Consider the following 57,671-nt stretch of genomic DNA (forward strand, 5'->3'; position numbering starts at 1 on the left):
TTCCCTGTTTACCCATTTATAAACGAAAAATCTATACTTTTTGTAGTCCTTCTTTAAAATAAATGGTTTATGCCTTTCAAGTACAATCAATACAGAATCTACATTAGGCTTAGGGTGAAAATATGCTCGTGGCACTTTTTTAAGAATTTTTATATCCATTTCCACCATTAACAGCAAACCTAAAGCTCGTTGGGTATTTTGCAACCTTTTAGCAAATCCCCTCTCTACAATAAGGTAGCTATATTTCGCTTGACTATCAAAAGCAATCTTTTTTACAATATCAGTACTAATATTGTAGGGAATATTACCAAATATTTTATAGTCTGTATTTTTAGGAAAGCTAAACTTCAAAATATCCTCATGAATAACTTTTATATTCTGAAAAGGTTCAACTGCTTTTTTCGTGGCATGACATAAACCTTCATCAATCTCTATAGCATTCACCCGTTGACTCATTTCCACAAGTTCCTTGGTAAAATGTCCTTTTCCTGACCCAATTTCTATTATTTTATCTTGTTTATTGATATTCGTATATTTTAATATTTCCTTTACATGCTTTTTAGATGTAATGAAATTTTGCGTATTTTTCGGGTTTTTCTGTTTCATTATAACCTTCTCCTTGCCGGTTATAATGAACTAATCTTAAGAGCTCATTATAACCAATTATTTTTGGTTTAGTTGATAATGAAATCTCTCAATAACAAATATAGAAAACATACCCATACCTTTACCTCCTTTAATTTTTTTCATTATAAATGAGATAAAGTAATATCTACTACTGCAATACATGTACACATATTTAACTCCTCCTTATGCAACTGATTATATCACTTTTAATTTCTCTATTCAATAAAGTTCTGTGCTAATCTACCTCACCCTATGGATTTTTAATCCCGAAACATCAAATGTCATCTGTCAAATGCCCTATTTAAAAGGGTCAAAAAACGGTATTTTTTAGCCTGTTTTTGACCCGATTTTCGTACTCAAACCACTACATGTTGTGGTTGACTCCTATTATTCCTTGTCCAAACCACAATACGTCATCAGAATTGCTGCTTCAACGTGTGTCGAGTTGCCTTGATAGCTATCAAAACTGCATTCTCAACCCCTAAGGTTATGGGGAACATATCCACGCTCGTAGATGGAAACATATCAAAGATTGGCTCTCGTTTGTAGGAACATATCGACTGTAATTATTTCATTTTCAAGCCTTTATCGATAGCTTCCTGAATAATCTTATGACAACAAACTCCCAACGGATTGTTTTCTTTACAATTAGAATTTTTCATTGCCCCAGTGATGGCATTTACTTCTTTTACGGATTTCGCGCCATGCTTTACAACTGCTTCAATTACCTGATTTTCTGTGACTTCGCTACAATAACAAGCATACTTAGGATCTGCATCTTTCTTAAACCAGATAGGAACTCTAACTTGGTCTTTCAAGAATTTTATTTCATTATCTAAGTTATAGTAAACAACGTCGCAGTCCTCGTTCATGCAAATCTTATATTGATCTCCGTTAACAGCATTACGATAATCATCTACCACTAGATGTTCAACAGTTACTTTACTAACGGAAATCCCTTCATTATTACATACAGGACAATTGTCTTTAATTTGATCCGGCTTTTCTGTTTTGCATCCACAACAACATTCATTATTAATCTTCATATTCTTAGCCTCCATATTTTCATTATAATTTCTTTTTTAAACTAGGTAAAACCAATTTCATATACTTGTCATTTATTAATAGCGTCAAACATTTTAGCTGGTGTTAATTTACTTAGCTCCCTGTTGTCAGCCAACGCACGTGTAGCTTTTTTGTGTATAAACACATCAGCGTCATGTTACCCATTGCTCGGCATTCTTCTAATGAACCCAAATACATGGAATGGCAACCCTTTTTTAGACAATTTATAACCGAACATTATCAAGCTTGAAAGTTTCTTTAGATTATAAAATATATTCTCAGACAATCAAGGGTAAAGGCTTCGCCCAAATTTCGTTGAAATTTGCCCTTGACAGTCTGTTCATATATTTTATTTAATTTATGAAACTTCCAGAGCTTTTTATTCTGCTTTTCTATATTCTACTGGTGTTTTATATCCTAAAGATCCATGAATTCTTAGGTTATTATACCAATATACGTATTCTGCTAATTTTAGATTAAGTTCTTGGAAATTAGTAAAGTTCTCCTGATATATGAATTCTGTCTTCATTACTTTATTGACTGCTTCGCTTACTGCGTTATCATATGGGCTTCCTTTTTTACTTAGCGATCTTTTTATCCCAAATACCTTTAATATTTCTTCTATTTTTATATTTTTAAATTCTCTTCCTCTGTCTGTGTGAAATATTTTTATACGATTTAGTGGCTGCCTTATTGAGTAAAATGCTTCTGCTACTAGATTTGCATCTTTGTTTTTACCTGATGAGTATCCTATTATTTCACAGCTGTTTAAGTCTATTATTAAACATATATAATTCCATGTTTTTCCTACTCTTACATATGTTAGGTCGCTTACTATTGCTTCTAAATAGTCTCTATTGTCAAATTATCTATTTAAAAGGTTAGGGATGTCTTCTTCGTTGCATTTGGATCTTATTACTTTATATTGTGCTACTGTATAGTTTGAGACTAGACCATTTTTCTTCATTATTCGGCCTATTTTTCTTCTCGATATTTTATATCCAATTTTCCCTAGTTCTTTTTTTATTTTGCGTGTTCCACAGTTGTTTCTACTTCTTCTGAATATTTCTTTTATTTCTTCTATTAGTTTTTCATCTTCATCTAATTTCACATCTTTTTCTTTGTTCAAATGATAATAGACTAAACTTCTTGTGACCCCAAGTAGTCTACACATTGCACTAATGCTATATTTATCTCGGTTCGAGATAATGAGGTCTATTTTTTGCCTAACAGTAGTGCAGCTTGCTTTAAAATATCATTCTCCATTTCAACCTGTTTCAATTTTTTACGAAGTCTGATTATCTCTTTTTGTTTCGCATCCACATTATCAAAATGGTTACTCTAAGCAGCACACCAACTATTTATTTTTTGAGTTTTAAACTTTGGTAGAAGTCTTGAACTCTTTATATTTACATAACTATTTGCCTCTATCACTATTATGACACGAAACCCTGCACAATGATCTAAAATTTTCAATTCTAACAAGTCTTTTTCAGTATTTTTAACTTCATAAAAACCTCTTTGGCAATAATGCCTAATTCTTCTTTAGTTGTTAAAATTTTTTATTTTACCATCATCGTTCCCCTGATTTTCAATTAATCTTCTTAGGTTATATAAGAAGTACATATCTTTTTAATCTTAAAGTTTTTAAGTCTTAATTTTAAAATTTTCAATCTTAGATATTATTTAAATCATTCCAAAATGCTCTAAAGCATCTTCGATTGCTTTTTCTTTTTCTTCTGGGCAATTTGGCACTCTTTGATTTTCTTTCTTACTAAAATTATAATTTTCTCTCTCTATTAGACCATGTTTCCTTTTTATTTGTGCAATATATAGGCTTGAAACTTTTAGTCCGTATTTATCTAACACATACTTTTTAATTTCTCCATAAGTTGCGTCTTTTGAAAAGTCAATTTCAGATAATTCATCTTCCCCTATTTCTATATCTAAATGATGTTCTGTATTTAGTTTGGACAACAGAGCTACCGTCTCCACATGGCTTGTCTTAGGAAAGTTATCAAATACTTCCACTAGCTTTATCGTGTAGCCTGCCTCTATAAATTCTTTCAAGTCATTGACGTGCGTTTTTGGATTGCATGAAACGTAAATTATTTTCTCTGCCTTATAATCAATTAATTTTTTCAAGGCTTTTGGATGAACTCCCTCGCGCGGCGGGTCTATGACTATGGCGTCTGGCCTTTCATATACTTCATCTATAACTTTTAAAACGTCTCCGTTAATTACTTCTACGTTATCTATGTCATTTAACTCACATGTTAGACGCGCCTTTTTTGATGCTTCCTCGACTATTTCTATAGAATAAACTTTTTTTGCTTTTTTCGCAAGTATTTGCGCTATGGTTCCTGTGCCTGAGTATAAATCAAAAAGCACGTCAAGTTTTTCCTCGTCTAAAAGCTCTTGGATGCGTCCATACATCCTCTCAGCTGCTCTTGAATTAGTTTGGAAGAATGAGAATGGTCCTATCTTAAACTTTAGTCCAAGAAGTTTTTCGTCAATATCTTCTTTGCCATAAACAAGAATTAATTCATCTGCTTGAACGACGTCTGATAAACTGTCATTTTTTGTATGATAAATGGATTTTATTTCGCCATCCAAGTTTAAATTAAGAAGCATTTGTATAAAATCTTCTTCAATATTATAATCAGATGTCGTTACTAAATTTATAAGTATTTCCTTTGTAAAAAATGCTTTTCTTATAACAAGATGTCTTAAAGCGCCCTCATGAAGCTTTTTATGATAATATTTTAAGCCTTTTTCTTTAAAATAATTTAGTGCCGCTACGCGAATTTTTGTGAAATCAGCGTCTACTATGTTGCAATCGTCTGTTTCAATGACTTCGTAGAAACGCTTTTTCTTGTGAAGTCCAAGGCTTAAGGTCCTTGCCTCGTCGCCATTATCCGAAAAAGTGTATTCCATCTTGTTTCTATAGCCTTCTACTTCAAGTGATGGATGAAAAACTATATCTCCACTAAAAACACTTTTATATAATTTTTGAAGCATGTCTTTTTTTATTTTATCTTCATCTTCATAAGAAAGTGTTTGATAAATGCAGCCGCCGCACTCTTTGTAAGAAGCGCATGGAGTGCCAGTCTCAAACACGCTATCTTCAAGCTTTTCGATTACATCACAGATGTAGGCGCCATTCTTTTTTCTTTTAGTTCTTAAGCGAAGCTTTCGGCCTAATATTTCATTTTTCACGACGTATTTTTTATCTTCATAAAAAGCAAAAGCAAGGTTTGGATACTCTTGCTCTTGTATAATTAAATCTAATTCTTCTCTTTTATTTTTCAAGTTTCTTCACCATAAAATCTATAAGTTTTTCTGCTGGATCTTCCAAATAGTTTTGTTCCAAGCTTACAAGGATATTGTCCCTAACAAAGTCATTGTTCATAAAGGTATTTAGTGCTTCTACCTCGCGATAAGTTTTTGATGAAGCAAGTATAAGCTGATGATTTGTTAAAAATTCAACGTTTCTTGCCTCTTGTCCTTGAATTGGATCAACAACTATCATCGGTAGACCCTTGGCGATGCACTCACTTGTAGTAAGTCCGCCCGGCTTTGTAATTATGATGTCAGCTGCACTATAGTACTCTTCGATGTTTGATACGAAGCCAACTATCTTTATATTGTGTCTTAATTTCATTTTTTCAATCTTCTTAAGAAGTGTTTTTCTCTTTCCTAAAAAGACTACTACTTGAAAATCATTTGGCAGCTTGTCTATCCTCTTTAGAGCCTTGTCAACTCTAACGTGGCTCATGGATCCACTCATAAGTAAAACCGTTTCTTTGTCTTCGTCTAGTCCAAGCTTCCCCCTCATTTCTTTTTTATCAAGATGCTCAAAAAATTTCTTGTGTATAGGTATACCAAAGTGAAGAGCCTTCTCTAGTGGTATCTCTTTTCTTTGCATTTGTATATCGAGGTCCTTGTGAGGCAATACTAGATAATCAATTCCCTCACTGTCTTCCCAAAATGGATGTACAGTAAAGTCTGTGATGATGCCTACTGTTAATCCAGTGTAAAAACCATCAAGTACTAGGTCACTTAATATGTTCGCTGCAAATACATGTGTTGCTATGATGGCATCTGGCTTAAAATCATCGATAAACTTTTTTATCTCGCCAGTTAATGTTTTTTGCGCTAATTTACGCGGCTGAGCACTGTTAGTCTCTTGAACTTTTTTATCCGCTGAGTCATAAGCTGCTCCATAAAGCGTCGGGAAATAATTTATGCTCATATTGTAAAAACCATTGGCAACATCTTTAAGCCAATTGCTATTGATTTGGCAAATGTCTATGATTGCGCTTTCAAATCCGCGGCTCTTAAGCTCGTTGTCTAAACTTCTAGCTACTGAGTTATGTCCTTCACCAGCAGTAGCTGTTAATATAATAGTTTTCAAATCTTTCTCCTTAATCTATATGCCTAACATCATTTTTGCTACAGCAAAGTAAACAATTAATGATGTGGCGTCTACTATAGTCGTGATTAGTGGCGATGCCATGATGGCTGGGTCAAGTTTTATCTTCTTCGCGCCAATTGGAAGAAGTCCACCAACTAATTTAGCTAGCATTACTGTAAACATAACGGATATGGATACTGTGATGGCTATTTTGGGGTCTTGGTTTGGATGAAGTAGTTTTATACGTCCATAGTTAACTATAGCTAAAACTACACCAACCATGATTGATACTTGAAATTCTTTCCAAAGCACTTTAAGTGCGTCTTTTGGCTCTATCTCGCCAACTGCTAGACCACGAATAACTAGTGTAGCACTTTGGCTACCAGCGTTACCGCCTGTATCCATCAGCATCGGGATGAATATTAGTAGTGATGGTATCGCTGCGATATAATCTTCAAAGCGCTGTAAAATTGATCCAGTTAGTGTAGCTGACACCATTAAGAACAGTAGCCACGCTATCCTGTGTTTTGCTAGCGTTATAGGTGGTGTATCAAGGTATTCGTCTTCGGATGGACTTAAGGCAGCCATCTTTTGGAAGTCTTCTGTTGCTTCTTGTTCGATGATGTCGATAACGTCGTCAACTGTGATGATACCGACCATTCTTTCTTCGTTATCAACTACTGGTACGGCAACGAAGTCATACTTTTGTATTACTCCTGCAACGATTTCTTGGTCTTCATAAACATTGACATAAACAACATCTGTGTTCATGATATCTGCAATAACTTTGTCATCATCTGCCATAACTAATTCTCTTAGTGAGACGATGCCCTCTAGCTTTCTATTATCATCAACTACATATATAGTATAGATAGTTTCTCTTTGTAGGCCGACTTTTTTAAGTCTTGCCATAGCTTCTTTTACTGTTAATGTCTTCTTAACCGAGCAGTACTCGATTGTCATTATACTTCCAGCAGAATCTTCTGGATAGTTTAGGAACTGATTAATTAATTTTCTTTCACTTGGAGTAGATTTCTCAAGAATCCTATCAACAATATTAGCTGGCATCTCTTCAAGCATGTCAATCTTATCGTCAAAGAAGATCTCTTTAAGAATGTACTCTACATCCGCATCAGTACTTGTCGCAATGATGTCTTGTTGCTGCTCCGAGTCGAAGTATGTAAATACATCTACTGCTTTATCTTTAGGAAGGAGTCTGAAGATAACTGTCGCATCAGTTACCTTCAACTCGTCCAAAATTTCAGCTACATCGGCGGCATTCATACTAGAGAGCTTTTGAATCAGGGCTTTTGGCTTTTTTCCTTTGTATAAGTCTAATATTTCATTTTTATCTTGTTCAAGCTCTATTTCTCTTCTGTCGTTGTCCATGATGAATACCTCCTTTTATAGTATTTTTAAATATTAATTGTAGATTTGATCAGCTGTAAAGCCGTTTCCTAATCTAATATAGAATCTTAATAATTCTTCTAATGCATAAGCTGGAACTGGTCCAACTAGTTCTGATGACTTAACTGTAACGCCATAGCTTTCTGCTTCACTCTTGATAGTTTCAAAAACTCTGTGGATAGGTGTTAATTCATAATTAACTAAGTTCATTGATACTTGAGTGCATTTTTGATCTTCGATCGGTAGAGCTATAGCTCTTACTGCTGTGTATCCGCCAGTCTTTGCTCTAACTGATCTCATAACAGCTTTAGCGATTTCCATATCTTCAGTATTTAAATAAACGTTAAAAGCAATAAGTGGGAATCTTGTTCCAGTTACTGTTGCTCCGCTCTTTGGATTGAATTTTCTTTCGCCTTCGTCTGGTGTCCAATTTTCAGCGTCTTTAAGTCTTTCTTCAAGGCTTTCGTACTCGCCTTTTCTTAGCTTAACTAGTGATTTTCTGTCTTCTCTAGTAGCTGAGTCTTCGTAATAAAATACTGGAACGCCTTTTGAGCCAACATATTTACCAAATGCATGAACTACTTCGTTCATTTCATCTGTACTCATGTCCTTAACTGGTACCCAAGCTGCTACGTCAACAGCTCCTTGACGAGGATGTGATCCATGTTGAGTAGTCATATCAACTCTTTCAAAAGCAACATCTACAAGTCTTTTAGCTGCTTCTAGAGTATCTTCAACTGAACCCTTAAAAGTGAATACACTTCTGTTGTGGTCACTGTCGTAGTTAAGGTCAACCATAGTTACCTTGTTATCTTTTAGCACGGCTTCTTTGATTGCTTCGATAGTATCCATGTTTCTTCCTTCAGAAACATTGATTTCCGCCATAATTGTTTTCATAATTTACCTCCTAATATTTAAGACTAGCATATAATTTAGTCTCATCTTTAGAGAAAAATCTAAAATTTGCCTCACCGTCATTGATTTCGTAGGCAATTTCAACATTTTCTCCCAAAAGACACTGCTTTACATACTTAAGTCTTATGCTCTTTATATCTTGATTTAATATTTTTATAATTTCATCTATATATACTGCATTATTAACATGGTGGTATGAGTCAATATATTCTTTCTTTATACAAAAGCTTGATATATTAGCTTTTCCATCGTATTCTTCAAGCTCAAGGTCCTCATCATCAAAAAGCTTTTGAAAATCATTTCCAAAATCATTTGTCCTAATGGGTCTCATGCTGGATTTATCCACATAGATGATCTCACAAGTCGCCTTGATTATGCTCTTGCCACTCGCTTCAACGATAAATTGTCTGTATGAAAAGAAGCGATTGACTCCAGATGGCGTTGTATGAACTGTGATAGCGTCATAGTCCATATTATAGAATTCATCCATAAAATCAATACGCCACTTATATATCATCCAAGCTACTTTATCGTCTTTAATCCCATGGGCATAAAGCTGAGCAAAGGCCGCATCGACCATAGACTCAACTGCTTTTTTTATACTTTTTTCCTTAAATTTATAATCTTTTGTATATATTTCCATGATATTCCTTATGTAAAGCCCTTAAAAAAGGGCTCTTAATTACTCATTTAAAGCTTTCATCAAGCGTTCTAGATCAAGTCCGTGAACTTGGCAAGCTTCTTCAATTGATTCCATTTGGCTTGAAGGGCATCCAACGCATCCCATACCGTGTTCCATTAGGATGTATGCTGCTTCTGGTTTTGCTCTTAGTAAATCTCCTATTAGCATGTCTTTTGTTATTTCCATAATATCACCTCTCTTTGTATATACCCAAATTGCTTTATTTATTTTTATTTGTTTTCTAATTTGTCAGCAACTTCATCAGCTATTTGACGAAGTTTCATGTAATCATCCATTGTAGGCGCACTCTTTGTTTCAACTGTTGTCTCAACTTTATCCATAGCTGATGCGTCTCTGAATTTTTCAAGTGCTTTTAATGCTCCACCTGACCAGCTATATGAGCCAAATACAGCTATGATTCTATTTTGTAATTTGTTCATATCTAAAACGTTGACTAAATCATGCATTAGTGGGAACAAATCGTTATTGTATGTGCATGAGCCAAGTATAAGCGCTTTATACTCCCAAATTTCGTTTAGGATGTAGGACTTGTGTGTCTTTGATACGTCAAACATCTTTATATTTTTAACGCCTCTTTCAGCAAGTCTTCTTGCGATAGCTTCAGCCATCATCTCAGTATTGCCATACATTGATCCATAAACAATTACTGCACCGTCCTCAGTCTCTTGCTTAGACCATTTGTCATAGCATGCTATAATCTTATCTGGATTTTCTCTCCAAACCGGTCCATGAACAGGGCAAACCATGTTTATCTTAAGATCTGCAAGCTTCTTAAGAGCTGTTTGAACTTGTCTTGAGAACTTTCCTACTATGTTTGAATAGTAACGTCTTGTCTCAGATCTATATAAATCCCAGTTTATCTCGTCATCGAAAATTGTTCCATCAAGCGCACCAAAACCGCCGAAAGCATCTTGTGAGAATAATATGCCTGATTTTTCTTCGTAGCTAACCATTGATTCTGGCCAATGTACCATAGGTGTCTTGATAAATTTAAGTGATACTTCGCCCAAGTCAAGAGTATCGAAATCATCAACAAGGATTAGATTGTCCTTAACACTATAGAAGTTTTCAAGAAGTTCAAAAGTTTTCTTGTTACCAACTAGTTTAACATTTGGATAAAGATCGATTATAGTTTCAATCGCACCAGAGTGGTCTGGTTCCATGTGATGAATAACTAAATAATCAAGGTCTCTTCCCTCAAGCACTTCTTTTAGCTTTGTCACAAAGTCATCTACCTTTGTTATTTTTACTGTGTCAAGTAAGGCGGTCTTTGTTGACTTAATTACATAAGAGTTATATGAAACACCTCTTTCAAGTGGCCATTGATTTTCAAATAATTGAGTTTGTCTGTCATTAACTCCGATGTAATATAAAAAATCATTTATTTTTACTGATAACGTGTTCATTAATATCACCCCAATTCATTATATAATAAAGGAAGAATTTTTTCAAGCACTTTATAAGCTTTAAGCTATTATTGTCATAGCTCTTGAAAAAAGAAAGCCTTCGTTATATAATAATAGAAAGATTATTTGTTAGGAGTAAAATTATGTTACTTAAAGATATATTATTGGGCATTTGTGATTATACTGGCGATGAAAGCATAGAAGACATCATCTACAATAGTAAATATGCCCAAAAAGGCACTCTCTTCGTTGCGCTTAGAGGCGCTCTTAGTGACGGCCACAAATACATTAAAGATGCTTATGAAAAAGGTGTTCGCGTCTTTGTCGTCGAGGACGATAGCATGGCACATGCTTATATTGATGCCACTTTTATAAAAGTTAATGACACAAGAAAGGCTCTTGCTACTATCTCAAGAAACTTTTTTAATAAACCAGATGAAGATATCAAGATGATAGCGATAACTGGAACTAAAGGCAAAACTACTACAGCTAATATCATATATGAAGCGCTTAAAAAGATGGGTGCAAAACCTGGAATCATTGGTACCAACGGTGTTTTTTACGCCGATAAAGAGGAAGCTGTTGATAATACTACGCCAGAGAGCTATGAAGTCTATAGAATTCTTAATAATATGCGCAAAGAAAAAATCACTCACTGCGTTTTGGAAGCTTCGTCCATCGGCCTTAAGATGAAAAGGCTTTATGGAATTAATTTTGATATCGGCTTATTTACAAATATTTCGCACGATCACATAGGCGGCATCGAGCACCCAGACTTTGATGATTATTTCCATAGCAAGATGCTTTTGAAGGATATTTCCAAAAAATTTATTTATAATAAAGACGATGAAAAACTTAGAGAGACTATAAAAAATGGAATTAATTTCTCAATAAATGAAGAAAGTGATTATAAAGCCGAAAATATAGTTATTTCTGACGATATATTTAAAATCCAAAGTGATTTTGATATAAATGGCAAAGTTTTTGAAGTAAAAAGCATATCTAAATATGATATCTATAATTATCTCGCAGCCATCAGTGTTTTGAAGGAGATAGGATACGATTGGAGCGAAATTATAGACGCGGTTAAAAATATTTCAATTCGCGGCCGCTTTGAAGAAATAAATGTTAATGATAGGCTCTACATCATTGATTATGCTCACAATTATATCTCTTTAAAGTCAATTCTTGAGACTTTGAAACATTTTAAGAAAAATAAAATAATTACTGTTTTTGGCTCTGTCGGTGGAAGAAGTGAAAAAAGACGTGAAGAACTTGCTGAAGTAAGCGATGAACTTGCTGATATAAGCATAGTCACATCGGACAATCCAAATTTTGAAGACCCAGCTAAAATCTGTAATGAGATTGCTTCTTTTATAAAAGGAATTCACTATACTGAGCCCGATAGAGAAAAAGCGATTGAATTAAGCTATGAACTTTCTGACAAAAATGACATCATTGTCGTAGCTGGCAAGGGCCACGAAACTTATCAGCTAATTAAGGGCGAAAAGGTCCACTACTCTGACAAGGAGTGCATTTTGAAATTAAAGGAGGCGCATGATGCATAAATTTAAACGAAGCATAATATTTTTGCTAATAGTTTTAATGCTATGTACAAATTTAAGCTTTGCAAAAGATTTAGAAGTTAAAGATACAAGAGCATATATACTCTACAATGTAGAGACTGACTCCATCATATCAAGCTCCGCGAACATTAATGAAACAGTGCCCATAGCCTCGGTATCAAAGCTTATGACCTTTTATATAGCACTAAATAAATTAAAGAGCGGCGATATTCACGAGAGTGACGAGATTGAGATAAAAAAAGAAGACTGCTACCCAACTGGCAATAGACTAGGAATAAAACCTGGAGAAAAATACACTCTTCATAGAATGCTTGAGATAATGATGACAAACTCGTGTAATGATGTTACAGCCGCCATAGCAAGGCACATAGCTGGCAGTGAAGCAGCTTTCGTAACTATGATGAATAAAAAAGCAAAAGAGCTTGGATATAGTGGCGCAATATTTTATAATGCTCACGGTCTTCCTCGCCTACCCGACCTTAAGCAAAACTCAATGTGTGCGAAGGACGTACTTGATTTAACGAAGAGAATAATCAAAGAGCATCCTAACTATATTGACTATACCATGACAGTAGCGATCGATTACCCTGAGAAAGATTATCACGATGACAACACCAACCCGCTTTTTGGTCGTGAGGGAGTTACTGGACTTAAGACAGGAACTACGCGTGATGCAGGATTTTGCTTCGTAGCAACTTTTCATAGCCTTGGTGATGGAATAAAAACCGAAGATAACGAGATAATCTTTGTTATGCTTGGCGCCAAGACAAAGGCACTAAGAGAAGAAAATTCAGCCACAGCCTATGAATATGCCTTAGAAAATTATTCAAAAAAGATACTTCTTTCAAAAAAATCAAGCAAAATCGCAAAATATGGTCTTGATGATTATAAGGAAGAAATGCTTGAGATAGAACCAAAAGAGGACTTCGTTCGTTCGCTTAACAACGGTATTGATACAGAGACAAAATTTATTATGGACGCAGATCTTGATTATAGCCGCATAAAAAAAGATGATAAAGTTGGTGAATATAAAGTTTACATCGATGGTGAAGAAGTTTTTAAGACAGATGCCATCGCTATGAATAGCCTGACAAAGAAAACTATCTTCGATAGAATATATGAGTTTTTTATGAATGTATGGAGCTTTGACAAAGTAAGTGCAGCCGAATAATATAAGTGTAGAGATAAATTAAGGTAGCTAGCAAATTGCTAGCTACCTTTTTTGCGTCAAAACTATTTGTTATCTTTTAATTTTTCATTCATTAACTTTGCCACCTTTTTATATTTCATGTATTGCGCATACCATAATAAAAAAGCAATTCCAACAGGTACTATAAGCATCTTAAGTATGTCACCTAGTCCGTAGCCTTCTTGTATAAAGCCGAACTTAAGAAAAACTAGTATCATTATCCCTACCCCTGTGCACATATATATGACTGACTTAAGCGCTATGCTCATAGATTTAAGATCATATATAAGCGAAGGTATGCCGTATCCAAGACCTATTAATAATGTTGCAATCATCGCCTTAGTAAAGCCATATGATCCAAGCTCAAGCACTCCACCTGAAACTTGCTCTTTACCTATAAGGCCAAAAACTGTAAAAAATAAAGATACTGATATAGCATATAACGTAGACTTAATTAATTTTTTAAATTTCATAATAACACCTCATATTCCTAAATAATTTTTCAAATCGGTTATATAGTTTCTTGTTACATAATCTTTCAATGAGTTTCCAAGAAAGACTGTAAAGTTTCCACTAAAACCAGCCTCAACACGCTTTAATTTTTCTGCATTGATTATCACCTGCTTTGAAATGCGTATAAAATTCTTGGGAAGCCTCTCTTCAAAGCTTTTTAAACTGTCCTTAGATAGGTATCTATCACTTTCAAGATATATCGCTAGCCCCTCAGCCTCCACTCTTAAGAGATAAATCTCCTCTGGCTTAATTATGATTTTGCCATCATCCTTTTTTACGATGATTGGTTTACTGGCACTATCTAATAATGCTACTAGTCTCTTGACTTCGTCAGTGACTTTATCAGTTCGAATAAGTATCTCTGGCTCTTTGTATTCGTTTGAGAGCTCTATATTAACTTTCATACTATATCCCCCTTTCTTGTTTTAATTATAACATGAGTTTCTATATATGTAGTTGTTTTTCTTCTATGATACATTTAACAGTGCTTAAGATGCATAAGAAAAGCCCTGAATAACTTCATGGCTAAATCTATATACTTGTTTATTTTTTAATCTTGTGTCACCAAAGGCCATTTTTTACAGGATATATGAGTTCTTTATGAATGTTTGGAGCTTTGATAAAGTAAGTATCTAGATAAATTAAGGTAGCTAGCAAATTGCTAGCTACATTTTTCGTACAAATAAACTCATAAATACTCCAAGTAATGATCCTATAAAATTCAAAATTATATCGTCTACATCAAAAAATCCTATTTTAAAAAATAATTGTATAAGCTCAATTGAAAGTATTACTCCTAGGCAAATTATAAGTGCTTTAAATACATTTTTGGGGTTCTTATTCGAAATAAAAAATCCCAAAGGAATAAAAATTACAATGTTAGCCGCAATATTTTTAAAAGCATAAGTCTCTGTAATATTTTTCAGGTATGGAGACATAGTTCTAAATGGAATTAAATTTATATTTCTAAGAACATCTTTTTCATTTTCTATTATACTATTATGCAATGAAATTATCCTTTCAAAGCTGCCATCAAATTTTAAAACGACAAATAGAATTAAAAAGAGAATGTAGATAGAAAATAATATTTTTATTAATTTTTTATTTTTCATTTCTTATGCTCCTAATATTTTAAAGGGGAAAGAAAATCTCTTCCCCCTTTAATCATATACTTTATTGAATTATTTATTTCCTAAATCTTGTGTTACCTTTGCATCTTTTAAGTCTATCAAACCGTTGTCATACAAGTGGCATGCGCAGAAGTGTTCAGGCTTTAACTCCTTAAGTTCAGGTTCAATTTTGTGGCAGATGTCCATAGCATACCTACATCTGTTAACAAATTTACATCCTGGTGGAGTGTTAATTGGTGAAGGCACTTCTCCTTCAAGCTTGATTCTATTCTTTGCTGATCCTGCATGTGGGTCTGGTACTGGTATAGCACTCATTAAAGCTTGTGTATATGGATGAAGTGAAGCTTCATAAATTTGTGAGCTTTCTGCAAGTTCAACGATTGAGCCAAGATACATTACTGCGATTCTGTCAGAAATGTGCTTAACCATGGACAAGTCGTGTGAGATGAACATGTATGTTAAGCCAAGTTCGTCTTGAAGCTTGTTTAGTAGGTTAACGATTTGTGCTTGAATAGATACGTCTAGAGCTGAGATAGGTTCGTCGCAGACAATGAATGATGGTTCTACAGCAAGTGATCTTGCTATACCAACTCTTTGTCTTTGTCCACCTGATAGCTCATGTGGGTATCTAAGAGCGTGTTCCTTATTTAGACCTACTTTGTCAAGTAATTCATTTATCTTAGCTTGTCTTTCTTCATGACTATAGTTGAAGTGAACATCCATACCTTCAGCAATGATATCACCAACTGTGATTCTTGGGTCAAGTGATGCATATGGGTCTTGGAAGATATATTGAGCATTCTTCTTAAAATCAATAGCTTCCTTACCTCTAAGTGAGTGAATGTCTTTACCGTTAAATAAAGCTTGTCCCTTAGTTGCTCTATACATACCAAGAACTGTTCTACCGCAAGTTGTCTTACCGCAACCAGATTCACCTACAACACCGAATGTTTCGCCCTTGTAGATATCAAAGTTAACATTATCAACAGCTTTAAGAACTTTACCCTTACCAACGTTGAAGTGTTTACTTAAATTTTTAACTTCTATAAGTTTTTCAGTAAATTTAGCCATTAATATGCTCCTCCTCTCATTGCATCCCAATCAATATCTCCAGCTAATTCATGTTCTAGCCAGCACCAGTTGTGATGTGTTGGAGAAAGTTCAGTCTTTGGAGGATGTACCTTTTTACAGATTTCCATAGCTCTAGAGCATCTAGCTGCAAATGGGCATCCTGGTAATGGTAATAATAAATCTGGTGGTGTACCACCTAATGCTCTTAGTTCAACGTCTTTTGCGTGAACCTTTGGAATTGAGTTAAGTAGAGCCCATGTGTATGGGTGTCTAGCATTGTAGAAGATCTCATCTGTAGTTCCTTCTTCAATGATATCACCAGCATACATAACTTGAATTCTCTCAGCAAAGTTAGCAACAACGCCAAGGTCATGTGTTACAAGTATGATGGCTGTATTTAATCTCTTCTTAAGATCTTGAAGTAAATCAAGGATTTGCGCTTGAATTGTTACGTCAAGAGCTGTTGTTGGCTCGTCTGCAAGAAGAAGTTTTGGATTACATGAAAGTGCAATCGCAATCATAACTCTTTGTCTCATACCACCTGATAATTCATGTGGATAAGCTTTAAGTCTATTCTTTGCTTCTGGTATTTGAACTAGTTCAAGCAAATCAGTAGCAACCTTGTCAGCTTCAGAGCCGCTTAAGTGTCTGTGTATCTTTAATGCTTCTTTAATTTGATCGCCAATTCTCATTGTTGGGTTTAAAGAAGTCATTGGGTCTTGGAATATCATAGATATATCGTTACCTCTAAGGTCTGTTAACTCTTTTGAGTTCATAGCTAAGACATTCTTACCGTTAAATATAATTTGTGATTCTTTTTTTATTTCACTACTATCCTTTGGAAGTAGTCTCATTAGTGATTTTGCTGTAACGCTCTTTCCGCATCCACTTTCACCTACGAAAGCCAATGTTTCACCTGGATAAAGGTGGAAGTCTAAACCTCTAACAGCCTTTACTTCTCCAGCGTAAGTATGGAAAGAAACGTTAAGATTTTTAACATCTAATAGTTTTTCTCTGTTTTCCATCATTAGCCTCCTACTTTCTTAGTTTTGGATCAAGTGCGTCTCTAAGTCCATCACCAAGAAGTGTAAAGCATAACATTGTTATGGCTATCATTAGTGATGGGAAGAACATTTGATGTGGTAAGTACATGAAAGTAGCTGTCGCTTCAGAACACATAATACCCCATGATGTTGCAGGTGATTGAAGACCTATACCTAAGTATGATAGGAAGGCTTCTGAGAATATAAATCCTGGAACGTCAAATGTAATACCTACTATAAGTATAGGCATTGCGTTTGGTATTAAGTGCTTAGTAATTATCTTCCATGAGCTAACACCAAGTGTTCTAGCTGCAAGAACGTACTCTTGTGCTTTTATTCTTAAAACTTCAGCACGAACCATACGAGCTGTACCTGTCCAGCCTGTTATAGTAAGGGCTAAAAGCAAAGTCCATAAGTTTCTTGTTTCAAGTCTGATTTGTAATACGATAACAACTAGTAAATATGGTAGAGATGCTAGAATTTCTAGTATTCTCATCATAGCCATATCTACAATTCCACCAAGATATCCAGATATAGCGCCATATAAAAGACCAACTATAGTTGATATCAAAGCACCGGCAACACCAACTATAAGTGATGTTCTACCAGCAAAGAAAACTCTTGTGAATATATCACGGCCGGAGCTGTCTGTACCAAACCAGAATTGTGAGTTTGGTGTTATATCTTTTAATTTCGATTGAATTTTTGTAGGACTATAGCTGTTAAAGTATGGTCCAAATATAATTAAAAATATAAGTAATCCTAGTAGCACAAGTGCTAGCATAGCTACTTTATTTTCTTTTAATCTTCTCCATGCATCTTGCCAAAAAGATATTGAAGGTCTAGCAATAAGTTCTGCTTCTTCATCGTTTTTTGGTATCCTTTTGAACATCTCAGGAGTAAGTTTTAAATCTTTTTCTTCCATGTTTACCTCCTGATTAATCTTCTGTAAGTTTGATTCTTGGATCGACTATAACATATAGTACGTCTACAATAAGTGTTGCAACAACAAATAAGAATGCAAAGAATATTGTAGATGAAATAATCATTGGATAGTCTCTATCTTGAATTGATGTTACTAGGAAGAAACCTAGTCCTGGTATAGAGAATATCTTTTCAATAACGAATGAACCAGCGAAGATACCGCCGATTTGTGGTCCAAGTATAGTTAGTGACGGAATAAAGGCGTTCTTAAATACGTGTTTCCTTACTATATTAAATTCACTTACGCCTTTTGCTCTTGCAGTCAAGATATAGTCTGAGTTGATAACTTCTAGTACAGAAGATCTCATGTATCTTGCATAAGTAGCTATAGTACCAAAGCTTAGAGCTATAACAGGAAGAACCGCGTTCTTAACTGAGCCCCAGCCCATAACTGGTAATAATGCTAATTTATTTGCAAAAACATATTGTAATAATGTTGCTAGTACGAATGAAGGTAGTACTATACCTATAATTGCAAGGAACATTACTAGGTAGTCAGGCCACTTGCCTCTGTTTAAAGCGGCAATTATACCTAAAACCATACCTAAAACAAAGCCTATAAATAAGGCAGTTCCGCCTAAAGCACCTGATATAGGTGCAGTTTTAAAAATTCTGTCAGCAATCTTTACACCTGGATATGTAATTGATTCGCCAAAGTCTCCTTGAGTCATGTTTTTAAGGAACAATCCGTATTGTTCATACAACGGCTTATCCAAACCATACTTCTTCTCAAAGTTAATTCTAACTTGTTCTGGTAAATTCTTTTGTACTCTTGCTGTCAAAGGATCCCCAGGAATAGTATGCATTAGATAAAATGTTGCAGTAGTGATTATAAAAAGAGTGATGAATAAGTAAATAACTCTTTTTACGATATACTTTATCATATTATCCTCCTAATTTCTTCTTATAATCTAAGAAAAGGGGAAAAATCCCCTTTTCCTAAATTAAATTTTGTTAAAATTACTTTCTTCCGCTTGTGAATATTCTTGACATACCCATTGTAGAGAAGAAGCTGTAGTTAGCGTTTCTGATGTATGATCTTCTAAATACGTTAGCAATTCTGTGAATTACTGGGCTTAGAGCTGCGTCATCATATAGAAGAATCTTTTCTGCATCGTGGAATAATTGAACACGTTTATCAGCGTCTTGTTCAACTTTAGCTTCGTCTAATAGCTTATCAAATTCTTCGTTCTTGTATCCTGTAGGATAAGCAGCTGTTTGTGAATGACAAGTTTCTAGGAAGTTTGATGGGTCGTTGAAGTCTGCACCCCAAGCTAACCATGCAATATCCCAACCTTTACCAGTTTGAACGATATTGATAAATTGTGACCAGTCTTGGTTATCTACTTCAACTTTGCATCCTAATGCTTCTTCTAGACATTGTTGTACGAATTCTCCAGAAGTTCTTCCTTCTTGAGATGTATCTGAACCCATTAGCTTGATTGTAACGCTTGATGGATCTCCTAAACCTGCTTCCTTAACGCCTTCTTCAAATAAAGCCTTTGGATCTGGATTGTCTTCAGCTAATTTCTTAACCCAACCTTCTCCTAGCTTGTTGAATTCTTTACCTTGTACAGTTACTGCTGGTGGTACGAAGTCAAATGCAGCTGTTGGAACACCGTTGTAGCAAGAATCGATTAATTCTTGTCTGTCAAGAGCTATAGAGATAGCTTGTCTAACCTTGTTGTTTGCAGTGTTTGAATCTGCATTGCAGTTAAACATGAAATATGTTGTATCAGGGTTAGCTCTTACTGTGCTGTAGTAATCAGGGTTATTTAAGAATTCGCCTTTCCACTTAGGATCGCCTACACCTGCGTAGTCGATTTGACCTGCTTTAAGTGCGTTGAAAATAGTGTTTGAGTCTTTGATTATAGATACTTTATATTTACTTAATTTTACATTGTCCTTATCCCAATAGTTATCGTTCTTAACATAGTTTTGTTCAGAGTTGATAACCCAGTCTTTTAGAATGAATGGTCCACATTGTGGAGCAGTTTCTGGACTTGTTGAGTAAGTGTCTTGGTATTGTTCAACTAAGTCTTGTCTTTGTGGGAAGAAAATTCTTGTTGTTACAATATCGATAAAGAATGGAACTGGATGTTCTAGAGTGATTTCTAGAGTTTTGTCATCTTTAGCTACTACGCCTACTTCTGAATAATCAGGTTCTTGACCTTCAGCTAATTTAGTTTTGTTAACTTTTTCAGCTCCCTTGATATAGTATGTGTTGTTAGCATATGGACATGCTGTTCTTGGATCTATACATCTCTTGATACCATATTCATAGTCTTTTGCAGTTACTGGAGTACCGTCGTTCCATACGTTTCCTTCTCTAACATGGAATGTATAAGTAAGACCGTCCTCAGAAAGATCCCAGCTTTCAGCTCCAGCTGGTACATATTCAACTGAACCCATTTGTCCTTTTACGTCTTGAATTCTTACAAGTGGTTCAAGAATGTTAAGTAATATACCGTTACCATAACTATCGCTTCCCTTAGCAGGGTCTAATGTGTTTGGATGAGCTGTATCAAATGTGTTTATATATTGATCAGCATCTGGTTCACCGTCTGTTGGCATTTCAGTTAAAGCGCCTGTATCTGCAGGAGCTTCTTCCTTGCCTTCTTCTTTTCCTTCATCTGTTGTAGCTGGTTTGTCAGCATCAGCTGGTTTATCAGCTGGCTTACAGCTTGCTAGTACGCTTATAGCCATTACTAAAACTAGTAATAAAGCTAAAAACTTTTTGCTTTTCATTTTAATTTCCTCCTTAAAATAAAATTAGTATCTACATTGACTATTATAAACTCTCTTATCATAAAAGTCAAGTTTTTTGAATAATTATAAATAAATAAAGCCTCGATATTGAACTAATAAATTCATATATCAAGGCTTTATAGACATTCTTATTCTATAAAAATATTTCGTCTACCGTAAATATTATTTCGTTTAGCGTAAAAATTGTACCATGTATTGTTTTAAAATTGTTTCTAATTTATGTTTTATTTCATCTAGATCAAGTTCTCTAGTCCTCTTGTTTACATCATCTAAGAGGTCCCATATAGCAATGATTACCTTGGATGCGTTTGAGCTGTACATTCTTTCAACGATATCAAGTGTTGTGAAATTTTTCTTCATTGTGTAGTCTTCTATCCTTAGCTTCATATCGCTTGATGAATTTAAATACTTATCTAGCTCTTTCATATCAAAGTCTGAACTGTAATATACAGTAGTCTTGTCAAGGTTAAGAGGCAAACTCTTTTCATCTGCATTTATATCAAAGGCATCTTGTATTGTTTTTGACTCAAAAACTTTGCCTTCTTTCATTATTTTTTTAATAATTTTTGAATTGCATCTAATATAATCAGTAAAAACTTTATCTATTATATCATTTTCTTTCAAAACAGCAAAAATTTCTTCTATAGGGTTTTTATCTGCGCTTATAGTGTCCGCGTCCATGGTTTTTGCGTCAACTTTTATTGTTGTTTCGTAATCTTCTATGTCAACTAATCTAATGTAATCAAATAATTTTGAATAGTATCCGTATTTTTCTTTTATATACTCATAGCTGTCAAAGGCGATGAAGTCAAAGCTATAAACCAATCTTTTGTCAATTTTATTTAAGTCCTTATCCTCTTCGATTGCTTTTATGGCATAATTAAGCGGTCTTAGCTTGTTATCAACCTCGAAGTAGTCTTTCTTTGCCCAGACATCTGAAGAAAATTCGTTTAGATAAAATGATAAATCACATAAAATTTTCACGCCTAAGTTATTAGCATAATTTTTTAATTTTAAATACTGTCTATATAAAAGGAACTGAAGAAACTCTTGGAATTTTGCTTCTTCTTCTATATCCGCATCTAAATTATCCTTATACTTATTAATATTTATCTCTTCTTCAGAAAAATCTTCAAAAGAATTCTTCTTATTATATATAGTCATAAATAAAGCAAAATCTTTTAACCAATACTCGTTTTCTTTAATAAATTCTTGATATATGGCTTCTTTAGTAAAGTCTTGATAAGCTCTTTTATATACCAGCCTAAGCGCTTTAATCTTTTCTGTCTTTATTAGCTCTTTGTCATGAGCGTCAAATTTTTTCTCGGCTTCTTCGTCTAGCTTAAATATTTCTGCCGTGCTAAGTAGCCCCATGTTAATGAATTCATCAAGGTCTGCATATATTGGGTCGATGGCAAACTGGGATATGGTTTTATAATTTCTCAAATCTGAATCCATATACATGATTGGCTCTATATGCCAAATTTTTTGAGCTGAGCCATGTAAAAAATCTACCGCCTTCATGGCGTCTTTAAATGTGCCGTGCTTATATTTGCTCTTAAGCATACTTATTGGTAATAGTACGCCTGCTTCTCTAAGTGCGTCCAAAAAATCACCTTCTACTTCATATCGTTAATTAAATCATCTATCGCCTTTGACGGATCGAAATAATATTTTGTGCTTCTGATGCTAGCAAAGTTCCAGCCAACTCTTTCCAAAATATCTCTCTTTTCCATTTGATCGATGATTGTTTCGTCGTCTATATCAAATTCTGATCCTTCTGCTTCTACTATAAATTTCTTATCATCTTTTATAGCAAGTAGTGCTATATTATAAAGACCTGCCTCAACATTAGTTTTTACTTCTATGCCTCTTTCTTCAAGCTCTTTCTTTATGTCTTCTTCAAATGATGACAGCTCATATCTATTTCTCTTGTCAAAGACCATCTTGTCCTCAGGATTTATGAAAAATTCAATTAAAGTTCTTCTGATGTCGCCAAGTTTTAGATCTTTCTTGTAATCAAGCGATGTTACTAAAACTACTTGATCCTTTGCTCTTGATACGGCTACGTTGTATTTTTTCTTGTTCACATCGTAGGCGCCTTCGTTTAAAACTTTAAGCGTTTCATCTTTATCGTTTGAATCAACTGTACTTAAGAATATTATATCTCTCTCATCGCCTTGGAAAGCCGCTGGTCTACCGCATAAAATATTTAGCCTGTCATAATCTTGTAGACTTAATTTTTCTATAAGAAGCTTATCTATAAACTTAGCTTGATCCTCGCTAGCAAGTGATATAACGCCGATTGTTTTGCCCTCATAATCAGGCTCATCTTTTATCCTTAGTATTTCATCTGCAATATAATTTGCTTCTGCTTCATTCACTCTATCTTCATTTTTAATGCCATCTAATTTGACTAATTTTAGTGCAGGTTGAACTTTTGTCGACGATGACTCTCTTAGTGGCTTTATTATACCATCATAAGAAATAAAATTTGAGTAAGCAGCTATCATTGGCACGCTTCTAAAGTGCTCTTTAAGAGTCAAAACTGGGAAGCTTGTCTTAAGTATGTCGTATAGAGATGAGTTTAAATCATATAAATGGCTGTTTGCCACCTTGTCTTTAATGTACATATCTATAAGATTTCTTTGTTTGTCTTGGTCAATGCCGACTGCTTGTGGACTAACTTGTTCATCGTCGCCGACTATAATTGCCTTTTTCGCCAATTGAAGTATAGGTATAGATGAGATATCTGCTTGAGATGCTTCATCAATGATCAGATAGTCAAATTTTTGATTATAATCAAGACTTTCAAGTGCCTTGTCAATGGTCATGATCCAAGCAGGAACAGCTCTTTGGCACTTCTTAAGAAGTTCTTTTGCTTCTTTCTTTAAGCCAATTGCTTGCTTGCCAGTGCCTTTGCCAATCTTTTTCATAGTTAGCTGCCAGCCTTGTAATGCTTGCTTTTTCTCTATATCGTCCTTAATCTTAAGCATAAATGAGTGCCATGCCATGTTTGAAGCGAGCTCTTTAGTTATGTCATAAAGCTGCTTTTTGTACCAAGTCATCATCTTTTGATATTTTTCATAAGGCGTTCTATTTATCTTTGTTATAATGCCATCAAATTGCTTGTAATACCAATTTTCTTCGATATTTTCAGGTGCGTCCTTAAGACCATGAATATCAAAGCGATTATATATAAACTCTTTCCAAGTTGGCGCAACAGCTGCTAATTTGTCAAGAAGCTCGTTTCTCTTCTTAAGTATTTTAATTTTTTCGTAAGTCTTTTTAAGATTTTCAAAACTATCTCTATAGCTATCATAGTACTTAGTCTCAATCGCCGTATTCATTAGTAAAAGTAAATCAGACTTATTATCTTCATCTACTTTTAATTTATCAAGTGTATCATCAAGCTTTGCCTTAGCTGGAATATATTTTAAATCATATTCATCAGCTAGCTCAATGTATTTTCTTAAATCGTTTTTAATTAGATTCATCTCTTTGATAAATGAATCATGTGGCGATAAAACTTTGTTATTGACAAAGATGCTGTTCACGTTGATACCCTTGTCTTGCATTAGCTTGAACAAAGACTGAATGTTTTCGTCGTAGAACTTCATAAGCTTTGTAATTAGTGGCAAATAGCTTAATAGTTCTTTATTTTCAATAAGCTTTTCTCTGTCAAAATCAGCATTTGTCTTATATATAAGTTCATCGAAAAGTGCTTTTAGCTCGGAAATCTTTATATCTAGATTTATATTTACTATAGCGTCATCCATATCCTCGACAGTTACTAGGCCTTGGCCGTTAATACTAACGCTTGCCAAAACTTTTTTCCACGAATTTTTAAACATGGCGGATATACCCTTGATCTTTTTGCCTTCAACAAGCCTTGCTCTCATCTCTTCGAGTGACTGTCTTAGCTCTTTTTGATTCATATCACTTGGGTATATAAGTCTCTTGCCTCTTAAGTGATCAATGTTTCTGTCGTAGTAATCATCAAGCTCTGTGATTAATTCTGTTAATCTAATATAGCTCTTCTTGTCAGCATTGCCTGCCTTGGCGCTAACAATTACTTTTATTTGCCAATCTTCTAGCTTATCAAGGCTATTGATATAATCAATTTTTTCATATATATCTCTAAAATCTTCATCTGCCTTGCCACTATAAAGAGCGTTTTGATCAAGGTAGACTTTTTCCTTTAAAGTGATATTTCTTCTAATCTCTTCCTTAAGAGTCTTTGCTCTAAGAAGTGCAGCATCCATCGCATCTATGGCCTTTTCTAAATCCTCTGGACTGAGTATAGTATTTGGATCAGGTAGACCTATGTTTAGTTCTTTCTCGTCCTCTCTAGTAAGAGCCTCGTTTGAGTAGTATAAAAAGTCTATGTCGCCTTTTTGTATAGGAAGCTCTTCATATAGCTTCACCTCGCCCGGTATCTTGTTTAGACCCACATGGTCATGCAAGAATCTCGCCGCATCTATAGGACTAAAAACTTCTTCTCCAATAGTAATGCTCTTTAGCTCAGATGATTTGATGCTAAAGATTTTCTTTCTTGTTTCATTAAGTCTTTCTATAAGAATATTTCTATCCATATTAAGCTTTTGTATCTTTTCTTTAAGCTCTTCAATGGAGTGATTGCTTATATAATCAGTGATTGAGTCGATGGATTTTTCCATGTCCTCGTTATTGTCGTCAATAGTTGATACGCAAAGGGCTCTGATCTCTTCTTGAGTCATGCTCTTTAGTACCGATAAAGCTTTTTTCGTTTGTGATGCGACTAAAACAGTTTTACCTCTAGCTAAGATATCGCCCAATAGGTTCGCTATGGTATGAGTCTTGCCTGTTCCTGGAGGTCCTTGCACCAAAACAGTATCGTAGTTAGCAATTCTTTCAGCTACTTCAAGTTGCTCCTTGTTAGCTTCTTTAGTGAATAAAACACTTTGCGAAATGCCTTCGATGTTTCTGATCTTGTCATCAAGCGTCTCAGCTCTCTCTTCTGCTTCCTTTTCCTTGATGTTTACGCCGCATAGATTAAGTAGGCTCTTGTTTACTTCTGAACCTTTTTCTATGGACTCAATCATTTCATCAAGATTTTGTATAAAATCAGTTTCTTTATTTCTTAAATATAATAATGGTCTATTGATTATGGTAAAGGCTTTATCCGTTTCACTCGCATTTGTCTCTTGATAAGATGAGTCCGTATGCAGCCTTTTTGCCATAGACTTCATTAACTCACCCATTGACGCTGTATCAAATGGGTGGTAATAGTTCATGGATATGTGCTCCATGATATTTTTTAGCTCTAAGTGATTTATATTATCAATTAAAGATATTAGTTTTATATCAAGCGTCATGTCTCTGTTTGTATCGCGTATAGCTATACTATCTTTTCTTGAATCAAAATCAATAGCTGCCCTCTTTATTAATATAGGATGATAAATGTTCTTATCATATTTTGATATTAAAATACCATTAGCAAAGACTAATTCATATAAATGAGATTCGTTCTCAAGCTTGTAGTAAAGCTCTCTAAACTCTTTAAATAAATTTTGCACCCTAATATCTTCTTGCGTTTTTTGCGAATAAGGTCTAGTAATTCTAAGAATCACATCACTTGTTGAATCGCTTCCGCAAGAAAAATAAAGGAATTTATTATTAAGATTGATCTCATCCAAATACTTATTCCAAAGCTCGTCCTTAACATTTAGTATAGGCTTGTATTTATCATCAATAGTTTGCCTAATGTATTTAAATAATGAAATTACTCTTTGTCTCTCGTCCATTTCTTCTCCTATCTATGCTAATATTGCAAATAATAAATGTGCTGAAAATCCGGCTACTAAGCCGCCTATAGTGTGTGCGAATATTGATTTACCTGCTAAATCGTTATATCCAAGTGCATCCATCATCGCTATGTGTGTTGAAAGATATCCTGACCAGCACATACATATAGCTGTGAAAACTGCTACATCTGAGGCACTTGCTGCTCCTGTGTTAATTAATTCAGGTACTAGACCTATGGCAGCTCCAGCTGAACCAAGTGCTGTGATTGGAACGGCTATGCACTTGCCTGAAGTAAAACCAAATATCGGTTTAATTATAAAACTTAGTTTATCAGCTATTAATGGTAATAGCTTTACTCCTTCCTTTGCAGCTCCTGTATAAAGGCCATCTGGTCCCGGTCCGTTCGTTAATATAAGTACCACGGTACAAATAAGTATAACGCCCGGAACTATTGACATACCCATGTCAACGCCAATTTTGCCTCCATCAAGTAGAGCGTCAATAAATCTATTGAATGTTGATCCATCTCTAACAGGTCTTAGGTCCATGGTAGTTTTTTCTGCGTCAGCTTCGCCCACAGCCATTGCTTCAAGACCAAACTTTTTCTTTGTAAATAGCATCATGATCCTAACGCTGACAATTGAGCCAATTATAGCTCCTAAATTGCCTATAAGCGCTGCTTTGATGCTGCCATTAATTTTTAAGCCCATCATAGTAGTAGTCGTGATAAAGCCCATACCAAAGGCTGTACCAATGTTTGTTAGCGCTGGCACTTGATATTTTTTAAAATATCTCAAAAAGTTTTTATCCTTAGCTAGAGCAAGTATCGATGGGTTATCTGATAAATAACATGTCAAAACGCCTACAGATGCCGCCCCTGGTAAATCGTAAATTGGTTTCATTAGTTTTGAAAGAAGTTTATTAATTAAGGATATGACGCCAAACTCGCTAAGTATTGAAGATAATCCTCCAGCCACAACAGCTATCGCCATGATATAGAAACAAACTTCCATAAGCAAGGCATAAGCCGTGTTCATAAAGGTATTGATTAAATTGATGGCTCCCATCTTTGATGAAAGATAGTAGAAAAAGGCAAATAGTGCTGCCAAAAAGATAAATGTTTCTAAGCTAATAGCTTTTTTAAATTTTCTCTCCATAATTTTTTCCTGTTAAAATTTATTTTATGATGTCTAGCATCACGTCGTCAACTCTATTAAATGCGCTTCTGCATAATAGGCCAACATTTTTGATAGTGTCTTCAATATTGCCTGAAACTACTCCGACATTTTCTTTTGGAGTGCATCCGTTAAGCGCTAGAAACGCGCTAAGTACTGCTTCACCTGCGCATGTCGATAGCTTTAATGCACAAGTATTTTTTGCTCCATCGCAGATAAGTCCAGTTAGATTTGCAAACATATTTGAGCAAGCGCCCTCGATTTGTTCGTCTGTTCCACCCATCATCATAGTGATGCCAGCTGCAGCGCCAAGTCCAGCCGCTATAGCGCATCCGCACATGCCCGATAATTTTCCCGAGAATGTCTTAACAAATCTGTTAATCGCATGACCAAAGTATATAGCTCTAATCATGTCTTCTTTTTTTAGATTAAATTCTTCATATATTAAATATATAGGTATGATAACGTTTATGCCTTGATTGCCACTTCCGCCGCTAGTCATAACCATACAGTTTCCGCCACTCATCCTCATATCAGCAGCTGCCGCAGTTAATATCCTAGTTTTAGTGTAAGCATCATTAGAAATTATGTTTTTATTTTCCATCTTCTTAAGGCTTTGACCAAGAAGATTTGAATTTTTAAGCTTTAGTCCTTCATTAGCTGCGTGCATATTCATTTCAACGCCTTCTTCAATGAAGTCTAATTCTTCAAGTGGTGTCGATAAAACAAGCTCTTTAATCTTTTTAAGAGTAAGTTTTGACATGAACTCCTTCATTTCGTTACTTGACTCCTCTAGTTTATTTTCATAAAGAACTTTATCATCCACTTTTATGTATTCTACGTTAGTGTGACCCTTTTGCAAAAGTCCTTCTACGCATGCATCATCAAATTTAACAAGCATCCTTACATAGATGTCCGGCGTTTTTTCGTCATAGCTTAGCTTGATATTTAAAGCTTCTCTAAGTTCTTTTGCTCTAGATATCATCTCGTCATTAAATTTAGTTAAAACAAGAAGACCATCGTCCTTATTGCCTCCGCTAAGACCAAGTATAGCAGCAAGATCAAGACCGCAAGTGCCAGTATTTGGTATAGTAACGCTCTTGCCATTCTTATAAATATTCTTGCTAACAATTACATCAATCTCTTTTGCCTTGGCGATGTCTTCTTTTATGTAATCATTCATGAAAGCTCCTAAGTAACACACAGCGATAGGCTCAGTGCAGCCAAGAGCAGGCATCGTGTCTTCTTTGATAATATCAAGAAGCTCTTTTTCCTCATAAGTCATAGTATCACTCCTAAAAAATAATCTCCAAAATGATTATAACACAAAAAACTCTTTAGTTCAATGATTTTAAAAAGGAGAAAATAGTTTTTTTATAAATAAATTTTTGCAAAAAATAATTTTAATTAGAGCCGAGCATCTTAAAAAACATTACTATAAAAGTACATAAAATTGCAAAAAAGAAGTAGATTTTTTCTCTACTTCTCCTAAAAATTTATTTTTCATTATTCACAAATTTTTTTATAATTTTCTAGCTAAAAATACTAGATGCTCTTTCTCGTCCAGATGGTATTCGCATTTAAATCCTATCTTATTCAATGTTTCTGTGAGATATTCGGGAGAATAAACTTCAAAATCTAGCATATCCGCCCATTTTTTTATGTTTTTATGCTCTCTATATGCTCCTTCGTTGCATATTAGAAACTGACCGTCCTTAACTAAAACACGATGGATTTCCCTAAAAGATACTTCTATATTCTTCCAAAAATAAATTGTTTCAAAGGCAGTTACTATATTTATGGATTCATCTTCAAAAGGTAGTTTAGACACGTCTGCTTCAATAATTTTACACCTGCCATCTCTTATAGCTTCGCTATTTACTGAACTTGCGATATCTACACTTGTTTTAGAATAGTCCATTCCATATACTTTTTTAGCCTTTGTTAAGAAGTATTGAACATTACGTCCACCGCCACATCCTAGATCTAAAACTACATCCGAGGTTTTAATATTCAGAAAGGATCTACCCCATTTAGCCAATTTTTCATGGCCAATGTTCATTCCTTTCACCATGAAGCGACCGCCGAAATTATTTTTAGGATTTTTTACATTTTCAAAAAATTTTTTTAACATTTTTATCTCCTGCCTCCCGTTGATAACTATTATCAGTGTAATTTTATCATAAATTTTACGTTTATTCAATAATATATCCTATCCGCCTTGATATTTGCCAGATTTCAATAATCGAAATTCTTGATTTCCGATTTTCGGAATTCTGGACTTCTGTTTTTCGGAAGTCTTGTTTTTTGTATCTAAGGGTGTAACTTTTCGTTACCTCCCTTAGATTTCTCTGGTCATATCTTTTTTGCTTGGTTTTACTTCTACAATTTTTTCTAAGACTTTTTTTCATCTATGATGTTGTCTACAAAATGTCCGTCATGATCCAGTGCTGAAAATGATATGTCATTGTGCTTCCACTCCTTTCTTTGGAAATACTTTTCATGTTCTGTTATCTTCCAGTAGGCTTTGTAGACTTCTTCGCTTACAGGTACGGCTTTGCCTTTTACATAAAGGTAATATTCTTTATTAGCCATTGTGTTATCTTTCTTTTCTTTTTCTCTGTTTTGCTTTTTGAGAATAAAAAAGAAGGACTTCTACACTTTGGCGTAAAAAGTCCTCCGAAAATAACAATCAAATTAACTCTTATTGTTATTGAATTATTTAATTTTTGTGTGAAAAGTTACTTTCAAAAACTTTTATTATCAAAAAATATCGTAATCTCCCATTAAATACTCATTTATTTAGTCAAATATCAAAATGGATGTATTTACTTAAAACTCCATTTATTTGCTCGCTCTCTTATTGAAATGAATGATTTATATATCCCATCTTGAGTTATAAGCTCATTATGCGTTCCTTCTTGTGCTATTTCCCCTTTATCTAAAACAATGATGTTGTCTGCTTTCCTAACAGTCTCTAACCTGTGTGCAATCATAATAACTGTTTTATTCTGTACTAAATTATCGATGGCTTGCAAAATATGGCGTTCATTTTCTACATCTAAAGCACTGGTAAATTCATCTAAAATCACAACGGGAGCATCTTTGAGTATTGCTCTAGCTATCGCTATTCTTTGTTTTTCTCCACCGGATAAAGTGCTACCCTCTTCGCCAATTTTAGTTTCGTATCCTTTTTGCAAGCTTTTTATAAAGTCATGACAGCGCGCTTTTTTTGCAGCGGATATAACATCCTCATCACTGGCATTTGGCTTTGCTAAACGAATATTATTCATAATTGTATCTTCAAACAAATACACATTTTGAAATACCATACTTATATTTTTCATCAATTCTTCGGTGGAGATATTTGTTATTTTTGCTCCACCAATCAGAATTTCTCCTTCGCTTACATCATAAAATCTCGGTATAAGCTTGCAAAACGTTGTTTTTCCTGAACCTGAAGGTCCGATAATCGCTGTAAGTGTGTTCGGTTTAAGAGCTACTGATATTCCCTTTAAAACTTCTCCTTTTCCGTAAGAAAAACTCACGTTTTTAAATTCTATTTCGTTGGATTTTATATTTTGAATAGGTGATAATACCTTTATTTCTTCAGCATTTTCCATACTGCTTATATCCTTTAGTGAACTATCTAAAAGCCCAATCATAGAAAGAATAGAACCTGCTTGACTTACAGACTGGAATATTACAAAGCTCATAATCAATAAATTGATGGCTTTTTGAGGAGAAATTTCTCCACTATTCCACATAAAAAACGCATAGCTAATAATCATAATTTCAAACAGCTGTATCGTAAGACCGGCACATATGCTTGAGGGAATAGATTTTTCGGATAAATTTATATTATTGACACAACTACCATCTATATCTTTTTTTACTCTTTCATCTTTTTCTCCCATACCAAAAGCCTTAATTACGCTTATTCCCTGTATAAATTCAATAGCACTTTCCGTTAATTTTGTTTGTGCTAATTGTCTTTTGGGAGCTTCGCTTCTTGAAATTTTCATTTGATAATTAACTACAAACAAATATGTTAATATACCTGCAAATATTACAACTGAAACTCGCATTTCATAGTAAGCAAATCCTAAAACTATTGATATAGCAGATAAAATTCCACCTATCACATGAATTAAAATGATTGGTGCAACTTGTTCTACAGTTGAAATAGATGTAGTCAGTGTTGAGTTTATATTTCCTACTGAATTTTTACTAAAGAACCCTAAATAGAGTTTTTTAAATAATGAGCCAAAATATAACCTTTTATCTTTCGCCATCTCAAATCCAACGGATACAGAACCCAGTTGTGTGAAATAACCAAAACTAAATACGCCGATGATACATACAATTCCTAGTATCATTACCTTATAAATATAATTGTCCATTAAATTGCTATTAAACATGGCATTTACCGCTAAAATTATTGCTATCATTTTCAGCATAACGAACATGCCTTCTATAAATGATAGAATTAAAATTTTGACTAAACTGCCTTGCCTTTTCTCACTAAAGTTCCATACACTTTTTAGAGCTTCAAACATATTCTCACCTCCAATCAATTTGCTATTTCATATAAATGCTTATACGCAGAACACGACTTAATAAGTTCTTCATGTTTTCCATCGCAAATGATTTTCCCATTTTCCATATATATGATCTTATCTGCATTTATGACAGTTTTAATTTTATGTGTAATAACAATTAGTGTTTTTCCTTTGGTAAATTCCAGTAACGCTTCTTGAATTTTTTCTTCATTTTCAATATCTGTACTTGCAGTTGCTTCATCTAATATTATAATTGGAGCATTTTTTAGAATTGCTCTGGCAATAGCTATTCTTTGCTTTTCTCCGCCGGATAACCTATCCCCTGCGATGGTGTCATATCCATCAGGCAAAGTCACAATAAAATCATGGCAACCGGCTCTTTTAGCAGCTTCTATCACCTCATCATTCGTTGCATCTTTTTTACCTATTCTAATATTTTCCAAAATAGTATCATCAAATAAAAATGTATTTTGATCCACATAGGAGATAAGAGTATTCAGGTCATTCATTGAAAGGTCTTTTACCCCTATACCACCTATTTTTATTTTTCCTTTCTCAAAATCCCAAAATCCGGCTAAAAGTTTCATTAGAGTTGATTTTCCTGAACCTGAAGTACCAATAATTGCAGTCATAGTTTTTTCTTTAATGGTTAAATTCACATCATCAACATCATTTTTTGTCCCATCATAAGAAAATTGTAAATTTTCAAACACTATGTCGTATGTCATTTTTTCTTTTAAATTAGAATTCTCACTTCTCTTAAGTTCCGGATAATCTAAGATTCCTTTTATTTCCTTAGTAACAGTTCCCATCTGTGCCAATTGGTCAACATAACTGGATGCTTTAACAATCGGTTTAAATATACCAAGAGAAATCATCATAAACAAAAATAAACTTTGCTCAGTAAGAAACCCATTATTAAAAAATATCAATCCCACAACAATTGTTGGAAATATAGATACAGGAGCTATGCTATAGGAAAGAGACGCATAAATCTGTGAGCTTTTCATCCAGTTTATAGCATACTCCGCATGGCGTATGACTGCATTTTTATATTTAGCATATGAACTATCTTCCATATTGAAAGTTTTAATTACCTCAATCCCTTTGACATACTCTATAACCGCTTGATTCATATTCTTTTGTGCCTGTACTTGTCCCTCATATTTTTTCTTATATCCAATCATCATAAGCATTCCGATTGATAGTCCAAATATAACCCAAAGAAATATAATCCCGGTAAGCTTAATATTAACTGCAAGCATCCAAACAATCATGGCAATAGGTATCAATAGATTTGCAGTCATCTCAGGAAGTAGATGTGCTAATGTTTTTTCTATATCTTCCACCCTGTCTACCAATATAGTTTTTAATGTTCCACTAGGATTAATATCAAAATATCCCATCGGCAATCTAACAAATTTATCACAAATTGCATATCTTAAGTCCTTTAGCGTTAAGTATGCTGCTTTATGAGATATAAGTGTTGAAATATTTGAAAGCAGCACCCCTGATATTTTGCAAATTATAGTGAAAATCAAGACATATATCATGTTGTTTCCATGAAATCCTTTAAAGATATATCCCGCTAAAATTCCAACAAAAGCGTAGGATAACAGTTCGCATAGAACAGAAAGCATACTTAGCATAACAGATAAAATATATCTTTTTTTGTATGGCTTTATAAACGAATCCATTTCTTTAAAAAAGTTTGGTTCTTTCTCTTTTTTCATGACTTTACCCTATGCATTAGCTTCTTTTTCTAAAATATGTTTCCTTACGACCTTGCTACCTATATAAGCTCCTGCGATTGCTGAAACTATAACTAAGGCAAGTAAAATCAGCGTTCCCCAAGAAGAAATCATTTTGCCTGCCGCTATAATATTTGAAGCTAACTCCTTTTGTTTCATGGCTCCTATAGTTTTATTCAAGGCTATTGTATATGGATAAATTACACTTCCAATTGAAGCCAAAGTTTGCTGAATAACATAGCTGATTCCAATAACTTTTAAATTACCATAACCTTTTTTATATAATAAAAACTCTGCTATCAATCCTGAAATTACAAACATCAAAATATATGGTGGATAGAATGCTATAACTCCTTGAATAAGGGAATATATAAAAAACGCTCCTCTTTTTTTCACTTTCACTCCGATAACATAGAAAACAATACCCTGTAATAATGAGTAAAGCACCGGTGTTAAAAGTATGGTAATTGGTGTTGCATACATGAATGTTCCTATCGAAAATATCAAAATGTTACACAATGATAATAAAGTAACTGTAATGATATCTTTCGCTTTCAATTTGTTTTTGTGCATGATTAAGTCCTCCTATTTTTATAAAATATTTATCATCAAAATTACTATCATTCCAATCATCAATATGTAATCGCACAAATTGAACTGTAAAGTAACATAAGATGATTTTTTATGATTTAAAGCAATTCCTCTTGTTTCTGCTGAAGCTGATAAAGTTTCGCCTATTCTTACCACTCGAAAAATGAGTGATACAATCAGAGCCTCAAGATATTCTATTTTTTCTTTTATTATATTTTTATGCTTGCAACTTCCTCTATTTCTAAGCACCTGTCTAAGTAATTTAAAATCATTCCTTAGCACCGGGAAAAACCTGAAAGAAACTGCAAGAATCAATAATAACTTCTCAGGTATTCTTATTTTTCTAAGTCCCGCAAGCATATTTGTTGCCCCTCTACCTCCAAGAATAATAGGAAATAGTAGAAATATTAAAATAAATCTAGGAAACAAATTTGCAGTAAATATTGTAATTTCATTTGGATATATGATTTCAAGACCGTAAATAAGCCCTATAATGACAGAAGTAATTCCTAAAGTCTTGTATCTTCTATTTGCAAGAGAAAAAACGAGAGCTAATAAATTGCATTCAAAAATCAAACTTTTATTGTCGATTCCTACTGCAACCATACAAAGAAGCCAAAACAAAATATTTGTTCTCGAATCTATAAGATTTTTTTCTCTTTTTGCCGGAGGTTGATCTTCTAAATCTTTTTCAAATATACTTTTAATGCTTTCAATATCTCTATTCTCTTTTACTTCGCAAATCCTTTGTATCGTTCCATCATCAAGTTCCAAACATTTATCCGCAACTGATGAAATAAATTCTAAGTCATGGCTAATTGTTATCACGATTTTTTTCTTTTTCATGTCGTTTATCAATCCCACAACAGTATCTAAACTTTTTTTGTCCATTCCTGAGGTTGGTTCATCTAAAATAACCACACTTTTATCCGAAAGATACGCCATCATTAAGGTTAATTTTTGCATTTGCCCACCTGAAAGAGAAAATGGATGTCTATCACGATATTTCCACATATCAAACTTTTTAAGTAGAGCTTCTATCTCATCATATTTGTTTCGATTTACACCGTACTTCAGTTCAGATAATACAGAATTTGTAAAAAATTGAAATTCAGCTTCTTGCATAATAAAGAGGCTATCCTGCGATAGCTGCCTATGGCTCAATTCTTTTTCCTTTAGAAAAACTCTTCCCTTTTTTGGTTTCAATAATCCACATATACATTTTCCTAAGGTGGTTTTACCTGAACCATTTTTGCCAATCAAGCAAGTCACTTCTCCCAAATAAGCTGTAAACGACAAATCATTTAAAATATGTTGTTTTTTATATCCAAAGGATATATTTTTTACCTCTAATTTATCATTGACAACATTAGAACACTTCTTCTGAACCTCAATCTGCTTCAAATCCGTAACTCGTAAACACAAATTATTTAATTCATCCTTAGAAAATATCTTAAAATCGTCCTTATCATACTTTTCATAAAAGCTTCCATTTTTTATTAGCCAATATTCATCAGCCAACTCTTTCAAATAGTAAAGCCTATGTTCACTGATTATTAGAGTTTTTCCATCTTCTTTTAGAAGCAATAAGATATTTTTCAGTTTTTCTATGGCTAAATAATCTAAGTTTGCAGTTGGCTCGTCAAGTAAAATAATATCCGTATCCATTGCCCAAGCAGACATAATCGCTATTAGTTGACGCTCTCCGCTTGAAAGTTTGAATACTTCCCTATTTTTCAAATACTCCAAGCCAAATTTTGAAAAAGCTTCTTCTGTTCTTCTTTTTATTATTTCATGGCTTAACCCTTTATTTTCAAGTCCAAAAGATACTTCCGTATCGCTTTCCATTGTAAAAAATTGACTTCTTGGATCTTGAAAAACGGACGAAATCAATTCTCCAACTTCTCCAATGTTCTTGTTTTCTATATTGTTGCTATTTACCAAGATATAGCCATTAAATATCCCATCATAGAACTCCGGTATTAAATGGTTTAAGCACCTAAGTAATGTTGATTTTCCACATCCACTTTCGCCACAAAGAACTATGCAATCTCCTTTTGATATGCTGCCAATTACATCATCTAACGACTTTTCCTTTTTGCCTTCATAGGAAAAATCTATTTTAAAATCTAAAATATTTTCGTCCTTCTTGCCTTTATCGTACATAAATTCAATACCTATTTATAATTTCATCAAATATCTTTTCCCAACCCGCCACAATAAATTCGCCGAGCATTTTTGTGTACTCGATTGTCTCCTCTTTGCTATATCCTTTTTCAATCACTAATTTAAAAGCACTAAATTGTTGATTCATTAAAAGCTCTACCAAATCTAATTTCATCTCACTTATATTCGGGTCTATATTTTCCCTTATAAATTGTTTTGTTATGGAAATTTTATTATTCATCATTTCACGAAACATTCCTTCTACAGAACTGCCTTTACTTGAGCAAAGTATTAGTTTGCACTCCTCGTAATATTTAAATAACACATCTACATATCCTTTGGTTTCTTTCTGAATGTTAAGCAAAAAATGATCAAAGTTTTTATCTGCGCAATATTCCATATACGAGTATTCGTTCTCTTTTCTTTTCACACTTATAGCTTCTAAAAATTCTTTTATCAAACTATAAAAAAGTTCATCTTTCCCTTTATACCTTGTATAGATTGCTCCCGTTGTAATTCCCGCTCTTTTAGCAATATTGCCTATTGTAGCAGCCTGAAATCCATATTGCAAAAACTCTATTTTAGCAGCTTCAATGATTGGTTTATCAAGTTCATGGTTTCTATTTGCCATGTCCATTCCTCCATTCTTACAAAACTTTAATTTTAATAGTATAATCAATAATAGAATTATCAATAATGATATTATTGATTATATATCAGTTAGTCTTAGTTGTCAAGACATATGTTACACTTAGAGAAATATTCTTTTACAACTTGGTTTGGTGTCTTAAAATTTAATGATATTTTAGCTGTATTGTTATATCTATTTTGATGTTTATTTATTTGCTTAATTAGATCTTTTTCTCTTGTAAATATTTTTCTGTTATAAACTATTTTACTATCTTCTCTATGGCTTCTTTCTACTTTTCCATTTTGCCATGGTGAGTATGGTCTTATTCTTTTAACCTTCATTCCTAATTTTTGTGCAACTGTTTCGAATGCGCTTGTTTTGTCTGTCTTATCTCCATCATTTACAAATTCATATCCATTGTTTACTTGTATTGTGTTTATTTTAAATCCTAATTTGTTTTCTAGTTCTATTAAAAATTTACTTGTTTCGTATGTGCTTTTTTCTTTAACTATTTTTAGTATTCTTTTTCTACTAAACTCATCTATTGCTGTTATTTGATAGTATTTATATCCATATGCTGGAAACTTTATACACTCTTGTGGAACGTGTTTTATATCTACTTGTACTTTATCTCCTGGATATTTGCCGTCTAGTTTTATATACTTTGTATAGCTTTTACGGCACTTTTCCACGTTTTTGTATCCTTTTACACGTATTTGTCTACACATGCTCCAAAAACTTCTTGTGTAGCCTTTTGCTAAGCATCTAACGTATACTTCTGCTAGTCCGTAGATACCGTTTCTTCTATACATATCTTTTATCAGTTTAAGTTCTTCTTCTGTGTGCGCATTTGGGCTATTGTGTGGTCTTCTTGACTTAAGTGCTAGGCTTCTAACTGTTCCATCGTATTTTTTTAATTGTCTGTAAACGAATTGGCGATTTGTATGGTAGCGTCTTGCGGCTTTTGTTGCTCCATATTTTAAGGCATAATCACATAATCTCTTGCGAAAACGCATTTCTTCTGTTATATTTATCATGAGAGAGGTTCCTTTCTGGTTTTTTTGTTGTCAAACCTATTATATTAGAATACCTCTCTTTTTTTATTTGTTTTTGTAACATATGTTATACCACATAACAAATAAAATTTATGCTCTTGACTTTCGTGTGCTAAAAGCTTATACTGTAATTAGTGGACTATGCTTTATGTAAAATTAAAGGAGGTATATTATGAGCGAAAAATATCCATTAAATGTTCCTACTCCAACGCATTTCACATACGTGGTAAAGGACCTGCCAAAAGTTACAGTTGAAGAGCGTGAAAAAGCTCTTAAGGCTACTCACTACAACGAGTTTGCGTTTCCATCGGGGCTATTAACTATTGATATGCTATCTGACTCGGGTACAACTGCCATGACTAACACTCAATGGGCATCTTTATTTTTAGGCGACGAGGCTTATGGCAGAAATACTGGCTACTACGTTCTTCTTGATACTTTTAGAGACATCTTTGAACGCGGCGGAGAAAAGAACTGGAAAAAAACTTTAGATCTAGTTAGAACTGATTGCAGAGATGTTGAGAAGATGATGAACGAGGTTTATCTATGTGAATACGAGGGCGGCCTCTTCAATGGCGGCGCTGCTCAAATGGAAAGACCTAACTCCTTTATCATTCAACAAGGACGTGCGGCTGAATCGGTTCTTATGGAGATAGTTAAAAATATATTGACTGAGCGTCATCCTGGTAAAGTCTTCACTATACCATCAAACGGTCACTTCGATACGACTGAAGGCAATATCAAGCAAATGGGCTCCATCCCAAGAAATTTATATAATAAAAAACTTTTATATGAAATACCTGAGGGCGGCAAATATGATAAGAATCCATTCAAGGGCAATATGGACCTAGAAAAACTTGAAGAGCTAATCAATGGCGTTGGCGTCCAAAATGTTCCATTGATATTTATGTGCATAACAAATAACACTGTTTGTGGTCAACCTGTTTCTATGGCGAACATTAGAGAAGTTAATAAAATCGCTCACAAATATAATATACCACTAATTTTTGACGTAGCTCGTTGGGCAGAAAATTCTTATTTCATCAAGATGAATGAAGAAGGCTACGAAGATAAGTCCATAGCCGAGATAGCAAGTGAAATGTTCTCATACTGTGACGGCTTCTGTATGTCAGCTAAAAAAGATGGCCACGCTAATATGGGTGGTATGCTTGCCTTTAGAGACAAAGGTTTATTCTGGCAAAAATTTTCTGACTTTAATGAAGATGGCTCCATGAAGATGGATGTCGGCGTAAGACTTAAAGTTAAACAAATTTCTTGCTACGGCAATGACTCATATGGCGGCATGAGCGGCCACGATATCATGGCTCTAGCTGTTGGTCTATATGAAAGCTGCGATTTTAATTACATGGACAGCCGTGTTAAACAAGTTGAGTATCTTGCTCAAGGCTTTTTCAAAGCAGGCGTTAAGGGCGTTGTGCTTCCTGCTGGTGGTCATGCAGTTTACATCAACATGGATGAATTTTTCGATGGCAAGCGCGGTCACGATACTTTTGCTGGTCAAGGATTTTCACTTGAACTTATTAGGCGCTACGGCATAAGAGTTGCTGAGCTTGGAGATTTCTCTATGGAATATGATTTAAAAACTCCTGAGCAACAAGCTGAGCTAGCAAACGTTGTTCGTTTCGCGATAGATAGAAGCAGGCTTAGTCAAGAGCACCTTGATTATGTTATAGCCGCTGTTAAAGCACTTTATGAAGACAGAGAAAGCATTCCAAATATGAGGATACTTTGGGGCAAGAACCTACCAATGAGACACTTCCACGCATTTTTGGAACCATATAAAAACGAAGAAAAATAATTTATATAAAAGAGGCGAAAATTTTATCTTTTCGCCTTTTTGTGTACATACAAAAAAGAGATGTGAATAAAAATCACATCTCTTTATCTTATGCTTATAAATTTTCCGTCTTTAAAAATTTTTCTCACATATTTTTCAAAGTCTTTTTTGCTAAAGTCTAAGACTCTTTCACATTTTATGCACTTGAGCCTTATTCCTACATCCACTGAAATGATTTTAAATTCATCACTTCCACATGGATGAGACTTTTTCATCTTAACAATGTCATCTAGCCTATACTCAAGCATTAGTAATCAAAGACCTCGCCTTCAATTTTCTTGTCTTCGATAAGTTTATTGACTCTATCAAGGTCGTCTTTGCTAAAAACTATTGACAAGCCGCAAGATAAGCTAACGTGTCTTGGTGTTGGTATCATCTTGTACTCTATAGCTTCACTCTTAAAAACTCCTTCTGCAAGTATTGCGTGGTGAGTTGAGTTAAAGCTTAAAACGTATTTTTTCATTATGATAAAACTATATTTCTATCTGCTTTTTCTAATGTTTCGTAAATAGTATACATATTAGAAATTTCGCCAACTGCTAATTTTTCTTTTAAGCCGTAGAAGTCAAGACAAGTTCCGCAAGAGATAATCTTAACGCCATTGTCCGCCATGCTCTTAATATCGTCAAGTACTTCGCTTCCTTCACAAGTTAATTTAACTCCACCATTGAAAAATACAATAGTTTTTGGTAGTGGAGCTGTTTGTGAAACTGTGTATAAAAAGCTCTTAATTAGTATAGCACCAAGCTTTTCATCGCCATGACCCATAACGTTAGTGCCTATACCTATAACAAATGTTTCGTCATCAGATTTTAGTTCAACTGCATGATCTTTGTTTATAGTTACCTTGTAATCTTCGCCAACTGATTCAACTGTAGCCTTTAAGCCCATGGACTCAGCTAGTCTTGATAAATTTTCAGTAGCAACTTTATTATCAACAAGTGTGCATACTACTCCTGTTTCCATTGCGTCCAATTCTTTCTTTGTTAATATAACTGGTTTTGGACATTCTAATTTTCTTGCATCTATTTCCTTCATAAATACCGCCTCCTAATTATAATTTATACTTAAAATTCTCTTATGTCAAGATATATTCATCTATTATAAATAAATCTAATAGTTTAGCTTATTTTCATTGAATAAATTGTTATATTTTCATCAGACACTATTGCGATAAAGTCACCACTCATATAAATATTTCTGATGTCTTCTTGCATATCCTTCATATAGTACTTGCCCTTAAATGGAATATAAATTTCTCTTTCTGAGTAAACGATGTAGTCATTATTATACTTAAGTAGGCTTCTTACATTTTGATTAAATGTGTGTTCTTCCAAAACTTCTGCCTTATTATTAAGCGTCATAAGCTTGTCATCACAAAGAAGATAAACTTTTCCTTCATCTATGGCAATGTCTTTAAGAGTGTTATACTCTTTTTTAAAAACTATGGATGACTCTTGCATATAGTAAAGTCCCTTGTTTGTTGCGACTATCTTCATATCTTTAAGATTACCGATAAAGGCAATGACTTCGTCGTTAAATTTATAATAAAGTTTATTCTCGCCTTTTCTGTTAATTTCTTTGTACAAAGATGCTTTGATATCGCTCGAATACGGGTCAAATGACGCTATCTGCATAGTTTTAAAATCTTTATCAACATTGTATGTCAAGATTGGATTCAATGCCTTATATCTAAAGCGTTCAGTGAACTCATCGTCATAAGTACGAAGCGTTTCATTGAAATTATCGCTTAGCCAAGCTGTGAATCTGCCGTCCTTTTCATCGATAAAAGAAATAGCTTCATCAAAATTAAAGCTTTTCACATCTTTTAGGTCATCATAGCTCAAAATATTGACAACACCATTAGGAGCATCAGTTGAATAGATGTACTTGTCCTTAAAAAGTACGTTTGCAGTTTTCGCCTCAAAGTCTCTTCTCATCACGTCTTCGTCGCTTAGTCCTGTCATAACAAGTGTACCATCTTTATGATAATAAATATGACCATTTCTGAAACAAACTCTCATGTCAGAGGTTAAATTTCTTGAATAAACTTTATCAAGACTAAGTGTCTTCTCGCGATTGAAATTGAGCTTCATCATTAGATCCACAATTTTTTGAGGAAAAGCAAATGTCGCCGCAAGCACTAAAATTAAAACTATGGCAATGCTTATGAGTATTCTTTTGTAAATATTCATTTCCTTAAACATTTTAATAATAATCCACTTCTCCCATCTTGCCGTATGAAGCTAAATCATAAGGCGCAAAAATACCTCTATCTGTAACAACTGCTGAAACAAGTTCAGGAGGAGTCACATCGAAGGCTGGATAATATCCCTTAACGCCCTTCATTACATGGCTCTTGCCCATAAAGGATGTCGCTTCATGAGGATCTCTTTTTTCTATACTTATATCGTCAATCGATTTACCTAAATCAGGTATGCCTGTTACAAAATATGGTATACCCATGTATTTTGCGCAAATTGCTAGCTGCAAAGTGCCAACTTTATTCACAACGTAGCCTTCTTTTGTAATGCTATCGGCTGCCGAAGTAAATAAACTTATATTTTTTTCTTTCATCGTCCACGCGCCCATATTGTCAGTAATGACTGTAACGTCCTCACCTTGACTTCTTAGTACCGAAGCTGTTAGTCTAGCTCCTTGTAAGAATGGTCTTGTCTCTGGGCAATAAACTTTTATCTTTTTACCAAGCTCTTTTGCTCTAAGCATCATGTAGCCGACTATGGTCTCGCCAAAGCATTGCGTCATGATGGCGCCTTCGTCTGGCATTAGCTTTGCTAAATTTTTTGCCACCTCGTTTATGGCTGAGTATCTTCTCTCTAATGACTCAAGTGCTCCTTTAAATATTTCTTCGTAAGGAACTAAACCTTTTTCAATCGCATCCTTGGCAATATCATAGGCCCTTTCAGTTACTTGCATCATTCTAAATGATGTTGTTTCTCTAGCATTGGCAAGAGCAAGCTTTGCTTCGTTCATGTGCTTAATAAATTTACCTTCAGTAAAATCTTTTGCTTCATAAGCAGCAAGTACCATGCCCATAAAAGCGGCAGTATATGGTCCAGCGCTTTGAGTAACCATATTTTTGATAGCGTCTCTCACTTCTTTGTAATTAGAGCAAATTTCGTAGCGCGTTTCAATTGGATATATTCTTCTATCAAGTATTTTGACCTTGCCATCTTCAAACCAAGCAACGTTCTCATACTTAAGCATGAAACCAAGGTCTTTGTCCATCCTATTATTTTTGTCCATAGGACTTCATCCTCTCAATGACTGCATCTATATCGCTTTTCTTTAATACATGAACATCGTCTTCAAAGCGTACTATATGATACATCTTTGCGATATATTCAATGGTTCTTGCATTAGAGTAAGCTTCTTTCAAATCACTACCAAGCGCTAAAACGCCGTGATTAGCAAGTAAACAGCCCTTTCTATCTTTAAGAGCTCTAAGAGCTTTCTCAGCTAAATCTTGTGTGCCAAAAACAGCATATTCAGCACATTTTATATCTTCTCCACCAAGATCAGCCATGATGTAGTGAAGTGCTTCAAGTGGCTTTCTAAGTGTGCTATAGCTAGTTGCATATATTGAATGCGTATGAACTATGCTCTTAATATCAGGTCTGTTTTTATAAACAAGTGCATGTAGAAAAGACTCTGTTGATGGTTTGTTCTTGCCCTCTAAAATATTTAAGTCCAAGTCCATGACCACGAGGTCATCAAAATTCATGTTGTCATAAGGTATGCCCGATGGTGTGATAACCATCGCTTTTTCTTCCGGGTCATATATACTTAAATTGCCAGCTGTGCCAACAGTTAGCTCATCTTTAATCATCTTTTTAGCATATTCTATAAGTAATTTCTTATCTTGTATAAACATCTAGTCACCTTCTATATTTTTAATATCTTCTTGATCATCGTCTGTGTATGATTCTTGTACATAGTTCCTGTCAATCTTACCTGTGTCTTTAACTTCATCAGCGAATGTCAATATAACTTTACCAAGGTTTTCGCCTTCCTTAAGCTCAACCTTTAGTGATTGCTTAAGAATGAATCTATCGATGACAACGCCTTTGCCTTGCTCAGTTATAATTATTGCGCCTATCTTTGGCATTTTATCAACTAATTCATTGTATTGATCAGCCTCATAATTTAAACAGCACATAAGTCTTCCGCATAGACCAGATAATTTACTTCCGTTAAGAGTCAAGTCTTGGTTTTTAGCAAGATTTATGCTTATAGGTGAGAACTCACCTAAAAAAGATGAGCAGCATGTTTTTCTGCCGCACTTACCAACCGATGGTATGCATTTGGCTTCATCTCTAACGCCAACTTGTCTAAGCTCAATACGCATTCTAAATATTCTTGCTAAGTCCTTAACTAGCTCTCTGAAGTCAACTCTGCCCTCAGCTGTAAAGAAAAATATAACTTTATTCAAATCAAGAGTGAAGTCAATATCTAGTAAATTCATTCCAAGACCATACTCTTCGTTCTTTTGAATAAATATTTCTCTTGCCTCTGCCTTTCTTATGTCGTTGTCCCTCTTTTGAGCGATGTCCTCTTCAGTCGCCTTTCTTATGATTGGCTTAAGAGGTATGCCAAAGTCATCAAGGTTTATCTCCTTATTAGCGACGACAACATCGCCTAGCTCAAGTCCTCTAACTGTCTCGACTACGACCTTGTCATCAGTAGTAAATTCTTGCCCCATCGGGTCAAAGTAAAAAATTTTTCCTATAGGCTTAAATCTTACGCCTATTATTTTTTTATTCATATAATCACCTATCAAATTTTTCTATCATATTTAAAACTAAAGTCTCTAGGTGCAGCCTGAAATTACCGCTGTTACCTAAGTATCTCTTAGTCTCTTCTATCATGTCAATGCTGCCAACCAAGTCATATAGTGCAAGCCCTCTAAGACTTTTAATCTCGTCTTTATAATCAAGATTAACAATCCTATCGTCACTCGAAGCTATATCCTTGATAAAAATTTCAAAGTATGTAAGTATTTTTTCAATATTTTCTTTATTTTCTTCAAAAAAATCAATTTCTTTAACGCTCTCATAACGCTTTTTCTTTAATATTTTAATGGCTGCATCTATGCTCATCTTTCTAAGCGTCATCTCTTTTTCATCTTCTATAAAAGATTTAAGCGCGCTTATATCGCCCATGGATATGGATGCGTAAAGCTCTTTATTGTCTAGCTTTGGATAATTTTCATTGATATAATCCATAAGCTCATTTTTATTAAGAGGCATAACTCTAATCACTTTGCTTCTTGAGATGATGGTATCAAGTATCATGTTAAGGCTCTTAGTAACTAAGATGACTACAACATAACTTGGCGCCTCTTCAAGTGTTTTTAAAAGGACGTTTTGACTCTCAATTTGAATATCTTCTGCTCCTAAGAGCATATAAACTTTTCGGTCTAGCTCAAAAGGTCTTATATAAACGTCTTTTGCTATGGACTGAGCATCCTCTTTCTTGATTTTTTCGCCCTTGCCAAACAAGGCAAAATCTGCCTTTTTCTCTGGGATTTTAGAATTAAGAAGAAGCCCTGCAAATTCCATCGCAAGGCTTTCTAGATAATCACTGTCTTTGCCTTCAAAAATATAGGATGATACAATTTTTTTATTATTGATATCGTTATAAAGTATTTTTTTTACTTCATCATTTCCAAATATTTTCTCAAACACAAATTTTCTCCTAAACTCTTAAAAATTCGTCTACGTTTAATACAAATAGTGTTGCTCCACCAACTTTTACTTCAAGTGGATAAGGCACAAAAGTATCTCCAGGCATAGTAACTGTAAGTAAAGATGTAGTTATCTCTCTTGTCTTGCAGTTATGATCAACAAGTTCCTTAACTTCATTTACTTTATCGTCTTCAACACCAATAAGTAATGTAGTGTTACCAGATTTTAAGAATCCACCTGTTGAAGAAAGTTTTGTCACTCTATACTTTTTTTCTGTAAGAGCATCCATTAGTGCATTTACGTCTTGATCTTGAACAATTGCTACAATTAGTTTCATACTAACACTCCTTCATTAATTTTTTTACTTCATCTAAGGCTTCGTGAGCAAGGCTCTCTTTGTCCTTAGTACCATCCAATTTGATTAGCTTCATGTGATTTTCTTCATAAAGCTTTAAGTAGGCTAGGTGAACCTTTTCTTGGAAGTCCTCTCCCAAAGACTCTATCCTATCTAGTTCGCCAAGCTTTTTAAGTCTTTCATAAGATTTTTTTGCATCCAAATCCATAAGTATAGTTAGGTCGGGCCTAAAGCCTTCTAAGAAAAAATCATTTATCTTCATGACCTCATCAGTGCCAAGTCCTCTCACTATGCCTTGATAAGCAAGTGATGACAATAAAAATCTATCTAGTATGACAGAAGTGCCTTTACATACATTTGGCTTAATCACTTTGTCATATAGTTCAGATCTTGATGCTGCGAATAAAAGTGCCTCTGTATGATAATCCATATCCTTATTAGCCTTGTCAGCTAAGATATCTCTTATCTTCTCGCCAATATTAGTCGAGCCAGGCTCTCGCGCATTTATATAATCAAGGCCCATCTCATCGAAGTAGCCTGTGATTGCGTTTATAACAGTGCTCTTGCCGGTTCCGTCTTGTCCTTCAAGAGCTATTACTAGTCCTTTCATTAGTCAACTACAACCAATGAGTCTTGGTCTTCGCCAAGTAAGCCAACAATATTTAAGTCTGATTCCTTAAGGAATTGTATGTGATCAAGTATCTCTTCAGTAATCTCTTCGCCAGGAACAAGTAGAGGTACTCCAGGTGGATAAGGGATTATTGGTGATGTTACTATCTCTCCAAGTGAATCCTTTAAGCTAATTATCTTCTTTGATGAGTAATATGCATCCGCTGGTCTAATAATAATCTTTGGATCAGGCATATTAACTCTTATATGCTTAACCTCTTCATAAGAAAGATTCTTTGAAAGGTCTCTAATTGCTTCAAGAAGCTTTTCATAGTCTTCGTCTTCGTTCATAAGCGTTGCAAATATTAGAGCGTAGTAATAATCACTCATTTCAAGTCTAATATTGTGTCTTTCATAAAGCTCTTTTCTAAGTCTTGAGCCCTTAACGCCTTCAAGCTTGAATAATATTTTAGTATTGTCCTTTGATTTTATAGTTTTATCAAAGTCATCGCCTTCAAAAACTTCAACCCTGTCAATCTTTTTAAGCTCTTCAATAAATTCTAGACACTTAGTTACATTGTGATGAAGTTTTTCTCTGCCTTCACCGTCCATGTATGCACAAGCTGTTTCGTTTGATAGTGTAAATAGATACGATGGTGAAGTTGTTGTATATAGCTGGAATCTATCTCTAAGTTTATTTGTATCAATTCTTTCAGAACCAACATGTATCATAGATGTTTGTGTAAAACCAGTAAGTGTTTTATGAGTTGAGTGTATAACTATGTCCGCGCCACATTCAAGAGCTGACTTAGGTAGTCTGTCATCAAATTTCATGTGAGGTCCGTGAGCCTCGTCAACCATAAGTATCTTGCCATAGTTATGACAAATTTCAGCTATCCTTTCAAGGTCTGAAGCGATTCCGTAGTAATTAGTGTGAGTTACTACAACAGCCTTTACCTCAGGATTGTCAAGGATTAAGTCTTCTATCTCATCTGGGTCAACACCAGTTAGAACATGATAGTCATCGTTATACTTTGGATATACATAAACAGGATTTAATCTATTTAGTATCAAAGCGTTATATACTGATTTATGGCAGTTTCTTTGAACAATGATGGTATCACCTGGCTTAGTTATAGTTGAGATAGCAATGTATATGCTACCAGTAGAACCATTAACAGCGTAGTAAGTGCTCATAGCACCAAATACTTTAGCAGCTTCCTTCTCACTCTCAAGTATAACTCCTCTTGGCTCAAGCAAATTGTCCATGCCATAAGTTTCTGTCGTGTCAATAGCTGGGATGTAATCGCCCCAGTTAAATAGTGTGTTCTTTCCCTTATGTCCAGGCATGTGGAAAGAAACCGAATTTTCGTCTTTTAATTTTGATAATGCTTCAAAAACAGGTCTTTTCATTAAAAACTCCTTTACACTCTATATATTTCAGTTTTTTTACGAATGGTTCTGTACCATGTGTATATCATAATTAATATCAATATTAAGCTAAGCACATAAAGAATGTTCTTTACTCTAGCTAATTTTAAAATATTTGCAAGGCTATAGAATAATCCCGCTAAAAAGAATAAAAGCGATGCCCTTTGTATATTTACATTTCTTCTTCTGACAGCATTTTTAAAAACGCTTAAGAAAATTAATATATTAAGTATTAGAGCGATTATGGTTCTAAATACTTCCATAAATCTGCTGATTCTATCTTGGAACCAGCCATTTTGCGGAAGTAAAGTTAATATCATAAGTATCGCACTTAATAAGTAAATTATGTTTGATACATCTGGCATCCTTCTCTTTTTTAGTGTTCTTGCAGCTAGATAATAAAATATTATCAAAAGTATTGGTATCATAAGTGAACTTATAAACAAAGAGATATTTGTAAGCCTTATAATCTTCTCATCATCTGATAAAAATAAAGCATAAGTCCTGATACCTAAGAAAAGGGTGACAAAGACCACATAAGCCTTGGTAAATATGCTTTGCAGCTTAAAATCTTTGTCAGCATAATTATACTTATTTATAAAATTGTCCATAACAAATATTATTACTATATACAAAAATGTAAATATTGGTTCTAATATTTTTTGTAGCATTAAATCACCTCATATCAAGTGAGTTTTAATCACAAATTGGTAGCGGTTTTTCATTAAATAATAAGCCTTTTGAAGCTCTTCTTCATTCTCAAATAGACTAAAGACGCTCGATCCTGAGCCGCTCATCATGGTTTTGAAGCCGCCCAAAGCACTCATTTCATCAAAAAGCTTCTTAACAGCTATGTATTTAGCAAAAACAAAGTCTTGCATATTGTTTTTAAACCTTTTAAAATCATCTTTTTTTATAAGATCTTCAATAGCTTCACTGCTTAAGTAATCTCCACCAAAGGACATACCTTCGTAAACATCTTTCGAGCTAATGTTTATGCCAGGATTAACTAAAAGCACCTTATATTTTTTAAGTCCTTCTACTTCTTTAATTTTTTCGCCTCTACCTGTGCAAATGGCAGCCGACTTAGCAGTAAAAAAATTACAGTCGCTACCAAGCTTTAAAAGAATATCAAAATATTCTTCTTTTGTCAAGGATAAATCATAAAGCTCATCAAGCGCCCTAACTGTTTCATAAGCGTTTGAACTGCCACCAGCAAGGCCAGCGCCCATAGGTATATTCTTCTTAAGCTCTATACTTAGTCCTTTTATATCTCTAAGCTCTTTTACTAAATCATAAGCTTTCTTCATGATATTATCTTTTATATCAATATTACTATTAATAATAAAATCTTCTGCCTTAGCAAAAATTATCTCATCATAAAGATTAATTTTAGACATAAGAGTGATGATGTCATGAAAGCCATCGTCCCTTTTGGATATGACTTCAAGATGCAAATTAATTTTCGCATAAGATTTTGTTTTTAACATGACCTTACATACTCCTCCACTCTTACATTCATTATAACACATTTTAAATTCAATGTATAGTTTTATTTTTATTTAAAATATTGCTCATGATATTGACGCGAAATTAATCTTATAAAAAATATTTTAAGCGTCATAATAATTATAAAAATATATTTATAAAAATTTAATCATAATCCATAAAAAGGCAAAAAAAGTCCTCACATCGCTGTGAGGATATTTTTTAGATTATTTTTACTACTACTGTCGATGTTAGTACATCTGAATAAGTATACGATATAACCTGATCGTTATTTTGTCCATCTTCTAGAGTAACTGTGAATAGATTTGGATATGCTGAAGTAATTACCCCCTGTGCCTCGACAAAGGTATTTCGGCCAACATTTGTCGTTAGATGCACTTTTTTACCTAAAATACTCTCAACACTTCTTCTAATTCTCTTAATCTCGTTCATAAGATGAATCCCACCCTTCATATACTTCATAGATTTTATCTACATCTATATATAGTATAGCATACTTAATAAATTTTGTCAATCATTTATATATATTTATTTTATAATTGTACTAAAGTAATTACAGTAATTAGTTTTTGTTCATGCTCGTAAACTTGATTTTAACGTCCATTTCCTTGCCATTTCTATTAATCTTAAGAGTGGCTTCGTCACCAAGATTGTAGCCGAACATTATTGACTTAAGTGTATTAACATCTGTAACTTCTTTGTCATCTACCTTTAGTAGTATGTCGCCTGCCATGATGCCAGCTTTGTCAGCTGCAGTTCCGCTTGCAACGCTTAAGACGATAACGCCCTTATTTGTGTTTAATTTAACTCTTAGAGCTGCTTCATAATCTTTTGCATTATAGATAGAAACGCCTAGTTGAGCTGTTTGTGCCTTGCCTGTCTTTAAGATTGAATTCAAAACGCCTTTAATCATATTGATAGGTATACTAAAGCCAAGGCCTTCTGCGTTAGTAAGCTTAACTGTGTTTATGCCTATGACTTCGCCTTTTGAGTTTAGTAACGGTCCACCAGAGTTTCCTGGGTTGATGGATGCATCTGTTTGAATTAGATTATTTATAACTTGATTTTCTACTTTTATAGTTCTATCCTTACCAGAGATAACACCAGAAGTAACTGTTCTGTTAAAATCAAGACCTAGTGGGTTACCTATGGCGATGGCGATTTGACCGATTTGTACTTTGTCTGAGTCACCAAGTTCAGCAACTGGAAGATTCTTTGCATTTATCTTGATTATGGCAAGATCCATGTCCTTATCCATCCAAACTATCTTTGCCTTATGTGTTGAACCATCATCAAGTAAAACGTTTATCTTGCCGCCTTTACTTTGCTTTTTATTATCTTTATTTTTGCTATTGTAATCATAAGCGTTGTCATTGTCACTGTCATTGTTATTATTTTCTTCGTCATCATCATCTTCATCTACATCTTCATCGTCAACTTTTCTTTGCTTATCGCCCTTTGATCCGCCGCCAAAAGGAAATTCATTTCCAAATGGAAAATCATCAAAAGCGTTATTTTTTTCTTGAACTTCTGAGTTAACAACGTGAGCGTTTGTGATGATATAGCCATCTGAGTTAACTATAACGCCTGAGCCAGTGCCCTTTCCTAAAGCTTGTCTACCAAAAAAGTCTCTCGAAATCACTTGAGTAGTTATACCTACAACAGATGGTATAGCCTTCTTAGTCGCTGCTTCAACTATTTCAGTCGGTTGATCAATTGTAATCTTTTGTGTATCATTCTTCGCTTCGCTGTGCATATAGTTATATACATCATTTGCCTTGTTAAACATGTAAGCTCCACCAAAGCCTGTTAGCGTACCAAAGAAAATCGCAAATATAATTGACCATATAAGAACACCTGCTCCATAACGCTTCTTTTCTTTTTTATTTACCTCGTTATAAGAAAATTTTGCTCTGCTTGCTTGAGGTCTATCATATTGATTTGCCCTTCTATAAGTTTTTCTTTCATAAGTAAAATCATCATCAGATGAAAAATCATTGTCATTATTATTATCATTGCTATTGCTATTGTCATTGTCATTGCAATTGTCATTGCAATTATCATTATTTTCAATAATTTCTTCATCGTCAATAATTTCATTGCCAAATTCATCAAATTTCATAATTTATTCCTCCTTTTGTTTTTCTGTCTTTATTATAAACGTCTTTTGTGATAGAATGGTGATAAGGATGTGAAAATTTTAAAAGAGGTGATTAAATGAAATTTATTTCGTGGAATGTTAATGGTATAAGAGCCGTCCTTAAGAAAAACTTTAATGAGTTTTTGGATGACACTATGGCTGATATATACGCATTTCAAGAGACTAAAATATCAGAAGGAATACTTATGATGGAGCGTGAAGGCTATCACGAGTATTGGAACTACGCTGAAAAGAAAGGTTATTCAGGAACCATGATACTTACTAAGACTGAGCCAAAAAATGTGACTTACGGTCTTGGCATAGCTGAGCATGATACTGAAGGAAGAGTTATTACTCTTGAATACGATGATTTTTTCTTTGTTAATGTTTATACGCCAAACGCACAAAATGAGTTAAAAAGAATAAAATACAGACAAGAGTGGGAAGATGCTTTTAGAGAATATCTTAACAGACTAAGAAAAACTAAGGGCGTTGTTGTTTGCGGCGACTTAAACGTGGCTCACAACGAGATTGACCTTAAGAATCCAAAAGAAAATAGAGGCAAGGCAGGTTTTTCTGATGAAGAGAGAGAAAAATTTAATTTGCTACTTGATTCAGGTTTTATCGATACATTTAGATATTTCTACCCTGATCTTGAAGATAAATACTCATGGTGGTCATACAGAACAAGAGCAAGATCGAGAAACGCTGGCTGGAGAATTGATTACTTCTTAGTATCAAAAGAGCTTGAAAGCAATATCAAAGACGCAGCAATACTCGATGATGTCATGGGTTCAGACCATTGTCCAGTCTCACTTGATATAGAATTTTAGCCTCGATTTGACAAAAGTGATTTAATTTTGTTATAATAGCATATATTAAAAAAATGAAAGGAGAAGACTATGAGAAAATTAATTAATTTTATTTTATTCTTATTAATAGTATCAAGTCTTTCTTTCGCTAAAGATGCTAAAAATCACGTATATGAGATTGATAACAATGGAGTAATTAAGACATATAAAACTTCATGCACTACAGTTAAAGAGCTTTTAGATGATCTAAAGATTAAAATTAATGATGATGACATCGTCATACCGTCTTTAGATACAGAGCTTAAGAGTGAAGGAAAGATTAGTATAATAAAGGTAGAGATTAAAGTCGTTGAAAAAGAAGTAGATGCACCTTTTAAAACTATTAAGAAGAAAAACAAAGAACTAAACCATAATCAAAGCAAGATTTTAGTTCAAGGAGTAAACGGCAAGAACAAAGTCAAATGCAAAGAGTATTATGCAGGTGACAAACTTATTAAAGAAGAAATAATTCACGTTGAGACAATAATCAAGCCTATCGACCAAGTTTTTGAAGAAGGCACAAAAGATGTTCTCACTAACGATAGAGGTGACTTTGTCGCAAGAAAATCTTTTAAAATGGTAGCAACCGCTTATGAAGCTGGCTTCCAATCAACTGGCAAGAGGCCTGGTGACAAAGGCTATGGCATAACTGCTTCAGGCGCAAGAGCTAAAAGAGGCACGGTTGCTGTTGATCCGCGTGTAATACCTCTAGGCACTAAGCTATATATCAAGAGCTTAACACCAGGTATTCCTGATTATGGCTTTGCAATCGCTCAAGATACTGGCGGCGCTATCAAGGGCATGAGAGTTGACCTTTTCATGGATACAGTTTGGGAGTGTATGCAATTTGGTAGAAGACCAGTAATGGTGTATATATTAAAATGATAAAAAAACTAATTAAGCTATTAATAAAAATATTTTTAGCTTTGGCAATAGTTTTGGAGCTCTTAGTTATTTTTAATAACAGCAAGAGGCCTACTACTTCGCCTGAGTACATCATAGTACCAGGAGCAAGATGCAAGAACAATGAGCCGATGCTCGCACTTAAGTATAGGCTTGACGCAGCGTATGAGTACTATACTATAAATGGAGGCGCAAAGATAATCACTACAGGCGCTGAGAGTCAGGGCGAAACCATAAGCGAGGCGATGATAGCAAAAAACTATCTTGTATCACTTGGAGTGAATGAAAGTGACGTCATCACCGAAGAGAACTCGAAAAATACTATAGAAAATCTTGAGTTTGCAAGCGACATAGCCGGCAAAGATAAAAATTATTTAATCGTGTCAAACGGCTTTCACATGTTTAGGCTCGATTTAATAAGTAAATACATCGGCATCAAGCACGAGCTGTACTCAGCCAAAACACCACAAGATATACTAGTCAAAAACTATTTACAAGAAGTCGCATCGATATTTTATTTAGCGTTTAAAATAGTGACAGGAAAAGTTTAATAAGATTATATTAGGCAGAACGATTTGGTTCTGCCTTTTTCATGCAAAAAATGGATAAGAAAGTAGATCCTATCCATTTATAAATCTCAAATATTATTACTAGTCAAAAATATTTAATTTATATAGCAATGCTCTTTGTAAAATACTTTTCGTCAATGTATTTATGGTCGATAGTAATAATTGTTTTTGATGATAAATATTTCATAGTGTCATCAAATATCTCATAGAATAGCGTCTCGTCAAGTCCTGTGCTTATCTCATCAAAGATATATAGCTCGCAGTCCTTGTATAAGGCCCTTGCTAGTAATACTCGCGTCTTCTCGCCGCCAGATAGAGTGCTACTATCAAAACCAATATTATTTAAGCCATATTTTTCAATAACTTCCTCTAATCTACACATCTTAATAATCTTATCGAGCTTATCCTCGTCCACTTTTGTCTTAAATGTGATGTTATCTATAATTGACATATTAAACAATTTATTCTCTTGAAAAACTGCTGATAAGGATATCATTTGATTTTCTTTACCATAAACATAAACATGACCAGAAGTCGGCTTGTACATATTAGTAATTAGCTTTGCAATTGTCGACTTGCCAGAGCCAGTTCTGCCATTTATTTTTAATTTATCATTTTTATTTATAATTAAATTAAAATTATTTAGAATCTGATTATCTCCATATTTTAGTGAAACGTCCTTAAATTGAATTTCGTTAAAGTCTTCGATTAAATCAATATTTTCTCTATCTATGCTGTTGAAAGTCTCATCTATTCTCTTAACTGAGTTTTTAAAAGCGGATATTTCTTTTTGATTTTCTATGATATTAAATATTGGATCAGTGATCATCGATGCATATAATATGATGGCGATTAGCGCTCCGACAGAGAGACTGCCTTGGCTAACACGCATGCCTCCAATAAAAATTAGAGTTGCCATAATCAGATTAAACAATAAACTTACAAGTGCTTGAGAAACATTTTTAATATTTACAATTTTTTTGTCAAGCTTAGTTAATTCATGATTCTCTTCGTGAAACTCACTTGTAAAAACTTTCTCTTTATTAAATAGTTTTATATCTCTAGCTCCAACAATAATGTCAAAAAATTTATTAATTACGTTAAGTCTTTGAATTTGGCTCTTTTCAGATGCCATCTCTGAACTCCGTAAAATCTTTTGAATCACCACTGTCGATATGGCAGATATTATAATCATCGCAAATAGCATTATATAGTCATAATTTATAATTATGATGGAACCAATTATAAAGCTTGATATTGAAAAGCCTAGGTCAAATATTAGCGGTATAAGTTTATCGTCAAGGGCTTTTAAATCGTCGATAATAACATTAAAGACGTTACTGCGTCCAGCTTGCTCTAATTGTTCAATCTTTGTACTAAGAATACTTTCAACAATCTCATCTTTTATATCTCTATTCAAATTCAATTCAAATTTCGATCCAAAGTTTACAAGAGCTATTTTAAACATATTGACTAAAATATAAACAAGCGAATAAAGTATTATGTATTTAATAAATTCGCTCTGATTTCCCAATGTTAAATAATCTATAACTTTTTGAATAAAAACCATAGGAAATATGCTCAAACTACCTACGATTATACCTGTAATAAATAGCAATAAAATTTTAGAAAAATTCTTTTTATATTTATCTCTTATCATAATTGCCTCCTATATATTTCATTAACTATTTTTTATCGAAATATATTCTTGCTTAGTATATACATCTAAAACTTTGCCTTCTTTTATCCGAATTATATAGTCAAAATAATCAATATTATCTGTACCAAGATCGTGCGATACTTCAATATAAATCTTACTATTATAATTGGAGATAATTTCATCACGAACAAGTTTTTTAGTATAAATATCAATAGCTGACAATCCTTCATCGACTAAAACAATATCTTTTTTAGCTAAAGCACAGGTCAAGATGTTCACTACCTGCTTTTCGCCACCGCTTAGTTCGTTACAATTACTTGAATTTACTAACCTATTTACAATAGTCTTAGGTAATTTGTTCAAATAAGAACAAATGTCTTTTTCATCGTATGCATTAAAATGTGTAACTTGTTCAAGAAAAGGTACTGAAAAAACATGTGAGTTTTGAGTGATATAAAAAACTTTCTCTGAAGCAAATTCAGATAAATTATTACTTATGCTTTCATTGTTTATATATATGTCCCCTCTATCGTGCTCAATCTGTCCAGCGATTGTCTTTAGTAGTGTTGACTTACCACTGCCGCTTTCACCTATTATTAGATATTTATTTCCTGATTTAAATTCAATATTTACAGGACCTAAATAAAAGTCATTTATTGCATATTCTAAATTTTCTAATTTCAAAGACGATATTTCATTATACTCAGGCAGTATGCAGCTATCTTCTTTTTCATTTTCCAAATATTCATTTCCAATGTCTTTTGCTTCTCTAACGATTTCCTTACAAGAGTTTATTGCATTTACATCGTTTAAAATATATTTAATAGGATAAATAAAGCTTTCAATATAGGCAAATGTTGCAACACCCGCGCCAATGGTAATTTCGCCTCTAATAAGTAAATAGCCTACCATTATAAATGCTGTAAGACTAACCAAATCCATAACAAAACCGTTAACAATATTTACAAAAGTTTTAAATTTACCAAATGCTAATTTTTGATCTTCTGTTTCAGATAATCTTTGATAATGATATTTCGTTATTCCATGTTTTGATGCTTCATCCAAGCCCATATGCCCCAAGTAGAAATCATTTAAAATGTCTGTATAATTACCAAAGCTATCTTGATAAAATTTTCTTTTTTTTGCTAATTTCTTGGCAGTTATTTTAGGAACTATTACACTTATAAGTGACGCTAAAATAATAGCAATGGCTATCCTATAGTCTACAAAAACAACTAAGGAAACTGTATATATAAGTAATTGAACAATAGATTTAATTATATCGACATATGTTGATAAATATTCATCTTCTATAATTTCAACATTATTATTTGTTATGGTTAAATACTCACCAACGCCTTTTTCTTTAAAGACGTAGTTAGGTCTTCCGAAAATTGACTTGAAAATAATGTCTTTCGTATACTTAACGAATTCCTTATCCCTCTTCCACTCATTTTATTGTGATATAAATTGAAATATAGCGCTACCTAATATTAACGCCAAGTATGTAAATCCCAAGTTTATTAATAAATTTT

The 57,671-nt window shown here is 33.9% G+C and carries 54 protein-coding genes and 1 pseudogene (2 of these 55 cut by a window edge); 6 read left to right on the plus strand and 49 right to left on the minus strand.

Annotated features, from left to right (window positions below; translation table 11 throughout):
• From erm(A) to M1R53_RS06045, 11 genes and pseudogenes are all read right to left on the minus strand, one after another.
• Nucleotides 1–606, minus strand: the 5' portion of a protein-coding gene (erm(A), locus tag M1R53_RS06000; protein ID WP_000810833.1) for a 23S rRNA (adenine(2058)-N(6))-methyltransferase Erm(A). 126 nt of this gene lie to the left of the window's left edge; 606 of the gene's 732 nt are visible here — the first part of the coding sequence; its start codon is at nt 604–606; the stop codon falls past the left edge of the window.
• A 57-nt stretch (nt 607–663) separates the two neighbouring features.
• The gene (locus tag M1R53_RS07635) at nt 664–789 is read right to left on the minus strand and encodes an erythromycin resistance leader peptide (RefSeq protein ID WP_017650677.1); all 126 of its coding nucleotides are present in this window, start codon (nt 787–789) and stop codon (nt 664–666) included.
• A 404-nt stretch (nt 790–1,193) separates the two neighbouring features.
• The gene (locus M1R53_RS06005) at nt 1,194–1,673 is read right to left on the minus strand and encodes a Csac_0668 family 2Fe-2S cluster-binding (seleno)protein (RefSeq protein ID WP_000700631.1); all 480 of its coding nucleotides are present in this window, start codon (nt 1,671–1,673) and stop codon (nt 1,194–1,196) included.
• 398 nt (nt 1,674–2,071) lie between these two features.
• A pseudogene (locus M1R53_RS06010) lies at nt 2,072–3,021 on the minus strand (IS3 family transposase); the annotation flags it as partial.
• Between the two features lie 357 nt (nt 3,022–3,378).
• Nucleotides 3,379–5,004 (minus strand): 23S rRNA (uracil(1939)-C(5))-methyltransferase RlmD, encoded by a 1,626-nt coding sequence (rlmD, locus tag M1R53_RS06015; protein ID WP_249242355.1) that lies wholly within the window; start codon nt 5,002–5,004, stop codon nt 3,379–3,381.
• Nucleotides 4,994–6,109, minus strand: a complete 1,116-nt coding sequence (locus tag M1R53_RS06020) for an MGDG synthase family glycosyltransferase (RefSeq protein ID WP_249242356.1) — start codon at nt 6,107–6,109, stop codon at nt 4,994–4,996. Before M1R53_RS06020 ends, rlmD begins: the two co-directional genes overlap by 11 nt.
• Before the next feature lie 15 nt (nt 6,110–6,124).
• Nucleotides 6,125–7,498, minus strand: a complete 1,374-nt coding sequence (gene mgtE / locus M1R53_RS06025) for a magnesium transporter (RefSeq protein WP_249242357.1) — start codon at nt 7,496–7,498, stop codon at nt 6,125–6,127.
• A gap of 33 nt (nt 7,499–7,531) precedes the next feature.
• Entirely contained in the window at nt 7,532–8,413 is an 882-nt protein-coding gene (gene ftcD, locus M1R53_RS06030; protein ID WP_019214018.1) for a glutamate formimidoyltransferase, read from the minus strand.
• Nucleotides 8,414–8,423: 10 nt separating this feature from the next.
• Nucleotides 8,424–9,074, minus strand: coding sequence for an acyl-ACP thioesterase domain-containing protein (locus M1R53_RS06035; protein WP_249242358.1), 651 nt, complete (start codon nt 9,072–9,074; stop codon nt 8,424–8,426).
• 39 nt (nt 9,075–9,113) lie between these two features.
• Nucleotides 9,114–9,299: a DUF1858 domain-containing protein gene (locus M1R53_RS06040; protein WP_019214020.1), complete on the minus strand. Its 186-nt coding sequence runs from the start codon at nt 9,297–9,299 to the stop codon at nt 9,114–9,116.
• 44 nt (nt 9,300–9,343) lie between these two features.
• Nucleotides 9,344–10,540 (minus strand): FprA family A-type flavoprotein, encoded by a 1,197-nt coding sequence (locus M1R53_RS06045; RefSeq protein WP_249242359.1) that lies wholly within the window; start codon nt 10,538–10,540, stop codon nt 9,344–9,346.
• A 143-nt stretch (nt 10,541–10,683) separates the two neighbouring features.
• Here M1R53_RS06045 and M1R53_RS06050 point away from each other — a divergent pair, with 143 nt between their 5' ends.
• Nucleotides 10,684–12,108 (plus strand): UDP-N-acetylmuramoyl-L-alanyl-D-glutamate--2,6-diaminopimelate ligase, encoded by a 1,425-nt coding sequence (locus M1R53_RS06050; protein ID WP_249242360.1) that lies wholly within the window; start codon nt 10,684–10,686, stop codon nt 12,106–12,108.
• Nucleotides 12,101–13,297, plus strand: coding sequence for a D-alanyl-D-alanine carboxypeptidase family protein (locus tag M1R53_RS06055; protein WP_249242361.1), 1,197 nt, complete (start codon nt 12,101–12,103; stop codon nt 13,295–13,297). Before M1R53_RS06050 ends, M1R53_RS06055 begins: the two co-directional genes overlap by 8 nt.
• A gap of 62 nt (nt 13,298–13,359) precedes the next feature.
• On the opposite strand, the gene M1R53_RS06060 is transcribed toward M1R53_RS06055, so the two are convergent.
• The 20 genes from M1R53_RS06060 to M1R53_RS06155 form a co-directional block, all read right to left on the minus strand.
• A complete protein-coding gene (locus M1R53_RS06060) occupies nt 13,360–13,788 on the minus strand; it encodes a DUF3021 domain-containing protein (protein ID WP_019214024.1) in 429 nt (142 codons plus the stop codon).
• A gap of 9 nt (nt 13,789–13,797) precedes the next feature.
• Nucleotides 13,798–14,232, minus strand: coding sequence for a LytTR family DNA-binding domain-containing protein (locus M1R53_RS06065; RefSeq protein WP_249242362.1), 435 nt, complete (start codon nt 14,230–14,232; stop codon nt 13,798–13,800).
• Nucleotides 14,233–14,493: 261 nt separating this feature from the next.
• Complete coding sequence (locus M1R53_RS06070; protein ID WP_249242363.1) at nt 14,494–14,940, minus strand: VanZ family protein; 447 nt, start codon at nt 14,938–14,940, stop codon at nt 14,494–14,496.
• Between the two features lie 69 nt (nt 14,941–15,009).
• Nucleotides 15,010–16,029 (minus strand): ABC transporter ATP-binding protein, encoded by a 1,020-nt coding sequence (locus M1R53_RS06075; protein ID WP_019214027.1) that lies wholly within the window; start codon nt 16,027–16,029, stop codon nt 15,010–15,012.
• Entirely contained in the window at nt 16,029–17,054 is a 1,026-nt protein-coding gene (locus M1R53_RS06080; RefSeq protein WP_019214028.1) for an ABC transporter ATP-binding protein, read from the minus strand. Before M1R53_RS06080 ends, M1R53_RS06075 begins: the two co-directional genes overlap by 1 nt.
• A 10-nt stretch (nt 17,055–17,064) precedes the next feature.
• Nucleotides 17,065–17,997: an ABC transporter permease gene (locus M1R53_RS06085; protein WP_019214029.1), complete on the minus strand. Its 933-nt coding sequence runs from the start codon at nt 17,995–17,997 to the stop codon at nt 17,065–17,067.
• A gap of 13 nt (nt 17,998–18,010) precedes the next feature.
• Nucleotides 18,011–18,940: an ABC transporter permease gene (locus tag M1R53_RS06090; protein ID WP_085839572.1), complete on the minus strand. Its 930-nt coding sequence runs from the start codon at nt 18,938–18,940 to the stop codon at nt 18,011–18,013.
• Between the two features lie 76 nt (nt 18,941–19,016).
• A complete protein-coding gene (locus M1R53_RS06095; protein ID WP_249242364.1) occupies nt 19,017–20,804 on the minus strand; it encodes a peptide ABC transporter substrate-binding protein in 1,788 nt (595 codons plus the stop codon).
• 192 nt (nt 20,805–20,996) lie between these two features.
• On the minus strand, nt 20,997–22,433 hold the full coding sequence (locus tag M1R53_RS06100) for a 4-alpha-glucanotransferase (RefSeq protein ID WP_249242365.1): 1,437 nt from the start codon (nt 22,431–22,433) through the stop codon (nt 20,997–20,999).
• 11 nt (nt 22,434–22,444) lie between these two features.
• Nucleotides 22,445–26,611 (minus strand): AAA domain-containing protein, encoded by a 4,167-nt coding sequence (locus M1R53_RS06105; protein WP_249242366.1) that lies wholly within the window; start codon nt 26,609–26,611, stop codon nt 22,445–22,447.
• Between the two features lie 12 nt (nt 26,612–26,623).
• On the minus strand, nt 26,624–27,769 hold the full coding sequence (locus tag M1R53_RS06110) for a CD0519/CD1768 family membrane protein (RefSeq protein WP_019214034.1): 1,146 nt from the start codon (nt 27,767–27,769) through the stop codon (nt 26,624–26,626).
• Nucleotides 27,770–27,788: 19 nt separating this feature from the next.
• Nucleotides 27,789–29,072: an L-cysteine desulfidase family protein gene (locus tag M1R53_RS06115; RefSeq protein WP_070600450.1), complete on the minus strand. Its 1,284-nt coding sequence runs from the start codon at nt 29,070–29,072 to the stop codon at nt 27,789–27,791.
• A gap of 237 nt (nt 29,073–29,309) precedes the next feature.
• The gene (locus M1R53_RS06120; RefSeq protein ID WP_249242367.1) at nt 29,310–29,921 is read right to left on the minus strand and encodes a class I SAM-dependent methyltransferase; all 612 of its coding nucleotides are present in this window, start codon (nt 29,919–29,921) and stop codon (nt 29,310–29,312) included.
• Nucleotides 29,922–30,181: 260 nt separating this feature from the next.
• Nucleotides 30,182–30,382 carry a hypothetical protein gene (locus tag M1R53_RS06125; RefSeq protein WP_428979548.1) on the minus strand — a complete coding sequence of 67 codons (201 nt, stop codon included), beginning with the start codon at nt 30,380–30,382 and terminating at the stop codon, nt 30,182–30,184.
• 233 nt (nt 30,383–30,615) lie between these two features.
• Nucleotides 30,616–32,346 carry an ABC transporter ATP-binding protein gene (locus tag M1R53_RS06130; RefSeq protein WP_249242368.1) on the minus strand — a complete coding sequence of 577 codons (1,731 nt, stop codon included), beginning with the start codon at nt 32,344–32,346 and terminating at the stop codon, nt 30,616–30,618.
• 14 nt (nt 32,347–32,360) lie between these two features.
• Entirely contained in the window at nt 32,361–34,082 is a 1,722-nt protein-coding gene (locus M1R53_RS06135; protein ID WP_249242369.1) for an ABC transporter ATP-binding protein, read from the minus strand.
• 9 nt (nt 34,083–34,091) lie between these two features.
• Nucleotides 34,092–34,673 (minus strand): MptD family putative ECF transporter S component, encoded by a 582-nt coding sequence (locus M1R53_RS06140; RefSeq protein ID WP_034545139.1) that lies wholly within the window; start codon nt 34,671–34,673, stop codon nt 34,092–34,094.
• An 18-nt stretch (nt 34,674–34,691) separates the two neighbouring features.
• Nucleotides 34,692–36,857, minus strand: coding sequence for an ATP-binding cassette domain-containing protein (locus M1R53_RS06145; RefSeq protein WP_249242370.1), 2,166 nt, complete (start codon nt 36,855–36,857; stop codon nt 34,692–34,694).
• A gap of 4 nt (nt 36,858–36,861) precedes the next feature.
• A complete protein-coding gene (locus tag M1R53_RS06150; protein WP_249242371.1) occupies nt 36,862–37,488 on the minus strand; it encodes a TetR/AcrR family transcriptional regulator in 627 nt (208 codons plus the stop codon).
• A 95-nt stretch (nt 37,489–37,583) separates the two neighbouring features.
• On the minus strand, nt 37,584–38,525 hold the full coding sequence (locus M1R53_RS06155) for a DDE-type integrase/transposase/recombinase (RefSeq protein WP_249242372.1): 942 nt from the start codon (nt 38,523–38,525) through the stop codon (nt 37,584–37,586).
• 190 nt (nt 38,526–38,715) lie between these two features.
• Between M1R53_RS06155 and M1R53_RS06160 the strand changes: the two genes are divergently transcribed.
• Entirely contained in the window at nt 38,716–40,362 is a 1,647-nt protein-coding gene (locus M1R53_RS06160; RefSeq protein WP_249242373.1) for a tryptophanase, read from the plus strand.
• 83 nt (nt 40,363–40,445) lie between these two features.
• Here M1R53_RS06160 and M1R53_RS06165 read toward each other — a convergent pair whose 3' ends face one another.
• From M1R53_RS06165 to M1R53_RS06235, 15 genes are all read right to left on the minus strand, one after another.
• Complete coding sequence (locus M1R53_RS06165) at nt 40,446–40,649, minus strand: DUF951 family protein (protein ID WP_249242374.1); 204 nt, start codon at nt 40,647–40,649, stop codon at nt 40,446–40,448.
• Entirely contained in the window at nt 40,649–40,864 is a 216-nt protein-coding gene (locus M1R53_RS06170; protein WP_019214046.1) for a putative Se/S carrier protein, read from the minus strand. Before M1R53_RS06170 ends, M1R53_RS06165 begins: the two co-directional genes overlap by 1 nt.
• Nucleotides 40,864–41,439 (minus strand): sulfurtransferase-like selenium metabolism protein YedF, encoded by a 576-nt coding sequence (gene yedF, locus M1R53_RS06175; RefSeq protein ID WP_249242375.1) that lies wholly within the window; start codon nt 41,437–41,439, stop codon nt 40,864–40,866. Before yedF ends, M1R53_RS06170 begins: the two co-directional genes overlap by 1 nt.
• A gap of 83 nt (nt 41,440–41,522) precedes the next feature.
• Entirely contained in the window at nt 41,523–42,608 is a 1,086-nt protein-coding gene (locus M1R53_RS06180) for a hypothetical protein (protein ID WP_249242376.1), read from the minus strand.
• Between the two features lies 1 nt (nt 42,609).
• On the minus strand, nt 42,610–43,668 hold the full coding sequence (locus tag M1R53_RS06185) for an S-methyl-5-thioribose-1-phosphate isomerase (protein ID WP_249242377.1): 1,059 nt from the start codon (nt 43,666–43,668) through the stop codon (nt 42,610–42,612).
• Nucleotides 43,655–44,296: a class II aldolase/adducin family protein gene (locus M1R53_RS06190; protein ID WP_249242378.1), complete on the minus strand. Its 642-nt coding sequence runs from the start codon at nt 44,294–44,296 to the stop codon at nt 43,655–43,657. Before M1R53_RS06190 ends, M1R53_RS06185 begins: the two co-directional genes overlap by 14 nt.
• Nucleotides 44,297–45,187: a PSP1 domain-containing protein gene (locus M1R53_RS06195; RefSeq protein ID WP_249242379.1), complete on the minus strand. Its 891-nt coding sequence runs from the start codon at nt 45,185–45,187 to the stop codon at nt 44,297–44,299.
• Between the two features lie 4 nt (nt 45,188–45,191).
• Nucleotides 45,192–46,109 carry a hypothetical protein gene (locus M1R53_RS06200; protein ID WP_249242380.1) on the minus strand — a complete coding sequence of 306 codons (918 nt, stop codon included), beginning with the start codon at nt 46,107–46,109 and terminating at the stop codon, nt 45,192–45,194.
• Nucleotides 46,110–46,119: 10 nt separating this feature from the next.
• Nucleotides 46,120–46,446, minus strand: a complete 327-nt coding sequence (locus tag M1R53_RS06205; protein ID WP_249242381.1) for a cyclic-di-AMP receptor — start codon at nt 46,444–46,446, stop codon at nt 46,120–46,122.
• A gap of 1 nt (nt 46,447) precedes the next feature.
• A complete protein-coding gene (gene tmk, locus M1R53_RS06210; protein ID WP_249242382.1) occupies nt 46,448–47,074 on the minus strand; it encodes a dTMP kinase in 627 nt (208 codons plus the stop codon).
• Nucleotides 47,074–48,486, minus strand: coding sequence for an aminotransferase class I/II-fold pyridoxal phosphate-dependent enzyme (locus M1R53_RS06215; protein ID WP_249242383.1), 1,413 nt, complete (start codon nt 48,484–48,486; stop codon nt 47,074–47,076). The genes tmk and M1R53_RS06215 overlap by 1 nt, the downstream gene beginning before the upstream one ends.
• A gap of 11 nt (nt 48,487–48,497) precedes the next feature.
• A complete protein-coding gene (locus tag M1R53_RS06220) occupies nt 48,498–49,175 on the minus strand; it encodes a hypothetical protein (RefSeq protein WP_249242384.1) in 678 nt (225 codons plus the stop codon).
• A gap of 9 nt (nt 49,176–49,184) precedes the next feature.
• Nucleotides 49,185–49,994: a 4-(cytidine 5'-diphospho)-2-C-methyl-D-erythritol kinase gene (ispE, locus tag M1R53_RS06225; RefSeq protein WP_249242385.1), complete on the minus strand. Its 810-nt coding sequence runs from the start codon at nt 49,992–49,994 to the stop codon at nt 49,185–49,187.
• A gap of 220 nt (nt 49,995–50,214) precedes the next feature.
• Nucleotides 50,215–50,445, minus strand: coding sequence for a Veg family protein (locus M1R53_RS06230; RefSeq protein WP_019214058.1), 231 nt, complete (start codon nt 50,443–50,445; stop codon nt 50,215–50,217).
• 130 nt (nt 50,446–50,575) lie between these two features.
• Nucleotides 50,576–52,135 (minus strand): S1C family serine protease, encoded by a 1,560-nt coding sequence (locus M1R53_RS06235; RefSeq protein ID WP_249242386.1) that lies wholly within the window; start codon nt 52,133–52,135, stop codon nt 50,576–50,578.
• A 95-nt stretch (nt 52,136–52,230) separates the two neighbouring features.
• Here M1R53_RS06235 and M1R53_RS06240 point away from each other — a divergent pair, with 95 nt between their 5' ends.
• From M1R53_RS06240 to M1R53_RS06250, 3 genes are all read left to right on the plus strand, one after another.
• Entirely contained in the window at nt 52,231–52,986 is a 756-nt protein-coding gene (locus M1R53_RS06240) for an exodeoxyribonuclease III (protein WP_249242387.1), read from the plus strand.
• Nucleotides 52,987–53,055: 69 nt separating this feature from the next.
• Complete coding sequence (locus M1R53_RS06245) at nt 53,056–53,889, plus strand: 3D domain-containing protein (RefSeq protein ID WP_249242388.1); 834 nt, start codon at nt 53,056–53,058, stop codon at nt 53,887–53,889.
• On the plus strand, nt 53,886–54,458 hold the full coding sequence (locus M1R53_RS06250) for a YdcF family protein (RefSeq protein ID WP_249242389.1): 573 nt from the start codon (nt 53,886–53,888) through the stop codon (nt 54,456–54,458). The genes M1R53_RS06245 and M1R53_RS06250 overlap by 4 nt, the downstream gene beginning before the upstream one ends.
• A 118-nt stretch (nt 54,459–54,576) precedes the next feature.
• Here M1R53_RS06250 and M1R53_RS06255 read toward each other — a convergent pair whose 3' ends face one another.
• The 3 genes in view from M1R53_RS06255 to M1R53_RS06265 are tightly spaced (at most 45 nt apart) and all read right to left on the minus strand, a layout consistent with a single transcriptional unit that may run on beyond the window.
• A complete protein-coding gene (locus M1R53_RS06255) occupies nt 54,577–56,136 on the minus strand; it encodes an ABC transporter transmembrane domain-containing protein (RefSeq protein WP_249242390.1) in 1,560 nt (519 codons plus the stop codon).
• A 21-nt stretch (nt 56,137–56,157) separates the two neighbouring features.
• Nucleotides 56,158–57,546 (minus strand): ATP-binding cassette domain-containing protein, encoded by a 1,389-nt coding sequence (locus tag M1R53_RS06260; RefSeq protein WP_346428876.1) that lies wholly within the window; start codon nt 57,544–57,546, stop codon nt 56,158–56,160.
• Between the two features lie 45 nt (nt 57,547–57,591).
• Nucleotides 57,592–57,671: the final stretch of a hypothetical protein gene (locus M1R53_RS06265; RefSeq protein ID WP_249242391.1), read on the minus strand. It continues 142 nt past the right edge of the window; only the last 80 of its 222 coding nucleotides appear in the window; the start codon falls outside the window, past its right edge; its stop codon occupies nt 57,592–57,594.

The sequence above is a fragment of the Fenollaria massiliensis genome (genome assembly GCF_023347705.1).
GTDB classification, from domain to species: Bacteria; Bacillota; Clostridia; order Tissierellales; family Peptoniphilaceae; genus Fenollaria; species Fenollaria massiliensis.

Excerpts from the sequence above, each read along its gene's own strand:
- M1R53_RS07635 (WP_017650677.1), bottom strand. The coding sequence starts at position 789 with ATGTATTGCAGTAGTAGATATTACTTTATCTCATTTATAATGAAAAAA.
- M1R53_RS06005 (WP_000700631.1), bottom strand. The coding sequence starts at position 1,673 with ATGAAGATTAATAATGAATGTTGTTGTGGATGCAAAACAGAAAAGCCG.
- mgtE (WP_249242357.1), bottom strand. The coding sequence starts at position 7,498 with ATGGACAACGACAGAAGAGAAATAGAGCTTGAACAAGATAAAAATGAA.
- ftcD (WP_019214018.1), bottom strand. The coding sequence starts at position 8,413 with ATGAAAACAATTATGGCGGAAATCAATGTTTCTGAAGGAAGAAACATG.
- M1R53_RS06035 (WP_249242358.1), bottom strand. The coding sequence starts at position 9,074 with ATGGAAATATATACAAAAGATTATAAATTTAAGGAAAAAAGTATAAAA.
- M1R53_RS06040 (WP_019214020.1), bottom strand. The coding sequence starts at position 9,299 with ATGGAAATAACAAAAGACATGCTAATAGGAGATTTACTAAGAGCAAAA.
- M1R53_RS06045 (WP_249242359.1), bottom strand. The coding sequence starts at position 10,540 with ATGAACACGTTATCAGTAAAAATAAATGATTTTTTATATTACATCGGA.
- M1R53_RS06050 (WP_249242360.1), top strand. The coding sequence starts at position 10,684 with ATGTTACTTAAAGATATATTATTGGGCATTTGTGATTATACTGGCGAT.
- M1R53_RS06055 (WP_249242361.1), top strand. The coding sequence starts at position 12,101 with ATGCATAAATTTAAACGAAGCATAATATTTTTGCTAATAGTTTTAATG.
- M1R53_RS06060 (WP_019214024.1), bottom strand. The coding sequence starts at position 13,788 with ATGAAATTTAAAAAATTAATTAAGTCTACGTTATATGCTATATCAGTA.
- M1R53_RS06065 (WP_249242362.1), bottom strand. The coding sequence starts at position 14,232 with ATGAAAGTTAATATAGAGCTCTCAAACGAATACAAAGAGCCAGAGATA.
- M1R53_RS06070 (WP_249242363.1), bottom strand. The coding sequence starts at position 14,940 with ATGAAAAATAAAAAATTAATAAAAATATTATTTTCTATCTACATTCTC.
- M1R53_RS06075 (WP_019214027.1), bottom strand. The coding sequence starts at position 16,029 with ATGGCTAAATTTACTGAAAAACTTATAGAAGTTAAAAATTTAAGTAAA.
- M1R53_RS06080 (WP_019214028.1), bottom strand. The coding sequence starts at position 17,054 with ATGGAAAACAGAGAAAAACTATTAGATGTTAAAAATCTTAACGTTTCT.
- M1R53_RS06085 (WP_019214029.1), bottom strand. The coding sequence starts at position 17,997 with ATGGAAGAAAAAGATTTAAAACTTACTCCTGAGATGTTCAAAAGGATA.
- M1R53_RS06090 (WP_085839572.1), bottom strand. The coding sequence starts at position 18,940 with ATGATAAAGTATATCGTAAAAAGAGTTATTTACTTATTCATCACTCTT.
- M1R53_RS06095 (WP_249242364.1), bottom strand. The coding sequence starts at position 20,804 with ATGAAAAGCAAAAAGTTTTTAGCTTTATTACTAGTTTTAGTAATGGCT.
- M1R53_RS06105 (WP_249242366.1), bottom strand. The coding sequence starts at position 26,611 with ATGGACGAGAGACAAAGAGTAATTTCATTATTTAAATACATTAGGCAA.
- M1R53_RS06110 (WP_019214034.1), bottom strand. The coding sequence starts at position 27,769 with ATGGAGAGAAAATTTAAAAAAGCTATTAGCTTAGAAACATTTATCTTT.
- M1R53_RS06115 (WP_070600450.1), bottom strand. The coding sequence starts at position 29,072 with ATGACTTATGAGGAAAAAGAGCTTCTTGATATTATCAAAGAAGACACG.
- M1R53_RS06120 (WP_249242367.1), bottom strand. The coding sequence starts at position 29,921 with ATGTTAAAAAAATTTTTTGAAAATGTAAAAAATCCTAAAAATAATTTC.
- M1R53_RS06125 (WP_428979548.1), bottom strand. The coding sequence starts at position 30,382 with ATGGCTAATAAAGAATATTACCTTTATGTAAAAGGCAAAGCCGTACCT.
- M1R53_RS06130 (WP_249242368.1), bottom strand. The coding sequence starts at position 32,346 with ATGTTTGAAGCTCTAAAAAGTGTATGGAACTTTAGTGAGAAAAGGCAA.
- M1R53_RS06135 (WP_249242369.1), bottom strand. The coding sequence starts at position 34,082 with ATGAAAAAAGAGAAAGAACCAAACTTTTTTAAAGAAATGGATTCGTTT.
- M1R53_RS06140 (WP_034545139.1), bottom strand. The coding sequence starts at position 34,673 with ATGCACAAAAACAAATTGAAAGCGAAAGATATCATTACAGTTACTTTA.
- M1R53_RS06145 (WP_249242370.1), bottom strand. The coding sequence starts at position 36,857 with ATGTACGATAAAGGCAAGAAGGACGAAAATATTTTAGATTTTAAAATA.
- M1R53_RS06150 (WP_249242371.1), bottom strand. The coding sequence starts at position 37,488 with ATGGCAAATAGAAACCATGAACTTGATAAACCAATCATTGAAGCTGCT.
- M1R53_RS06155 (WP_249242372.1), bottom strand. The coding sequence starts at position 38,525 with ATGATAAATATAACAGAAGAAATGCGTTTTCGCAAGAGATTATGTGAT.
- M1R53_RS06160 (WP_249242373.1), top strand. The coding sequence starts at position 38,716 with ATGAGCGAAAAATATCCATTAAATGTTCCTACTCCAACGCATTTCACA.
- M1R53_RS06165 (WP_249242374.1), bottom strand. The coding sequence starts at position 40,649 with ATGCTTGAGTATAGGCTAGATGACATTGTTAAGATGAAAAAGTCTCAT.
- M1R53_RS06170 (WP_019214046.1), bottom strand. The coding sequence starts at position 40,864 with ATGAAAAAATACGTTTTAAGCTTTAACTCAACTCACCACGCAATACTT.
- yedF (WP_249242375.1), bottom strand. The coding sequence starts at position 41,439 with ATGAAGGAAATAGATGCAAGAAAATTAGAATGTCCAAAACCAGTTATA.
- M1R53_RS06180 (WP_249242376.1), bottom strand. The coding sequence starts at position 42,608 with ATGTTTAAGGAAATGAATATTTACAAAAGAATACTCATAAGCATTGCC.
- M1R53_RS06185 (WP_249242377.1), bottom strand. The coding sequence starts at position 43,668 with ATGGACAAAAATAATAGGATGGACAAAGACCTTGGTTTCATGCTTAAG.
- M1R53_RS06190 (WP_249242378.1), bottom strand. The coding sequence starts at position 44,296 with ATGTTTATACAAGATAAGAAATTACTTATAGAATATGCTAAAAAGATG.
- M1R53_RS06195 (WP_249242379.1), bottom strand. The coding sequence starts at position 45,187 with ATGAATAAAAAAATAATAGGCGTAAGATTTAAGCCTATAGGAAAAATT.
- M1R53_RS06205 (WP_249242381.1), bottom strand. The coding sequence starts at position 46,446 with ATGAAACTAATTGTAGCAATTGTTCAAGATCAAGACGTAAATGCACTA.
- tmk (WP_249242382.1), bottom strand. The coding sequence starts at position 47,074 with ATGAAAGGACTAGTAATAGCTCTTGAAGGACAAGACGGAACCGGCAAG.
- M1R53_RS06215 (WP_249242383.1), bottom strand. The coding sequence starts at position 48,486 with ATGAAAAGACCTGTTTTTGAAGCATTATCAAAATTAAAAGACGAAAAT.
- M1R53_RS06220 (WP_249242384.1), bottom strand. The coding sequence starts at position 49,175 with ATGCTACAAAAAATATTAGAACCAATATTTACATTTTTGTATATAGTA.
- ispE (WP_249242385.1), bottom strand. The coding sequence starts at position 49,994 with ATGTTAAAAACAAAATCTTATGCGAAAATTAATTTGCATCTTGAAGTC.
- M1R53_RS06230 (WP_019214058.1), bottom strand. The coding sequence starts at position 50,445 with ATGAACGAGATTAAGAGAATTAGAAGAAGTGTTGAGAGTATTTTAGGT.
- M1R53_RS06235 (WP_249242386.1), bottom strand. The coding sequence starts at position 52,135 with ATGAAATTTGATGAATTTGGCAATGAAATTATTGACGATGAAGAAATT.
- M1R53_RS06240 (WP_249242387.1), top strand. The coding sequence starts at position 52,231 with ATGAAATTTATTTCGTGGAATGTTAATGGTATAAGAGCCGTCCTTAAG.
- M1R53_RS06245 (WP_249242388.1), top strand. The coding sequence starts at position 53,056 with ATGAGAAAATTAATTAATTTTATTTTATTCTTATTAATAGTATCAAGT.
- M1R53_RS06250 (WP_249242389.1), top strand. The coding sequence starts at position 53,886 with ATGATAAAAAAACTAATTAAGCTATTAATAAAAATATTTTTAGCTTTG.
- M1R53_RS06255 (WP_249242390.1), bottom strand. The coding sequence starts at position 56,136 with ATGATAAGAGATAAATATAAAAAGAATTTTTCTAAAATTTTATTGCTA.